The organism is Fulvivirga ligni, from assembly GCF_021389935.1.
In the GTDB taxonomy this organism is placed as follows: Bacteria; Bacteroidota; Bacteroidia; order Cytophagales; family Cyclobacteriaceae; genus Fulvivirga; species Fulvivirga ligni.
Window position 1 is genome coordinate 5,084,056 of record NZ_CP089979.1, and the last position, 57,671, is coordinate 5,141,726.

Annotated in this window: 36 protein-coding genes, 1 other RNA gene and 1 pseudogene (2 of these 38 only partly in view); 22 read left to right on the plus strand and 16 right to left on the minus strand. The window is 38.8% G+C overall.

Going from position 1 to position 57,671, the window contains the following annotated elements; genetic code table 11:
- Nucleotides 1–910: the 5' portion of a tRNA (adenosine(37)-N6)-threonylcarbamoyltransferase complex transferase subunit TsaD gene (gene tsaD / locus LVD16_RS21360; RefSeq protein WP_233770325.1), read on the minus strand. The gene continues 95 nt to the left of window position 1, outside the view; 910 of the gene's 1,005 nt are visible here — the first part of the coding sequence; it begins with the start codon at nt 908–910; its stop codon lies beyond the left edge, outside the window.
- A gap of 13 nt (nt 911–923) precedes the next feature.
- On the opposite strand from tsaD, the gene LVD16_RS21365 reads away from it, so the two are divergent.
- The 10 genes from LVD16_RS21365 to LVD16_RS21410 all read left to right on the plus strand — a co-directional run bounded on the left by LVD16_RS21365 (nt 924) and on the right by LVD16_RS21410 (nt 14,466).
- Entirely contained in the window at nt 924–5,519 is a 4,596-nt protein-coding gene (locus LVD16_RS21365) for a translocation/assembly module TamB domain-containing protein (RefSeq protein ID WP_233770326.1), read from the plus strand.
- Nucleotides 5,506–6,375 carry a DUF2279 domain-containing protein gene (locus LVD16_RS21370; protein WP_233770327.1) on the plus strand — a complete coding sequence of 290 codons (870 nt, stop codon included), beginning with the start codon at nt 5,506–5,508 and terminating at the stop codon, nt 6,373–6,375. The genes LVD16_RS21365 and LVD16_RS21370 overlap by 14 nt, the downstream gene beginning before the upstream one ends.
- Nucleotides 6,376–6,426: 51 nt before the next feature.
- Nucleotides 6,427–6,825: a YbjN domain-containing protein gene (locus tag LVD16_RS21375; protein ID WP_233770328.1), complete on the plus strand. Its 399-nt coding sequence runs from the start codon at nt 6,427–6,429 to the stop codon at nt 6,823–6,825.
- A gap of 57 nt (nt 6,826–6,882) precedes the next feature.
- Nucleotides 6,883–7,261: RNase P RNA component class A (rnpB, locus tag LVD16_RS21380), an RNA gene on the plus strand.
- A gap of 70 nt (nt 7,262–7,331) precedes the next feature.
- Nucleotides 7,332–8,495, plus strand: a complete 1,164-nt coding sequence (locus LVD16_RS21385; protein WP_233770329.1) for a sigma-54-dependent transcriptional regulator — start codon at nt 7,332–7,334, stop codon at nt 8,493–8,495.
- Nucleotides 8,496–8,498: 3 nt separating this feature from the next.
- Nucleotides 8,499–10,019 (plus strand): M61 family metallopeptidase, encoded by a 1,521-nt coding sequence (locus tag LVD16_RS21390; protein ID WP_233770330.1) that lies wholly within the window; start codon nt 8,499–8,501, stop codon nt 10,017–10,019.
- 164 nt (nt 10,020–10,183) lie between these two features.
- The gene (locus LVD16_RS21395; protein WP_233770331.1) at nt 10,184–11,707 is read left to right on the plus strand and encodes a hypothetical protein; all 1,524 of its coding nucleotides are present in this window, start codon (nt 10,184–10,186) and stop codon (nt 11,705–11,707) included.
- Nucleotides 11,708–11,786: 79 nt separating this feature from the next.
- Nucleotides 11,787–13,592 (plus strand): cytochrome-c peroxidase, encoded by a 1,806-nt coding sequence (locus LVD16_RS21400; protein WP_233770332.1) that lies wholly within the window; start codon nt 11,787–11,789, stop codon nt 13,590–13,592.
- 57 nt (nt 13,593–13,649) lie between these two features.
- Nucleotides 13,650–14,003 carry an Mpo1-like protein gene (locus tag LVD16_RS21405; RefSeq protein ID WP_233770333.1) on the plus strand — a complete coding sequence of 118 codons (354 nt, stop codon included), beginning with the start codon at nt 13,650–13,652 and terminating at the stop codon, nt 14,001–14,003.
- Nucleotides 13,963–14,466 carry a hypothetical protein gene (locus LVD16_RS21410; protein WP_233770334.1) on the plus strand — a complete coding sequence of 168 codons (504 nt, stop codon included), beginning with the start codon at nt 13,963–13,965 and terminating at the stop codon, nt 14,464–14,466. The genes LVD16_RS21405 and LVD16_RS21410 overlap by 41 nt, the downstream gene beginning before the upstream one ends.
- Before the next feature lie 40 nt (nt 14,467–14,506).
- On the opposite strand, the gene LVD16_RS21415 is transcribed toward LVD16_RS21410, so the two are convergent.
- Complete coding sequence (locus LVD16_RS21415; RefSeq protein ID WP_233770335.1) at nt 14,507–15,661, minus strand: PQQ-dependent sugar dehydrogenase; 1,155 nt, start codon at nt 15,659–15,661, stop codon at nt 14,507–14,509.
- 88 nt (nt 15,662–15,749) lie between these two features.
- On the opposite strand from LVD16_RS21415, the pseudogene abc-f reads away from it, so the two are divergent.
- Nucleotides 15,750–17,649, plus strand: a pseudogene (gene abc-f / locus LVD16_RS21420) (ribosomal protection-like ABC-F family protein).
- 212 nt (nt 17,650–17,861) lie between these two features.
- Here the strand turns inward: abc-f and LVD16_RS21425 are convergent.
- The gene (locus tag LVD16_RS21425; RefSeq protein WP_233770336.1) at nt 17,862–19,634 is read right to left on the minus strand and encodes a hypothetical protein; all 1,773 of its coding nucleotides are present in this window, start codon (nt 19,632–19,634) and stop codon (nt 17,862–17,864) included.
- A complete protein-coding gene (locus LVD16_RS21430) occupies nt 19,618–20,169 on the minus strand; it encodes an RNA polymerase sigma factor (RefSeq protein ID WP_233770337.1) in 552 nt (183 codons plus the stop codon). The genes LVD16_RS21425 and LVD16_RS21430 overlap by 17 nt, the downstream gene beginning before the upstream one ends.
- 106 nt (nt 20,170–20,275) lie before the next feature.
- On the opposite strand from LVD16_RS21430, the gene LVD16_RS21435 reads away from it, so the two are divergent.
- Nucleotides 20,276–21,535: a type IX secretion system plug protein gene (locus LVD16_RS21435; protein WP_233770338.1), complete on the plus strand. Its 1,260-nt coding sequence runs from the start codon at nt 20,276–20,278 to the stop codon at nt 21,533–21,535.
- A 4-nt stretch (nt 21,536–21,539) separates the two neighbouring features.
- On the opposite strand, the gene cas6 is transcribed toward LVD16_RS21435, so the two are convergent.
- From cas6 to LVD16_RS21455, 4 genes are all read right to left on the minus strand, one after another.
- Nucleotides 21,540–22,340 (minus strand): CRISPR-associated endoribonuclease Cas6, encoded by an 801-nt coding sequence (gene cas6 / locus LVD16_RS21440; RefSeq protein ID WP_233770339.1) that lies wholly within the window; start codon nt 22,338–22,340, stop codon nt 21,540–21,542.
- Between the two features lie 254 nt (nt 22,341–22,594).
- On the minus strand, nt 22,595–23,692 hold the full coding sequence (ychF, locus tag LVD16_RS21445; RefSeq protein WP_233770340.1) for a redox-regulated ATPase YchF: 1,098 nt from the start codon (nt 23,690–23,692) through the stop codon (nt 22,595–22,597).
- A gap of 6 nt (nt 23,693–23,698) precedes the next feature.
- Entirely contained in the window at nt 23,699–24,796 is a 1,098-nt protein-coding gene (locus LVD16_RS21450; RefSeq protein ID WP_233770341.1) for an AI-2E family transporter, read from the minus strand.
- A 64-nt stretch (nt 24,797–24,860) separates the two neighbouring features.
- The gene (locus LVD16_RS21455; RefSeq protein ID WP_233770342.1) at nt 24,861–25,208 is read right to left on the minus strand and encodes a DUF3276 family protein; all 348 of its coding nucleotides are present in this window, start codon (nt 25,206–25,208) and stop codon (nt 24,861–24,863) included.
- Between the two features lie 177 nt (nt 25,209–25,385).
- Between LVD16_RS21455 and LVD16_RS21460 the strand changes: the two genes are divergently transcribed.
- Nucleotides 25,386–26,291, plus strand: a complete 906-nt coding sequence (locus tag LVD16_RS21460; RefSeq protein ID WP_233770343.1) for a DUF58 domain-containing protein — start codon at nt 25,386–25,388, stop codon at nt 26,289–26,291.
- Here the strand turns inward: LVD16_RS21460 and LVD16_RS21465 are convergent, their stop codons facing one another.
- Nucleotides 26,292–26,639 (minus strand): 4Fe-4S binding protein, encoded by a 348-nt coding sequence (locus LVD16_RS21465; protein WP_233770344.1) that lies wholly within the window; start codon nt 26,637–26,639, stop codon nt 26,292–26,294.
- Between the two features lie 113 nt (nt 26,640–26,752).
- Here LVD16_RS21465 and LVD16_RS21470 point away from each other — a divergent pair, with 113 nt between their 5' ends.
- Entirely contained in the window at nt 26,753–27,763 is a 1,011-nt protein-coding gene (locus LVD16_RS21470) for an acyl-CoA reductase (protein WP_233770345.1), read from the plus strand.
- Nucleotides 27,764–27,798: 35 nt separating this feature from the next.
- Here the strand turns inward: LVD16_RS21470 and LVD16_RS21475 are convergent, their stop codons facing one another.
- The 3 genes from LVD16_RS21475 to LVD16_RS21485 form a co-directional block, all read right to left on the minus strand.
- Complete coding sequence (locus tag LVD16_RS21475; RefSeq protein WP_233770346.1) at nt 27,799–40,602, minus strand: PKD-like domain-containing protein; 12,804 nt, start codon at nt 40,600–40,602, stop codon at nt 27,799–27,801.
- A gap of 1 nt (nt 40,603) precedes the next feature.
- Entirely contained in the window at nt 40,604–40,876 is a 273-nt protein-coding gene (locus LVD16_RS21480) for a hypothetical protein (protein WP_233770347.1), read from the minus strand.
- Nucleotides 40,877–41,157: 281 nt separating this feature from the next.
- The gene (locus LVD16_RS21485) at nt 41,158–41,643 is read right to left on the minus strand and encodes a hypothetical protein (protein ID WP_233770348.1); all 486 of its coding nucleotides are present in this window, start codon (nt 41,641–41,643) and stop codon (nt 41,158–41,160) included.
- 100 nt (nt 41,644–41,743) lie between these two features.
- Between LVD16_RS21485 and smc the strand changes: the two genes are divergently transcribed.
- Together smc and LVD16_RS21495 are read left to right on the plus strand one after the other, a co-directional pair.
- Entirely contained in the window at nt 41,744–45,271 is a 3,528-nt protein-coding gene (gene smc / locus LVD16_RS21490; RefSeq protein WP_233770349.1) for a chromosome segregation protein SMC, read from the plus strand.
- Nucleotides 45,272–45,611: 340 nt separating this feature from the next.
- The gene (locus LVD16_RS21495) at nt 45,612–45,995 is read left to right on the plus strand and encodes a YfiR family protein (protein ID WP_233774614.1); all 384 of its coding nucleotides are present in this window, start codon (nt 45,612–45,614) and stop codon (nt 45,993–45,995) included.
- Between the two features lie 7 nt (nt 45,996–46,002).
- On the opposite strand, the gene LVD16_RS21500 is transcribed toward LVD16_RS21495, so the two are convergent.
- On the minus strand, nt 46,003–46,746 hold the full coding sequence (locus LVD16_RS21500; protein ID WP_233770350.1) for an RNA methyltransferase: 744 nt from the start codon (nt 46,744–46,746) through the stop codon (nt 46,003–46,005).
- 45 nt (nt 46,747–46,791) lie between these two features.
- Here LVD16_RS21500 and tamL point away from each other — a divergent pair, with 45 nt between their 5' ends.
- Nucleotides 46,792–49,182 carry a translocation and assembly module lipoprotein TamL gene (gene tamL, locus LVD16_RS21505; protein ID WP_233770351.1) on the plus strand — a complete coding sequence of 797 codons (2,391 nt, stop codon included), beginning with the start codon at nt 46,792–46,794 and terminating at the stop codon, nt 49,180–49,182.
- On the opposite strand, the gene LVD16_RS21510 is transcribed toward tamL, so the two are convergent.
- On the minus strand, nt 49,179–51,263 hold the full coding sequence (locus tag LVD16_RS21510; RefSeq protein ID WP_233770352.1) for an alpha-ketoacid dehydrogenase subunit alpha/beta: 2,085 nt from the start codon (nt 51,261–51,263) through the stop codon (nt 49,179–49,181). The genes tamL and LVD16_RS21510 overlap by 4 nt on opposite strands.
- A 166-nt stretch (nt 51,264–51,429) precedes the next feature.
- On the opposite strand from LVD16_RS21510, the gene hemF reads away from it, so the two are divergent.
- The gene (gene hemF / locus LVD16_RS21515) at nt 51,430–52,332 is read left to right on the plus strand and encodes an oxygen-dependent coproporphyrinogen oxidase (RefSeq protein WP_233770353.1); all 903 of its coding nucleotides are present in this window, start codon (nt 51,430–51,432) and stop codon (nt 52,330–52,332) included.
- A gap of 32 nt (nt 52,333–52,364) precedes the next feature.
- Complete coding sequence (locus LVD16_RS21520; RefSeq protein WP_233770354.1) at nt 52,365–52,943, plus strand: phosphatase PAP2 family protein; 579 nt, start codon at nt 52,365–52,367, stop codon at nt 52,941–52,943.
- Here LVD16_RS21520 and LVD16_RS21525 read toward each other — a convergent pair.
- Together LVD16_RS21525 and LVD16_RS21530 are read right to left on the minus strand one after the other, a co-directional pair.
- Entirely contained in the window at nt 52,924–53,520 is a 597-nt protein-coding gene (locus LVD16_RS21525) for a riboflavin synthase (RefSeq protein WP_233770356.1), read from the minus strand. The genes LVD16_RS21520 and LVD16_RS21525 overlap by 20 nt on opposite strands.
- Nucleotides 53,521–53,564: 44 nt before the next feature.
- Entirely contained in the window at nt 53,565–54,776 is a 1,212-nt protein-coding gene (locus LVD16_RS21530) for a multidrug effflux MFS transporter (RefSeq protein WP_233770357.1), read from the minus strand.
- A 221-nt stretch (nt 54,777–54,997) separates the two neighbouring features.
- Between LVD16_RS21530 and cysS the strand changes: the two genes are divergently transcribed.
- The 3 genes from cysS to LVD16_RS21545 all read left to right on the plus strand — a co-directional run.
- Nucleotides 54,998–56,497 carry a cysteine--tRNA ligase gene (gene cysS, locus LVD16_RS21535; protein WP_233770358.1) on the plus strand — a complete coding sequence of 500 codons (1,500 nt, stop codon included), beginning with the start codon at nt 54,998–55,000 and terminating at the stop codon, nt 56,495–56,497.
- Nucleotides 56,463–56,744 carry a membrane protein insertion efficiency factor YidD gene (yidD, locus tag LVD16_RS21540; RefSeq protein WP_306309362.1) on the plus strand — a complete coding sequence of 94 codons (282 nt, stop codon included), beginning with the start codon at nt 56,463–56,465 and terminating at the stop codon, nt 56,742–56,744. The genes cysS and yidD overlap by 35 nt, the downstream gene beginning before the upstream one ends.
- 94 nt (nt 56,745–56,838) lie before the next feature.
- Nucleotides 56,839–57,671 carry the 5' portion of an amidohydrolase family protein gene (locus LVD16_RS21545; protein WP_233770359.1) on the plus strand. It continues 181 nt past the right edge of the window, so the window shows 833 of its 1,014 coding nt (coding positions 1–833); its start codon is at nt 56,839–56,841; its stop codon lies beyond the right edge, outside the window.

Genomic DNA, 57,671 nt, shown 5'->3' on the forward strand with positions numbered 1-57,671 from the left:
TATCGGTGCAATATTGAAAGTCAGGCACGTATACATTCCAGCCCTTATCTTTAGCCAGATTATCAAGCTCTGTTCTCAGACCGCTGTTAGCAGAAACACCACCTGCAATAGCTATCTCTCTGATGCCCGTTTCATTACTGGCACGCTTCAGCTTTTGCATGAGCATGCGTATTAATGCCTTCTGAAGGCTGGCACAGATGTCATAAAGGTTTTCCTCAATAAAATTGAGGTTCTTTTTCTTATTATCTCGAAGAAAATATAAGAATGCCGTTTTTATACCGCTGAATGAATAATTCAATCCTGGCATTTCCGTATTTGGAAAATCATAGGCATCTGGGTTGCCCATGGCAGCATATTTATCAATTAGTGGACCACCCGGATAAGGAAGATCCAGAAGTTTGGCAGATTTATCGAAGGCCTCCCCTACAGCGTCGTCCTGCGTTTCACCAATTACCTCCATCTCTAAAGCACTCTTCACTACCACCAGCTGGGTGTGGCCTCCACTTACCGTTAAGCAGAGGAAGGGAAACGAGGGCTTAGGGTCATCTATAAAATGGGCCAGTATGTGCGCCTGCATGTGATTTACCTCTATTAGTGGTATATTCAGGCTTAAGGCCATTGATTTAGCAAAGGAAGTACCAACCAAAAGTGCTCCCAGTAGACCAGGACCACGTGTAAATGCTATGGCATCCAACTCCTTCTTATCTACTCCTGCGGTTTCTAAAGCCTCTGCTATTACTGGCACAATGTTCTGTTGATGAGCTCTTGATGCTAATTCTGGCACCACGCCACCATATTTTTCGTGAACCGATTGTGTAGCAATAATATTATTAAGTACTTTGCCGTTTTTAATAATTGCAGCAGAAGTTTCATCGCATGATGATTCTATAGCAAGTATAGTGGGGTTCATTTAATAATCAAATTTGGCGCAAGTTATTAAAAAACGTATTGTTAAAACAATACTTTGGCTTATACTCTCACTTTTTCTACTATTGGTCATAGCGGCTGGCGCAATACAGTTTCCCTATATCCAAACCAAACTGGTCAGCTATATATCAAAACACTATTCTGAGCTCACAGGCTACGATATTTCCATAGAACGCATTGCTATCGACTGGTTTGATGAAATTCAAATAGACGGTCTGCACGTGATAGATCTAGATGATAATCAGCTCATTGGGGCAGATGAAATACACATAGATTTTGACATTAAAGCCTTAATCAATAAGGAAGAGCACAACATTGATAACATCACCCTGCAAAATGCTGATGTCTATCTTACTAAGATAATTGTAAATGATACACTGGAGACTTTAAATATCAATGAATTGATAAGAAGGCTCAGAAAGCAGGCCGAACAGCAATCCGCCGGAAGAGTCTTTATTTCAGCAGACCATGTGTCGCTTATCAATGCGCGTTTTTCTTACCATGACCCTAAAAAGGACTCATTAGAAGATCTGTTTGATTATAATCATTTCACCCTTGCTAATATTAACGGTGAGTTTAACAACCTTACTTCCATTGCGGATACATTAGAATTAAATGTTACTCAGTTAAGCCTGAATGATAGCGTTACTCAACTAAAAGTGAAGGAATTCACGACTAAATTTCGAGTATCTCAAAGCTCCATGGAGTTTCTTGACCTGAAAGCCAAGGTAGGGCAAAGTACCATCCGAGATTCTGTTATTTTTAAATACTCCAGCACCAGAGACCTCAGTGATTTTAACACCAAAGTTAGAATTGATGCCCATCTGAATAATACCATCGTTCATAGTTCTGATTTAGCACTATTCGCATCGCCTATGAGGGGTGTTAGAGATATTTATCAGCTCAGTGGCAACTTCAATGGAAGGATCTCTTCTTTTACCTTTGATAACGCCAACCTTAAATTCGGCCAAGGCACCGCTTTAAAAGGTACCATCAGGATGGATGGATTGCCAAACATAGCAGAGACCTTTATAAACTTTGACCTCAGCAACTCATACGTGAGAGTGACAGACCTTAAGGATTATGTGAAGAAGAAAACCTATGCACGTCTCAGCCCTTTTGACAGGATAAGCTTTAGTGCTGAGTTTTTAGGTTTCCCAAATGACTTTGTAGCCAATGGAGACTTTTTCACCACGTATGGACGCATTACATCGGATATTAACCTCAAGCTGGAAGAAGATATCAACCAGTCAGATTACAGTGGTAAACTCATCATGGAAGAGTTTGACCTCGGTGGTTACTCAGGTAATAAGCTGTTTCAAAACGTATCTCTACGTGGAGAAATTAAGGGTAAAGGCTTCACTCTTGAAGACGCCAATTTTGACCTGAAGGGTAAGATAGATAAAATAGGCATAAATGGTTATGAATATTCTAACGTACAAACTGATGCCCGCTTCGCTAAAGAATTCTTCCAGGGATTCATGAAAATAAATGATCCTAACTTGAAACTAACCACCACTGGCTCTATCGATTTAAGAAAAGGAATAAACATTTTCAACGTAGAGGCTGATCTGGACACTGCCTTTTTTAAGCCATTGAACATCTCTAAGAAGGACTTATTCATTTCCAGCGAGATCAATGTAAATGCCCGTGGACTTCAGCTAGATAGCATCATTGGAATTGCTGATTTACATCACTCTCAGGTCATATACAATGGCCAATCTCTGTATGTAGATTCACTACAGATAGTTTCTGAAAAGAAACAGGGCATTCGGCAGGTCACTTTGGAAACAGATTTGGTAGATACAAAAATTAACGGAATTTTTGATTTCACCGTAGTATACAACGACTTTAAAACCCTTTTAAAAGAATATAAACTTAACCTTCAAAACGACAAAGAGGCCATTAAACGCTACTATGCTCAAAAAGACGATACGGATCATAAAGACTATAAATTAGAATACAGCATTGACCTAAAAGACCCAAATCCGATTTTACAACTCTTTTATCCTGACCTATATATTTCTGATTTAGAGCCCATTACAGGAAATATAGTCGGTGGTTACACTTCTATCTTATCCATAAATACGCACTTCGATTCTTTGATTTACAAAGAAGATGAATACATAGATTCAGAACTACAGATCAACGTTTCCAAAATATCTGACAGCACCAATGTACTTGCCATGGGTTACGTTAACTCTCAAAATCAGGTGATCTCAGGTATAGAAACGCGTAACCTCATTATGGAAGCCATCTGGAATAATAAGCATATTGATTTTGAATTTGATATTGACCAGGTGAAATATGCCAACTATGCAAGACTGTTTGGAGCCATTGATTTCGAACCAGATCTGACTCTTATAAAACTGTTACCCTCTGATCTTCAAATCCTTGATAAATTTTGGGTGCTCGACAAAGACAACCTAATATCCATTACCAATGATAGTATTGTGGTAGATGATCTGCGAATATTCAACAATTATCAAAGCATATCTGCCGATGGCAAAATCTCTCACAACCCTGATGACATTCTTTCAATTAGGGTAGATAGTGTTCACCTTGAGAACTTGAACTCTGTACTGTCCAAGAACCTGGCAGGTCTGGTAATTGGAAAAGCAGATATTCAAAATTATTATGAGGATATGCGAATAGAGAGCGATGTAAAGATCAGAGATTTTACTATTGAAGATTTCCTGATTGGTAATATCGAAGGCGTCAATTCATGGGATAATGAAGAGAAATTATTCAACTTAAAACTACTTGTAAACAGACTGAAGAAAAATATCCTCTCTATTAACGGCAACTACTCTCCTGACAAGGAGAAAGACCCCTTAAATGTAAGAGCAGAACTTAAAAACACTGAAATCAATGCCTTAGAGCCATTTTTTAACAGCTTCTTTACAGAGATAGACGGAACAGCCACCGGCACATTACTCATCACAGGCACTCCTTATGAGCCCATCATTAATGGAGAAGGCCTACTTAACGACGCTAAGCTTCACGTCAACTACCTGAATACTAACTATTCACTGGAAGGAGGCTTTTATTTCGAGCAGAATAAAATAGGCTTCAGAAATGTGGCTGTAAAAGATAGTCGAAATCAGAATGCCACTGTAGACGGTTACTTTTACCATTCTAACTTCAAAGATTTCGCCATCAACCTTAATGGCTCGCTAAACAATTTTATGGTACTCAACACCAGCAGCACTGATAACGACCTTTTCTATGGAACAGGAATAGCTTCAGGCACAGTAGATTTCATTGGCCCTATTAACAATATGAGTATTAATGCTCAAGCCACCAGTGAGAAAGGGACCAGAATATTTATTCCAATCGGAGATTCTGAAAGCATAGAAAAAGAAGAGTATATCAATTTTGTTGATTTTGAAGACACTACCCGAACCCAGGTAATTGAAAACATTGGAAAGGTAGACTTAAATGGCCTTAAGCTTAATTTCGATTTGAATATAACCCCTGATGCGTATTGCGAAATCATTTTTGATATTAAATCAGGAGATATTATCAGAGGTCGTGGAAATGGCGATATCAAGCTACAAATAGACACCAAAGGTGATTTTAATATGTTTGGTGATTATGTCATTCAGGAAGGTGGTTATAACTTCACCTTATATAGCATCATTAATAAGGAATTTGAAATACTCCCTAACAGCCGAATTACCTGGTATGGAGACCCTTACAAAGGTATTCTGGATATAAAGGCTACCTACAATCAGCTGGCATCCTTCTTACCATTGCTAGTGCAGCAGGAAACAGACAAAGTATATGAAGAGGTAGTAGAGCTAAAGCGAAAGTACCCGGTAAAAGTATATCTGGACATAGATGGTCCACTTTTATCTCCTATGGTAAACTTTGATATTTTATCCACCAACTTGCCTAGAAATATAAAAGTAGCCGAGAGGCCAGACGTAGATCTTGAATTTGAATTCCTAAAATTTAAGAACAGCATCGATGAACAAGAACTTAAGCGTCAGGTATTTAGCTTAATTGTTTTGAGGAGATTCTCACCGCTTCAATCATTTAACACGGGAGGTTCCATTACCAGTAGTGTGAGTGAATTACTTTCTAATCAGCTCAGCTATTGGATCACTCAGGTAGATGAAAACCTGGAAATAGATCTGGATGTCGACTTCGATAAATTTGATGAAGAAGCCTACAACACTTTCCAACTAAGACTCAGCTACACCTTTTTGGATGGAAGACTAAGGGTAACAAGAAATGGTGGCTTCGGCAATCAAACCAGTGGCACCGATATTTCCAGCATAGCGGGTGACTGGACTCTTGAATACATTTTAACCCCTGATGGCAAATTCAAAGCTAAAATGTATAACCGAACTAACTACAACCCCATTAACCCGACTGACGAAAATAGAAACACCATAACTACAGGCTTTAGCATCACCCACACCCAGAGCTTTGATGAACTCAAAGAATTATTTTCTAAAGGAGACAAGAAGCGAAAGCAAAACAAGCAGGATGAGAATGAAGAAGACGAGGAAAATGAGGACGACACTAAGGACGATACTGTTAACAAAGAAGGCGTAAGAGATGAGGACGATGGGTCTAATTAAATATCTAACACTCCTTCTCGTTAGTATTTCAAGTTTGGCTAATGCCCAGGATACGTTACATCAAAACAGGCGGCTCAAACCTCTGATTATCACCTCTGCGGGCGCCTATGCAGTAACTCTGGTTGGGTTAGATAGGCTTTGGTACTCAGATTTTGAAAGGGAATCCTTTCACTTTTTTAATGATAACCATGAATGGAATCAGGTAGACAAAGTAGGACATTTCTACTCAGCATTTCACATCTCTTCTGGAAGTCATCACATTCTTCAGTGGGCAGGTGTTTCAAATAAAAAGGCCGAACTGTGGGGTGCACTTACCAGTGTAATTGTGATGACGCCAATAGAAATATTTGATGGCTTTTCCAGTGCCTATGGAGCCTCTTATGGAGATCTAATTGCCAACTCATCCGGGACATTATTCTTCTATGGGCAACAAAAGCTGTGGGGGGAGATCAGATTACAACCTAAAATATCCTTTAGAAAATCTGGATACGCTGATCTACGTCCTAATGTACTAGGTAGTAATCTGCCAGAGCAAATGCTGAAAGACTATAACGGCCAGACTTATTGGCTTTCTGCTAACCTCTCTAAATTCATTCATGGCAACTTCCCGAAGTGGCTCAACCTGGCAGTGGGCTACGGAGCTACAGGCATGGTGGCAGCCAGTGAAGATCAAAATCAGGAATTAGGCTATCATTCATCCCGACAGTACTATCTTTCTATAGATCTGGATTTTAGTGAATATGAATCTAAGTCTAAGTTTATCAACTCTTTACTTTACGTAGTGAGCATGATAAAAATACCTTCCCCTACTCTAGCACTTAATAGACAAGAATTAAAATTCCATTTTATCTACTAAAAAGTGAAATTTTTTATAAATTCATTCTCTTAACCAAAACGGAATTAGAAAATGGATCTTAATGCATTCATGCAATCTTACGCAGATGAAATTGGCGGCGAATATTCCGAATACGACAGTAAAACCTCAATTATTATTGTTCCACTTAGCGATGAACGTTTTCAAACTGTATTAGGTAAACTTAAATACAGCCCAAGGTTCGACCGACTAAGTATCGAATTCGTGTCTAAAGTATGCCAGCTAGAAGAGAAAATGGACTTAAGAGGCCTTTTGGAAGAAAACTCCAACCTCATCCACTCTCGCTTTGTCATTTCTGACAACTACATTAATGTAGAAGCCTCGAATTTTGTGGATAGTGCCACAGAAGAGATACTGAAGGAAATCATTCAGGAAGTAGCCAATGTGGCTGATGAATATGAGTTTAAGCTAACCGGCGAAGACGTTCACTAAAACAACGAGCTATAGAAACAACTTTACTTTAATCATTAATTACGTAGTTTTGCCTTAAATATAAGTTGCCTTATCGCTTCGTAAGAAGAGGAAAGTCCGGGCAGCGTAGGGCATCGTACTTCCTAACGGGAAGGGCTTTTCTACGGAAAAGTACAGACAGTGCCACAGAAAACAAACTACCTTGGTTCTGCCAGGGAAAAGGTGAAAAGGTGAGGTAAGAGCTCACCGCCCCAATGGTGACTGCGGGGGCACGGTAAACCTTACGAGCTGAAAGATCAAATATGTTATACTTGCCTTAGGGCAGTGGGGCGGCTCGTCCTATTCTTTGTAGGTATAACGGGTAGATCGATGGATCTTTATAGTGATGTAAAGGCTAGATAAATGATAAGGCCCGATTTATCGGTGACAGAACCCGGCTTATAGACTTATATTTTTTTACTATTTTAGCAATGCCATCATTCTCAAACTTTGAGATGGTGGCATTGTTATTTTATAAAGAATATAATATGCCAAAGATATTAATCATTGATGATGAGCAAAGCATCAGAAATACGCTAAAAGAAATTTTAGAGTATGAAAAGTATGATGTAGATGAAGCTAAAAATGGTGAAGAAGGCCTTAAGAAGCTCACCAAAGAGAAGTTCGACGCTGCATTATGTGATATAAAAATGCCCAAAATGGATGGCCTTGAAGTACTTGAAAAGGCCGTGGAACAAGGAGTTGACACCCAGTTTATCATGATCAGTGCTCATGGCACTATTGAAACTGCTGTAGAAGCTACTAAAAAAGGTGCTTACGATTTTATTCAAAAGCCACCAGATCTTAATAGACTTTTAGTGACTTTAAGGAATGCTTTGGACAAGTCTACCCTTGTGAATGAAACCAAAGTTCTCAAAAAGAAGATATCTAAAACCTTTGATATTGTAGGTGAATCTGAGGCAATTTCACAGGTAAAAGAAACCATTGAAAAAGTGGCCCCTACTGAAGCCCGTGTATTAGTTACTGGTGAAAACGGAACTGGTAAAGAGCTGGTAGCCAAATGGATACATGAAAAAAGCAATCGTTCTAAAGGACCTTTGGTAGAGGTAAACTGTGCAGCAATACCTTCTGAACTAATCGAAAGTGAGCTTTTCGGTCATGAAAAAGGGGCTTTTACATCTGCGGTAAAGCAGCGTATCGGCAAATTTGAACAGGCCAATAGTGGCACTCTGTTTCTTGATGAAATAGGTGACATGAGTTTATCTGCTCAAGCCAAAGTGCTTCGCGCCTTGCAGGAAAATAAGATTACCAGAGTAGGTGGTGATAAAGAAATTAAGGTAAATGTAAGAATAGTTGCCGCTACTAATAAGGACTTAAAAGCGGAAATAGCAGAAAACAAATTCAGAGAAGATTTATACCATAGACTTAGTGTTATTTTGATCAAGGTCCCTGCCTTGAGAGACCGCAAGGACGACATCCCTCTTTTAGTTGGGAAATTCCTGAATGACATAGCTATGGAATACGGCACCAAACCAAAGGATGTTTCTCCTAAAGCCATTACCCTGCTTCAATCTCATGACTGGACAGGCAACATTCGTGAGCTAAGAAATGTGGTAGAAAGACTTATAATCATGTCTGGAGCTACAATTACGGAAGAAGAAGTGGCGAAGTATGCTGATATTAAGAGTTAATACATGAGAAAAACCATAATAATTGCAATTCTCAGCGGAGTATTCAGTGTATCTGCACTGGCTAAAAACCCAGATATCTCTTACACGGTTTCTATGGCGAATCCATCATCCCACACTTTTCATATTGAGATGATGTGCAAAAATCTAAAAATGGATTCTGCCATATTTAACCTGCCAGTTTGGACTCCTGGATATTACCAAATCATGGATTTTCCAGATAGAATTCAGAATATAGTTGCTTATGAAGGGGATAAAAAAATTGGCATAAGTAAAATTGGCAAAAACTCATGGCTTGTTGACACTAAGAAGCTTTCATCCTTAAAGCTCTCTTATGATGTATTAACTGAAAAGGAATTTGTAGCTGAATCTTATCTTGATGAAGAAAGAGGCTATATCATTCCAGGTGCACTTTTTATTTTCCCAAAAGGCAAACTGGAAAGTAACATAACTATTCAAGTTGATAAACCAAGTCAATGGAAAGATATTGCCACTGGGCTTACCGAAATCAAGGAGAATACTTATACTGCACCTAATTACGATGTTCTATATGACAGCCCTATTCTCATTGGTAACTTAAAACACCTACCTTCTTTTGAAATAAAGGGAATACCTCATTATTTCTCGGGGTATAATATGGGTGATTTTAATGAGCAAGATTTCATGGATGATCTCAAAAAGATTATTGAAGTTACGTCTAATATGATTGGTGATATACCTTATGAACATTATTCATTTATTGGTATTGGTGCAGGTAGAGGTGGTATAGAACATCTTAACTCCACCACGGTAAGTTTTTCTGGTAACAGTCTAAAAACTAGAGATGGGAAGCTCAAAACACTATTCTTTCTTTCTCATGAGTATTTTCATCATTACAATGTAAAGCGAATTAGACCAGTAGAATTAGGACCTTTTGATTATAATCAGCCAAATAGAACTAATATGTTATGGGTTTCAGAAGGTCTTTCTGTCTACTATGAATATTTAATGGTGAAAAGGGCCAATCTGTGTTCTGAAGAAGAGCTCTTGAAAGCCTTTTCCAATAACGTTACGGCTTATGAAAATGACCCAGGAAAAATATACCAGTCACTGGCATCTGCCAGCTATGAAACATGGCAAGACGGTCCCTTCGGGCAAACGGACAACAAAGAGGATAAAGGCATCTCCTATTACCAGAAAGGTCCGATAGTAGGTTTATTCCTTGACTTTAAAATTAGGCATGAAACTAATAATCAATTCTCTTTAGATGATGTGATGAGATATTTATATAATGAATTTTATATAAAGAAAAATAGAGGCTTTACTGAAGAAGAACTGAGGGAAGTATGTGAAAAATATGCCTCCTCCAATTTAGATCAGTTTTTCAAGTACATCTACACTACGGAACCTCTTGATTATAAAACGTTTCTTGGATATGCTGGTTTGAAACTAAATTCTGATGAAAATGGGAAGTATCAACTTAAAAGAATGGATAATCTCACCCCAGATCAGCAGAAAATATTCGATTCCTGGGTCTCAGTGAAGTAGTGTTAAATTACAATTAAATTAATTTCAACAAAATATAAACCTCATATTATCAAACGTTTAATATGAGGTTTTTTCTTAACCCAATCTATTTTTTGCGTTAAACATAGGGCAAACTCCGTTTCGTTGATTTGCAGTAAAATAAAATCAACGAAATCAACCCATTTATGAGACTCAAAAACAATTACTTAGTAATCATTGCTATAGCTATCCTAGGTGTGATAGCCAGTTGTAAAGATGAAATTACGGAGGTAACAGAAATCATTAACAATGACACTACTATTGTTGTGAATAATGACACCACTATCATCATTCACAACGACACCACTATTAACATTGTGCAGACTGATCAAATGTTTGCCAATAAGTCTAACTTATCTCCTCTTGTTTCTATCAAGCCACAGTTCAATTATATAAATGCCTATTCTTTAATAAGCACTATTGATAATGTAGATGGTTTTCATCTTGCGGGTTCTGCTGATGGATCTGGTTTAGTTAAAGATGGAGATGGATATATTTTCTTGGTAAACTGCGAAGACCATTACTCTGTAGCTAGAATCAGATTAGATGAGAACCTTAATCCTGTTAAAGGTGATTATCTATTAAATTCAGGAGTTGCTGATTTCGCGAGACAATGTTCAGCTACTATGTGGGAAGCTGCAATCCATGGTGGTGATAAAGATATATTCCTTTCTGCTTCTGAAAGCATTCACAACATTGTAAAAGGTATTGATCCTTATATTGAAACTCCTACCCCGACAGCTGATTTTGGCTTACCTGCGTTAGGTCAGTTTTCATGGGAAAATGCAGTTCCACTTCCTAAAGATGCTTACAGCGGATCAACAGTTATCATCGGTGGTGATGATGATTCTAGTGGTTCTGAAGGTCAATTAGTAATGTACAAATCTGATGCTTCCGATGCTGACCTGGAAGACGGTGAGGTTTATGTTTTGAGACTAAAGGATGCTACAGAATCTAGCAACGAGGGTGACTTAGACTTTGGAGTTACTTATGATGTAGAATTTGCTCAAGTATCTGCTCCTGAGGTTAGCACGCATGGAGAATATGAAACAGCATCTATCAATGCTCATGCTTTACAATTCATGAGAGTTGAAGACGTGGACTACGGAAAAGGATCTGAAGAAGCATCTAGAATAGTATATTTTAACGTTACTGGTAGAGGTCCTGGTGCTGGTACTTATAATGACTGGGGCACTGTTTATAAATTAGAGTTAGATGAAGAGTCTCCTATGACTGGTAAATTGACACAGATCATCAGCGGGAATACTAACACTAACAACAATGATGGAAACCTGGCTATGTTACAAAGCCCTGATAACATCTGTGTTACTGAAAATTTCATATATATTCAGGAAGATCCAAATTCATTTGATAGAGGTCACCCGTCATACATCTATCAGTCTAACCTAAACGGTGAGAACCCTAAGGTGGTACTTGAGCTAGTAGAAAGAAATGACCTTACAGAAGATGGAGACGCTCATAATAGCGGTGAATTCGGAGCTTTAATCGATATATCTGACAAAATCGGTGTTCCTGATGTATTCCTTTTATCCATACAGCCTCACTACTGGAGAAGCGAAAACTTCGAAGGTTTAGATGGAGATGATTGCCCTGACTGTGAAGACAATCAAGGATCTCAAATCGTCATTCTTAGAGGTTTACCAAGATAAGTCAACTCCTAAATCAATATCCTAATAAAAGTGGACTCCTGAAAAGAGTCCACTTTTCTCGTTTTAATAAATCTGAAGTATGAAACAAACTTACTCACTTAGACTTCTTCTAGTGATGACAGTGATCACTCTGGTCTCTTGTCATAATAGCAAAGACACAAATTCACATCTTGAGTTTTTTCAATCATATGCCTCTGCCCAGTATGATAGTTGCATAAGCAACCTTCAAAGGCTAAGTGCTACTAACTCTACAGATGAAAATAAAAACCTTCTAAAAGCCGCTCGCAAGTATTTTAAGAATGTAGAACATTACGCTCTATATATACAGGAAGAAGCTGCGAGAAAAGTAAATGGTCCTGCCCTGCCCGTTTTCCGAGAAGACAATGGAAAAGTATTGCCCCCGGTTGGTTTTCAAATTATGGCAGAACACATATTCTCAGAGGATTACAACCCAAAGCAATTCGAATATGAAATAAATGTAACTATCGGATTTCTAAATACACTTAAAAAACAAACGGCCAATACACCATTCATACCAAAGAGGTATTTCATTTCATCTGAATATCAGCTTTTAAACATCCTAAGCTGGAGCATCACAGGTTTTGACACTCCCACCGCTCAAATTGGTCTAGAAGAAGCTATGAGTTCTTTAAATTCCTTTAAAACCATATATATTCATACCCTTTCAGACACTATTCAATCTATTGATAACTCATTAGATCAGAAACTACAGTCAAGCATTGAAGAAGCGATGAGCTATCTCGCTGAAAACAATGACTTTAAAACATTTAACAGATATAAATTCATAAGAGAAAAATTTAACCCTATAACCAGAACATGGCTTGAAGTACGTAAAGCAAGCGGCTTATGGAAAGATGATCACAGCACAGCATTGAACCTAAATTCACCTACTTTTTTTGAAGAAAACACATTCAACATTGATAATTTTAGATCATCAGCTAATCGAGAGCCGTCGGACGCCAAAATTAGGCTGGGTAAACAACTCTTTTTAGATCCCAAACTTTCAAAAAATGGAAAAACAGCTTGTGTAAGTTGTCATATTCCTGAGTATGCTTATAGCGATCAGTTAGCCAAAGCCGTAGACAACAATCAGGTAGAATTAGAAAGAAACACTCCTACCCTCATCAATTCTATCTTCCAACGAAGATTCTTCTGGGATGCAAGGTCTGAAAACATGGAGCAGCAAATAAATAATGTATTTGTTAACAAGAGAGAATTTAATAGTGAAGTACACCAAATCTCTACCGAAATTCTAGATGACTCTACATATGCCAGACAAATGAATGAGGTGTTTGGAAGAGTAAGAAATGATAATTATGATATCATCAAAGCCATTTCTTCATATGTCAGCTCACTCAACAGCTTCAATTCCAAATTTGACCGCAATATGCGAAATGAGGAGTCAACCTTTAGCGATCAAGAGGTTCAGGGCATGAATTTATTTATGGGTAAAGCCTTGTGTGCATCATGCCATTTTGTGCCGCTATTCAATGGCACCGTACCTCCCGTTTACTCTGACACAGAAAGAGAAATTCTAGGTGTACCTGAAGATGCCACAAACAAAAGTTTAGATAATGATATAGGTTTTTACAATGCCTATAAAGAGGATGTTCATAAATATATGTTCAAAACCCCAACCATAAGAAATGTAGAATATACCGCACCATACATGCATAATGGTGCCTACACCACGCTGGAAGAGGTTATGGATTTTTATAACAAAGGTGGAGGAAATGGTCTGGGCTTTAACGTAGAATATCAGACTTTACCGTTTGACTCCTTGAGCCTTTCTAATGAGGATCAACAGGCAATTATTGCCTTTATGAAAACACTTTCAGATCCTATAGAAGCTGAAGCTTATTAGTCCTTTTATAATTAGTCATGATTGTGTAACTTATAATTACCTCATGATTAATTTATTATGGAAAAACATTATCACTCACTGAAAGAATTCTACCCGTTTTACCTTTCGGAACATAAAGATAAAACGTGTAGAATTCTTCATTTCATCGGCACCTTTCTGGTATTCATCACCCTTTTTATCGCAATTTTCACCCAAAATTGGTGGTTGTTTTTAGCTATTCCTTTTGTAGGTTACGGATTCGCCTGGGTAGGTCATTTTTTCTTTGAGAGAAACAAACCAGCCACTTTTCAATATCCGGCCTACAGCCTGGCTTCAGACTTTATATTATTCTTTGATTTACTCATGGGTAAAAGAAAATTTGATGCTAACAATGAAAAAGTTATTTCTAATCACGACCGTACTGCACCTTAGCCTTTACTGCTTCGCCCAACAAACCTCTCCATGCGAAAAGGATAGCATATATCATCATTTCAATTTTTGGCTAGGTGAATGGTCTGTCTACTCGAATGATAAACAGGTAGGAACCAATATAGTAACTAAAGCCAAAGGAGGCTGCGCCATTCATGAAAACTATACTACGCCTGGCCAATATTGTGGTCAGAGTATCAATTACTATAACCCGCTAGACAAAAAATGGCATCAGTCATGGGTAGGCAGCGCTGGTGATGTCATGGAGTTTACTGAAGTAGCCAAATCACCGAGCATGCTACAGTTTGAATGCGAAAGGATGAAACCAGATGGACAGACTTACCTTTCCCGGATGACTTTCAGCCAAAATGAAGATGGCTCTGTGAGACAGCTAATAGAAAATTCTTTTGATAATAGAGAAAGCTGGAAGGTAGGATTCGACGGACTGTATAAAAAGAAAAAATAAACCCCATTCTTTTTATTAATTCAAGAATGGGGTTCAATCATTATCCTTCGTAGTAAATTCTATAAACCTTATTCCCGAAATCATCAGACACCAAAATTGATCCATCCTCTAGCTGAATCACGTCTACAGGTCTTCCCCAATTAGATTGTGTTGAATCGTTCAACCAGCCATCGGCAAATACCTCTGATTCTACTGCTCTATCGCCATCAATAGAAACATGCATAAGTCTATAACCAATTTTCTTAGATCTGTTCCATGAACCATGCTGCGCCACTATAATATCGCCTTTGTATTCCTCAGGAAACATATCACCAGTATAGAACACAAAACCGAGGTTAGCTGTATGCGCATCGAATTTCCAGACAGGAGGCACAAAATCAGAACATGGATATTTGTCACCAAACTCAGGATCAGCTATATCACCTCCATGGCAATAAGGAAAACCAAAATGATCACCTTTTTTTGTTACTTTATTCAACTCTCCTGGAGGATAGTTATCTCCCATGTTATCCCTTCCGTTATCAGTAAACCATAGCTCCTTAGTGTCAGGCTTCCAACCAAACCCAACTGTATTTCTCACTCCCTTTGCCACTATTTCCAAACCTGAACCATCAGGGTTAATTCTAGTAATACTAGCGAAAATTTCCTCTTCACGTTCGCATATATTGCAAGGAGCACCTACAGGCACGTATAACTTACCATCAGGGCCAAAAGCAATATATTTCCATCCGTGATGTCCTTCTGTAGGATACTGATCATAAACCACCTCATATGCAGGCGGGTTATCAAGATGATTTTCAATATCGCTGAATTTTAATATCCTGCTGATTTCTGCCACATAAAGATCTCCATCTTTAAAGGCCACCCCATTGGGAGAGCTTAATCCCTCTGCCAGAACATATTTCTTCTCAGCCTTACCATCTCCATCTTCATCCTTCAACGCGTAAACTTTATCCTCTGCCCTGGTTCCTACATAGACCACGCCTGAAGGACTCAAAGCCATAGAGCGCGCATTTTCTACATCTGCAAATTCCTCTATTTTAAATCCAGAGGGTAGATTAACTCTATCTAAACCTTCTTTAGGACTACTTTCTGCCACTGATGTAGTGTCTGACTGCTCACTTTTTGAGCTATCCGGAGAGTTACATGCGGCTATACTTAGCACTAAGAGGCTGATTATAATTACATTTTTCATAAGCTAATATTCAGGTTACTTAAAATAATTTACAAAAGTAAAATACTTTAAGGTTCATTATGTATTGATCAAAAGATAACTTTGCACTATGTTATCTATTAATAACCTTTCTTATTTTATTGGTGGAAGAGCGCTTTATCAGGAAGCTTCTTTACACATTAAACCTAAAGACAAAATAGGCCTTATTGGTCTTAACGGTGCTGGTAAGTCTACATTACTCAAATTGATCAATGGTAATTATCAGGCTGATGGTGGAGACATTAGTAAAAGTAATGAATGCACCATTGGCTTCCTAAACCAGGATCTTCTCTCCTATCAAACTGAGGACAGCATTCTTTCGGTGGCTATGGAGGCCTTTGGTGAAGCTGTTGAAACTCAAAAGGCCATTGATAAAATATTAAAAAAGTTAGAAACGGATTACTCGGATGACCTAATCACAAAGCTCACAAAGCTTCAGGAGAAGTTTGAGCGACTGGAAGGTTATTCGATGCAGGCTAAGGCCGAAGAAATACTAGAAGGTATCGGCTTTAAAACCGATGATCTCAGCAGACCACTAAAAGAATTTTCAGGAGGTTGGCGAATGAGAGTAATGCTGGCTAAACTTCTTTTAGAGAAGCCCTCTATACTCATGCTGGATGAGCCTACTAACCACCTTGACTTGCCTTCCATTGAGTGGGTTGAAAATTACTTAAGAACCTATGAGGGCGCAGTAATCGTGGTTTCTCACGATAGAGAGTTTCTAAATAATACTATCAATAAAATAGTAGAAGTAGCTCAGCAGCAGCTAGTTTCGTATGAAGGCAATTATGATTTCTATTTGGAAGAAAAAGAGCTCAGAAGTGAGATTCAAAAAAATGCCTTTGAAAATCAGCAGCAAAAAATAAAACAAACTGAACGATTCATTGAAAAATTCAGAGCTAAAGCTACTAAAGCAAGACAAGTACAATCCAGGGTTAAAGCCCTTGACCGTATGGATAAAGTGGAGGATGTTATTGATACCAATGCTGTAGTTAACTTTAAGTTTGAATTCAAACAGAAATCCGGTAGACATGTGGTTAGACTTGAGGATATTAGCAAGGCATATGGCGACCTAACTATTCTTAAAGATACCACCGCCAATATAGAGCGAGGCGATAAAATAGCTCTAATAGGTGCCAACGGAAAAGGTAAGTCTACTTTATTAAGAATTATTGATGGTAGTGAACCCATTTCCGGTAAAAGAGAACAAGGCTTTAATGTTGTAAAAGGATTTTATGCACAGCATCAGTTGGAATCATTAAAGGTTGATAATGGAATACTGGATGAGCTCAAGCAGGCCGGAACTGATAAAAACGAACTACAACTAAGACAAGTATTAGGATGCTTCCTATTTACTGATGAAGATGTTTTCAAAAAAATCAAAGTACTGTCAGGAGGTGAAAAGTCTAGAGTAGCATTAGCTAAAACGTTGATATCAGAAGCCAACTTCCTCTTACTTGATGAACCTACTAACCACTTAGATTTCCAATCAGAGAACATCTTAATACAAGCTTTACAGCAATATCAAGGTACTTTTATTACTGTTTCTCACAATAGACACTTTGTATCCAAGGTGGCCAATAAAATTTGGTATATAGAAGATCACCAGATAAAAGAGTATTTGGGCACCTACAAAGAATATTTATACTGGAGAGAGAAAAAACCCAACTACAGTGGCGGCCGCACCTGTACAGAAAAAAGAAAAACCAGCTCCTGCACCTCGCAAAACTGAAGATGAAAAGCGCCTTCAATCCCTCAAGAGAGAACTTTCTCAAGTTGAACAAAAGATTGATCAGCTAGAGCAAGCTTCCAGCGAATTAGAAGAAACAATGGCAGATCCCGAAGTATTCGGAAACCCAGACAAGCTTCTTGAAGCAAACACCAAATATGAAAAATTGAAATCTGAGTTAGAGAATCTAAACTCAGAGTGGGAAACCAAAGCAGAAGAAATTGATAGTATGGAAAGCTAAACACTTTCCATACTTTAATTTCTTTTCCTTAACTGCACTAAGCTTTACAGCATGACCCCTACTAATATGATCATCCCTATTAAGAATAAAACTTGTACATAAATAGCTCTAAATAGACTTCTGATAATTGTCTTACGCATATTAATCGTCGGTTTAAAAAATTGCAGTTCAACTTATAGACTCACTATAAGTTGAAAGGGTTGGAAGAATAGTTAAAAAATATATTTAAATCTGAAACCTATCTCTAAAACAGTAGGTCTTGACTCATAATCTGTCTCACTTTTTGTCACTGAAGTCAACGCTTGGCGTAACTGTGGTAAAAGTGAAATAGTATAGTGGTTATTCAATTCGTAGCTAAATTCAGACCCTAACAATCCGCTGATTTGATACGTTTTGTAAGGAGAATTATCACCTGCATCTACGGTAACATCTTCAATATCACCATCAGAACCGTCATAAGTATTCTTAATGAGAATATTATTAGCTATCCCTGATAATAAAGTTACATTAAACTTCCTATCCAATAAAATGTATCCTGCTTGTAAAGGTACACTCACTAATTCGTAGGTATTGACCACCTCATAAGGTTTTGTAAACTCTATAGTCAGCGCATCAGAAGAAGATTCATTGTCAATACTGTTAAATGAAGTTACTTTCTTACTGGTCTGAGCAAAAGAATTATTGGTAGCTACAACATCAGAAACACTGGTAGCCTGCTGCTGCAAATAGCTTACACCACCTTGCACCAACAATTTTCTAGACACCCTTTTACCAAGATTTACTCCCACATTCATACTTTGGCCAACTGCCTCTTCAGAGAAATTAGGGCTTCTTTTTATAGCTAGTCCATTTCCTTCAAAATCCATATTAGCGAGCACCTGATCATTACTACTACCAATGTTAGGATTAAATCTACCCGCTGAAACACCAATATCAGCCCAAAGACCATCTTCACTGCTAGTCTTATCCTTCGCTCTCTTTACCGGCACATATGCATACCAAGGAACCATTTTCATTTCACGATCAAGCATAGCTGTATCAACATCTAAATATTCAAATCGCTTATCAAGCTCAGATAAAGATTCAGATGCCAACTCCCTGCTTACACTCTCATTAGCTGCATAATTATTAGCAATAGATGTATTGTCAGCCTCTATTGCTACCACTTCGGGTTTTACGCTGGAAGTATTATCGTTAACCACAGCATTAACCACCTGATTATCAGATGCATTATTGCTACTATTAGCTACTAACTCAGTCTTATTTTCATCTAAATTCATGACTTCATTTATCTTATCATGTTCGTTAGATTCATTCGCACCAGAATGGTTTAAAGCACCATTGCTTTCTTTTTGATTAAAGGCAAAGCCATTATTCAAATCAGAATTATTGAACTCAGCAGAAGTAGCATTTTGATCAGTGCCATTCAGTCCCTCGTTTATAGATGCTTCGTTCACTCCGCTATCATTTGCTGCAACCGGAGTTACAGCGCCTGCCTGAACATCATGAGTGTTTTTTAAACTTTGATCAGAACTTACATTTGAGGAATTATTTTTTTGCTCAAGTAAAGCAACATTATCTGAATTCAATTGGTCTGCAACTTCCTTATTAGCCGTCGACGCGTTCTTATCATCCTCAATATTAGATGGTGATTCATTTGATAAGCCATTAGCTAATTCTGAAGAACCTGCTCTTTCATCATTAATAGCATTATCAGCAACGGCTCCTGGATTATTGAGTCCAGCTCCATCATGCTTTAGGTTGTACCAGTTATTAGTATATACGCCACCAACCGTTAATGCAAAAATAATAGAAGCCGCAGCCACCATCTGATACCAGAACAGTCGCCTTCTAATTTCACCATTTTTTGCATTGACCAAATCCAGTTCAATCTTGTCCCAGACATGATCCGGAACATCCACCTCTGCATCCTCAAAAGCATTTAGCCATTGCTCTTCGAAGCCCGATCTATTTTGCTTGTCCATAACTAAGTTTGTCTTCTTGTTTAAACTGTTCTCTTAAAAGAACTCTAGCCCTTGAATACTGAGACTTGGAGGTACCCTCACTGATGCTAAGTGTATCAGCTATCTCTTTGTGAGTGTATCCCTCAATAGCATATAGGTTAAATACCGCCTGGCAACCCGAAGGTAATTTCTGAATCATCTTAAGTAATTCTTTGAAATTAAAATCAGCTAGTGAAAAATCACTATCCTCAGTAAAATTCACATCATTAATATCTGTCATAGGAAACAGATATAGCTTACTCCGCTGATGATTTAAAGCAGTATTTACTACAATCCTTTTTATCCAAAAGTCCAGTCTACATTCCCCTCTAAAAGTGCTTATTTTATCAAAAATCTTAATAAAAGCCTCTTGAATGATATCTTCAGCCTCCTGATCGAACTTAGAATATCGCATAGCAACTACCATCATCTTTTTTGCATAAAGATCATAGAGCTGCCTTTGAGATTCTCTTTTCCCCTGGCGACATCCTTGTAAAAGTTCTTTTTCAGATATCATTTAATACAATAAAAGTCCTAAGGCTTTGTTATTACAGACACAGCTTATGTTGAATAGGTTGTAATTATTATCTTAGTGCAAAATTAAAAATATTCCCGATAAGTAGATGAATATTAGAACTATCCTCACATTATTTTCAATTTTACTCCTCACATCTAGTCAATTATTCAGTCAATCCAAGAAACTTTTATACAAAAACGCCACATACGAATTTGAAATAAGAACAGTTTTATTGTATGGAGCTAATGCTTCCATGCTTTCACCCGCCGTTGCACTCATAGGGGCCAACGACCTTGTTCTTGAATTTGATGATTTAGTTGAGCGCGAAGAAAACTATAGAGCCAAGATTATTCACTGCAATAAAGACTGGACTCCTTCCCGACTCAAGGAAATCAACTACCTATATGACTACAACGAGTTCAATATAAATAATTACAAACTTTCAGTGGATACCAAAATAGCTTATGTGCATTATTCATTTAAAGTTCCTAATGTTAAAGTTCCTGGCAATTACGTTTTAGTAGTTTACCGCGGCACAGATGAATCAGATATTATTCTCTCTCATAGATTTATGGTTTATGATAATAAAGTAGGCATTGGACTTACCAGCAATCTTCAAGGCCTCACCTCTATGGATAGAAAACGCCAAAAACTAGATTTCATTATTAACTATGAAAACTATCCTATTCAAAACCCAGGCACAAGCATTCAGGTGGTCATAAGACAAAATCAAAGATGGGACAATGCCATTACCAACATTAAGCCCAATATGATAAGAGAAGCATCTTCAGAGGTAGAATACCAATATTTCAACGAAGAGAATAGTTTTCCTGCTGGAAATGAGTTTAGGTTTTTTGATATGCGTTCTATCCGATACCCAGGTCAAAATGTTCAAAGGATAAATGCCAACACCAGGCCATCCACTGCAGATTTAATGTTAGATAAACCTCGGATTTATCAGCCATACACTCAATATGATGATATCGAAGGAGAATTCTACATCGCTAATACAGATACCGGAAACGGCCCCACTCAGTCTGACTATCTTTCTGTAAACTTCAATCTTGATACAGACAAAATTAATGGAGACATATACTTGGTTGGAAGTATGAATAACTGGGAACTAAAAAATAAAATGACCTACAATAACAGCCTTCAACGATATACTACTGATATGATTTTAAAACAGGGTTTTTACAACTACCAATATCTGGTTCAAAGTAAAGATTACGAGGCAAATTATCTCGAAGGAGATCACTATCAGACGGAAAACACCTATGAAATATTTGTCTACTACCAGTCTCCATCCAGCAGATCGGAACTACTCATCGGCTACAGCCAATACACCATGAACCCTGTAGATTGATTCATTAAGCGTAGTTAAATTCGTACTTCAACACTCTGCTATTTGGGTTGGAATTAGCAACATCCAACATTCCAAAGCCCTTATGTGTAAACCTTCCAAGTCCACAATTAAACACAAACTGCTGCACCTCCTTAGCGGCATATAGAGTGAATGGAAAAGTGTAACCACGTACCTCATATTTCACATCCTGATCATACACAGGGTAGATTCTGGCGAACTTCTTTTGAGCAGCTGTAAGTCTGGAAAGGTAAGTTTTATCCGGAACCAATTGAAATTTGTAGAAGCTAGCTAACTGTTCTTCAGTATACATATTAGCCGCCTGCATACGAGATATGGTAGACTCATAAAGCAAGTCTGAAAAATTATCAGTATCTGGTGGAATAAAGCGCTTAGCCGAATTATCATTAAATGATGAATTCAATATTACTAAAGGAGAAATACAGATGAATTTAATTGAATCCTCCATTTCGATTTCTTCCTCTAACTCTACACCTTCAGGTTGCAGATATAATCCTCCAAGTTCTACTTGATTAAAATCAAACAGATTCATCAGGAAGTAATCAATAAACTGCTTATTAGGACTGGAAAGCACCAAGGTCACCCTGGCAGAATAAAAATGTAGCCCTTTTCTACTTACTTTTGTTTGTCCTTTTAGCCCTGAAAAGTTGTAAAACGAGTAATGTACGTACTTCTCATCACCACCCTTCATAAGTATACCCTTAATCATCTGCGCAAGCAGATATTGGTGGTGAAAAGGGACATGACTCCCCCTATTCTTTAAAAGAAAAATAATTCTAACTCTCAACTTGATTTTATTATTGACAAAAAAATTAAGGCTGCCCCAAACAAATTATCCTTCAAAAAAATATTGAGTATCTAAATACCAACAGACCAACTTTGGGCGAACACTAAATATTGAAAAAATATTTTAATAAAAATAATGTTTAATCAATAAATCTAAAAATTCAAGTCACATTTATTTTTAGCGTAAAATACAATAGCACTAAAATGTTTTCAATTATTAATTAGAAGGTACATCTTAGTGCTATAGCCTTTATTCTATACATTGAATCGGAAGTGCATAATATCGCCATCAGCCACTACATACTCCTTCCCTTCTATAGCAATTTTACCTGCTTCCTTACATGCAACTTCGGTTTTATAGGTTTGATAACTTTCTAGCTTAATTACCTCAGCCTTAATGAATCCCTTCTCAAAATCAGTGTGAATTACTCCCGCCGCCTGCGGAGCTTTCCATCCTTTCTTGATTGTCCAGGCTCTTACTTCAGTTACACCTGCGGTGAAATAAGTAATTAAATCCAATAAGCTATAAGCCGCTTTTATCAACTTGTTTAATCCAGACTCTTTCAAACTATACTCTTCCAGGAACATAGCTCTTTCATCAGCATCCTCTAGCTCAGCGATTTGCGCTTCTATTGAGGCAGATACCACCACTACTTCAGCGCCTTCGCTAGCAGCCATTTCTTTAAGCCTTTCAGAATATTCGTTGCCATTTGGAAGAGCAGTTTCTTCCACGTTCGCCACATATATTACTGGCTTGGCAGTTAATAACTGTAGGTCGGCCACAGCCTTTTTATCATCCGCATCCAGATCAATGCTTCTGGCATTTTTACCTTCTTCTAAATGTGCTTTATATTTCCTAACAATCTCAAGATCTTTCTTTGCCTTTGCATCTCCACTTTTGGCAATCTTTTCTATCCTTAAGATCTTCTTATCAATTGATTCTAAGTCTTTTAGTTGTAGCTCAGTATCAATAACTTCTTTATCAGTGATGGGATCTACCTTGCCATCTACGTGAACAATGTTATCATCCACAAAACATCTTACCACATGAGCAATAGCATCTACCTCTCTAATGTTCGCAAGAAACTGGTTTCCAAGACCTTCGCCTTTACTAGCTCCTTTTACCAGACCAGCAATATCCACAAACTCTATAGTAGTAGGGATAACTTTTTGTGGGTTAACCAAATCCTCTAGAACAGTTAACCTTTCATCTGGAACCGTGATAACACCAACATTGGGTTCAATAGTACAAAATGGAAAATTTGCAGCTTCTGCTTTATTATTAGATATCGCGTTAAAAAGAGTCGATTTACCTACGTTAGGTAATCCTACAATTCCACATTTAAGAGCCATGAAAACTTATTTTTTCTGTAATTTAAAAACACTATAGCTTCTATAGCCATTGTATAACTCTGAGAATGAGACTCTTATAACAGTGTAAACTGGTATAGCAGCGATCATTCCCGGAATGCCTGCTAAGGAAGCGCCTGCAAATATAATTATAAATATTTCCAAAGGATGCGCTTTTACACTTTTAGAAAAAATCAATGGCTGTAGTAATATGTTATCTATCACCTGAACTGTAGCAAAAACAGAGCCTATCTTTATAATCAAAAACATATAATGATGACTTGTGACCAGGTCTGTACCCGTAGAAACACCAACGATCACACCAAAACAAGCTCCAAGTAATGGACCTAAATAAGGAATAAGATTAGCTACTGCAGCAAATAATGCAATAGTCAAAGCATATTTGATCCCCAAAATGCTTAATCCTAAAGAGGCAATACTGAAAATTGCGAATATCTGAAACAACAGACCAATCAAGTAGTTAGATAGCAGTCTTTCAATTTTATTGTATGCCGCTATAGTAACTTCAAAGTATCTATTAGGAATGAAACCTATGAGCTTTTTGCGCATAGAACCCATCTCATAAATCAAAAAGAAGGAAATAAAACTCACCGCTAAGATTCCAACCAAGATCTGACCTGTAACAGCAATTACGTTATTAATAACATTACCAAATTGAACATTGGAAATAACCTCTACAATGTTATTCTGAAGATTATCCACTATAAAACCTTCTTTTTCAGTAGTTAAATCATTATTGATTAAGAAGTATTCAAAATTCCTAAGCGGAATGCTAAGGCGGGCGTAAAGGTCATTGTAATCCAGTCCTGAAATCACCTCAATCTGCTCGGAAATTAGAGGTATAAATAAGATTACGAACGATGTTAGAAAGCCTATAAGAACCGCATAAGATAAAATAACCGCCGCTAACCTTGGAATCTTAATATTATAAACCTGGGTATTGGCTATATATTGGGTCAGAGGCCTTAGAATGCTACTAACAACAATAGCAATAGCCGTATAAATAAAAATATCGATAAAAAGCCATCCTAGTAAAACGAATAAAGCTACAGCTATAAGGATGTATAAAATGGTTTTGCCTAACATAGATCAAATATAAAAAAAAGCCCTTGAAATCTTCAAGGGCTTTAGTTATCGTTTCTGTCAGGGTTTAATCCCATTTCAATTCTGTATCTATTTCAGAGTTATCTTCAATTTCACTCTCATCTGATGCTCTATCAAATTGTGTGAAGTCTACATCTGGTAATAACTCCTCCTTCACATGACTTACCGTATTATTTAGCGCATCAACAAATTTGTTAAAATCTTCTTTATAAAGGAAGATCTTATGCTTCTCATACGTAAATCCATCATCCTTATATCTTCTTTTACTTTCTGTAATAGTAAGATAATAGTCATTCGAACGTGTAGCTTTTACATCAAAGAAATATGTCCTCTTCCCCGCTCTTACTCTTTCGGAAAATATTTCTTCTCTTTCGTTAGTATTATTCTCTTCCACAATCCTAGTAGTTTAGTTTTAATTTTTTGCTTGTACTTTACATAAATCCGATTTAAATATAGTATAATAATTACGTTTTATGCAAGCGTATCATTATTAATTATGAAACATTTTGTATTATACTGTGTTATGACAAGATGATTTCCCTAGATTTAGGGATAAATTCCTATTTTTTGCATGAAATTAGACCTTGATAAAGTAAAAGAAAGCGGCCAAATCGATTTTTTAGCTCGTCAATTGGTTGATGGCTTCATCACCGGACTTCACAAATCTCCTTATCACGGTTTTTCGGTTGAATTCGCCGAGCACCACCTCTATAATTCCGGTGAAAGCACCAGGCATATAGACTGGAAAGTATATGCAAAAACGGATCGTTTATATACCAAAAGGTTTGAAGAGGAGACTAACTTAAGATGCCAAATTGTCATCGATAATTCGTCCTCAATGCATTATCCGGTAAAATCTAAGGGTAAATTAAGGTTTAGTATTCTTTGTGCTGCGGCACTATCTTATTTACTTCAGAAGCAAAGAGATGCAGTGGGAGTAACCACCTTTTCAGACCGGATAGAAACTACCACACCTATCAGTTCTACAAGCTCACACTTGAGGAAGCTTATTACATTATTCGAACAATTATTCACAGAAAGCACTCCACAAAAAAGCACCAATGTACCCGATATCTTACATGAGGTTGCTGAGAAAAATCATAAGCGATCACTAATAATAATCTTTAGTGACATGTTTGATAATCCTGATCAGCTGGATCAGATTTTCAAAGGTTTACAACACCTTAAACACAACAAGCATGAAGTACTACTCTTCCATGTTACTGACAAGAACACGGAATATTCTTTTGATTTTGAGGATCGCCCCTATGAATTCATAGACCTGGAGTCTGGAGAAAAAATAAAGCTTCAACCCAATCAAGTAAAAGAACACTATACTACTAACGTTCAAAATTACTATCATGAATTGAAGCTTCGTTGTGGTCAATTAAAAATTGATTTTATCGAAGCTGATATCAGCTCTGACTATAATGAGATTTTAAATGCTTATTTAATCAAAAGAACAAAAATGAGGTAATTAATCCTCATGCATCCATTCTTTCTTAGCACTTAATTCTTCTTCAGTTTCTTCATAATCTGGATCTGGAACACAACAGTCTACAGGACATACAGCTGCGCATTGAGGCTCCTCGTGAAAGCCAGTACATTCGGTACACTTACCAGGTACAATATAATAGAACTCATCTGAGATAGGCTCTTGTGGTTCTTTACCATCTATTACCGTACCATCTTCCATCTCTACCTCTGTAAGATCAGTGCCTCCTGCCCAATCCCATTCCAATCCGCCTTCGTAAATAGCCGTATTTGGACATTCGGGTTCGCAAGCTCCACAGTTAATGCACTCATCAGTAATCATTATCGCCATTACAAACTGTATTTATTCTTTTTAAAACTTAAAAATTCTAATCTTTGCAAAAATATAAAGTATCTATATCCTTTCAAACAGATAGCGGATACTAAAGGTTATTTTGAATGATTATGAATATTGAAAAAAGAATAGAGGCCTTTGTGAAATTGGGGCGTGAATTATCATCACTGGCAGCAGATGAAGATAAGGACTGGATGTGGAGAGCCAAAAGTCAAAATCCATGGTTTACGGAAGATAATATCACTTTCTCCCTTAATGGAATAGCCAAATTATTAACAGAAGAAAAGCTTAATAATTGGGTATCCAACTATCAAATAATAGATCAAGGAAAAAAGATTGGAATTGTAATGGCAGGTAATATACCCATGGTCGGTTTTCATGACCTGTTATGCATTCTTATAAGTGGTAATATTGCCGTCATTAAAATGTCATCACAAGATGAATTTTTAATGACCACGGCTATTAACAAGCTAATTGATATTGAACCATTATTCAAAAATCAAATTATCATCCAAGATCAACTTAAGGATATAGATGCCATAATCGCCACTGGCAGCGACAATACTAGCAGGTATTTTGAATTTTACTTTGCCAAATACCCCAACATCATTAGAAAGAACCGAACATCTGTTGCCATTCTAACGGGTCAAGAGTCTAGAGAAGAGCTAGAGCAGCTGGGTAAGGATATTTTTCAATATTTTGGCCTGGGTTGTCGCAATGTTTCAAAGTTACTGGTGCCAGACAACTATGATTTCACTACCTTTTTTGAATCTATCGAGTCTTATAACCACGTAGCTCATCATCATAAATACACTAATAACTACGATTATAATAAGTCAATCTATCTCGTTAATGGTGAAGACCATTTAGATAATGGTTTCCTACTTTTAAAAAAGGATGAGGCACTAGTCTCACCTATTTCCGTTCTTTTTTATGAGAATTATCAATCGGAAAGTGATTTATCGGATTATCTAAAAACTCATTCCCAAAAAATTCAGTGCATTGTAACCAACGGACACATCGACATATCAGACGCACAACAATTTGGTCAGGCACAATTACCTGAGCTTGAAGATTATGCGGACGGAGTAGATACTTTACAATTTCTAACCTCATTATAAAAAAAGGGCTTCTTTTCAGAAGCCCTTTTTATTTATCAAGGTTGCCCTCTTAATATCTCAAGCCATCCAGTAAACAGTTCTCCTGCAATCTTGGCCTTGTAGAAATATATACCATCGGGTGTTTCATCTCCTGTCCAATCATTCTGATAATCATCAGATTGATAAACAGTATTACCCCATCTGTTAGTAATTACTAATTCCACACTTTCGTCTCTAGGTTTATTTCTTATATAGAATACCTCATTCGAATCATCACCATTTGGAGTGAAAACGTTCGGAATAAATACATCTGTATTTAAAGGCACTCTCGCAACAAGTTCTAGCACACAACCCAATTCGTCAGAAACCTGTACAAGATATCTACCTGCTGGTACATCTTCATACACTTTTTCATATTGGAAGTTATCGTTCACTTCAACCTCTTCATAGTTGGTAATAAACGTTTGACCCGGAACAGCAGCTGAGTCTAACTCAATCTGTGTATAATATCCTGGTAAACCACCAGAGAAATTAAACACCTGTAATGAACCTGTAAATCTATCAGGTAATGATTGAGTAGTTTCTCCGATAAATGCAGTCAAGGTAGCTGGGACAATCAAATTATCAGGATGTCTGTAATCCATCAAACATGTGGATGTACCCTGTTCCATAATTAAAATGTATTCCTCAGTGAAATTCAAGAACAGCGGACTTTCAATTCTGAATTCATTATCCAAAGTATTCGTGAACTGAAGAGTTGCAACCACAGCATTTGTTCCGCGATCAAGGACTCTCAAGGTATAATCTTGATCATCATCTCCCATTATATCCGTCAACAGTAAATTCTTCGTACCATCTTCGTTACACTCAATGGTATAATCAAAACTTACGGCATCAGGTCCACCATCAATTTGTCCTGTTTTCTTATTAGGACAAAAGTCATTATTGGACGGATCTATTGTTACATTATAAGTACCATTCACTAAAGTATCCATCAATACTTCACCGCCACTATAGTTATTATCCTGATAGAAAATTTCGGACTCATCCTCACCATATGTAATTATCAATACATAAGGACCTGGCACTTCTATAGAGTTATCCACTTCAAAAGTAAGTATTCCATTTCTACCATTTCCTATACAACTTGGAGAGAAAACTTCCACATCAAACATCACCTGGTTTGGTGATCCGATTACAACCTCCTTGCTTCTAACACAACCAGATTCATCCATCACATGTAGCATATATCCTCCTGCACTTAGATTTTTAGTACCAGTGCTTGCAGTAATTGCATCAGATAATACTACAGGCTCATAATCTAAATCAGAAGATGGAGCTGCGCTTCCAATGCCAGGAGTTAAGGCTACTCGATAGTCACCCGTTGGATTACTTCCTCCAGTAGGAGACATATCAAATGTCACAAAACCATCACTATTCTCACAATCAGACACCGGATGAGAAACTGGTGTAAACTCGATTTGTGGATTAAGGTTATTTAATGTCACCTCTATAAACATAGGGCAGTCATCATTGATTTCCTCTCCCACTGAAATCACTGTTGTTCCTGCAGGAAGACCAAGTACTCTTCTATCTCCTCCAAGAGGGAACCATTCTCCAGGGTTAAATGAATAGAAGTAATCACCAGTTGATGAATTGGCTAAATTCTGTAGTCTAACGCTACCCACTCCTCCAAAGCAAGAAACATGTTCTTCAGATCCAGGCACTAACTCTGCTTCTACAGAGGTCAAAGTTCTAAGCTCAACAAACGATGTTGTACATACATTTCCGGCTCCATCTGAAATGGTATAGCCATAAATGCCTTCACTCAGATTACTTTCAGATATACTAATTGTATTCTGAGGACTAGCTACACTATATGAACCCAAACCAGTTCCAGTGGCAAAAGTCACCTCTAAACCGGTATTAGTTGTACCAATAATGGTAAGTTGGACAGCTCCATTATCATCAGCACAATCAGGGCGTGTGATGCTATCAATATTTCTCGAGAAGACGAAACAATCTGAAACACCACATCCGGTTGGCTGTGAAATATTAACCGATATACCACTTGAACATCCACTAACATTATCACGAACAAAGACTGTATATATACCTGGTTGATCCAATGATATTAAATCTTCATCAGTACTAGTAAAACTGTTAGGCCCAATCCAGCTATAAGTAAAGTTTCCACTTCCTCCGTTAACTGTAAGATCTATACTTCCTTCATTTCCTCCACAGGTCAAAATATCTTGTTTATCTGCAATAATTAAGGTAAAATCAACCGGATCAGATAGGCTCGCATCTACATCATCTGCACTGGTACAGCCACTGATCGTTAAAGTAATGTCATTATAATCACCTGAAGCAAGGTTAGGAATCGTCGCTGAACCTGCAGTTACTGTTACATTTAGGAACTGCTGTGGTGTGCCACTGCCATCCACATAGTCTAAGCTATAGCTGCCATCAGCTACTCCTACGAACGCTAGTTCAATAGAACCATCTGTGCCACCACATGTGCTTGGATCGGTTACGCTTACTAATGATACGCTATGAGTTACCGGATCAGAAAGGCTCGCATCTACATCATCTGCACTGGTACAGCCACTGATCGTTAAAGTAATGTCATTATAATCGCCTGAAGTCAGGTTAGGAATCGTCGCTGAACCTGCTGTTACTGTTACATTCAGGAACTGCTGTGGTGCGCCACTGCCATCCACATAATCTAAGCTATAGCTGCCATCAGCTACTCCTACGAACGCTAGTTCAATAGATCCATCTGTGCCACCGCATGTGCTTGGGTCAGTTACGCTTACTAATGATACGCTATGAGTTACCGGATCAGATAGGCTCGCGTCTACATCATCTGCACTGGTACAGCCGCTGATCGTTAAAGTAATGTCATTATAATCGCCTGAAGTCAGGTTAGGAATCGTCGCTGAACCTGCAGTTACTGTTACATTCAGGAACTGCTGTGGTGAGCCACTGCCATCCACATAGTCTAAGCTATAGCTGCCATCAGCTACTCCTACGAACGCTAATTCAATAGATCCATCTGTGCCACCACATGTGCTTGGGTCGGTTACGCTTACTAATGATACACTATGAGTTACTGGATCAGATAGGCTCGCATCTACATCATCTGCACTGGTACAGCCGCTGATCGTTAAAGTAATGTCATTATAATCACCTGAAGTCAGGTTAGGAATCGTCGCTGAACCTGCAGTTACTGTTACATTCAGGAACTGCTGTGGTGCGCCACTGCCATCCACATAGTCTAAGCTATAGCTGCCATCAGCTACTCCTACGAACGCTAGTTCAATAGATCCATCTGTGCCACCACATGTGCTTGGGTCGGTTACGCTTACTAATGATACGCTATGAGTTACCGCATCAGATAGGCTCGCATCTACATCATCTGCACTGGTACAGCCACTGATCGTTAAAGTAATGTCATTATAATCGCCTGAAGTCAGGTTAGGAATCGTCGCTGAACCTGCAGTTACTGTTACATTCAGGAACTGCTGTGGTGAGCCACTGCCATCCACATAGTCTAAGCTATAGCTGCCATCAGCTACTCCTACGAACGCTAGTTCAATAGATCCATCTATGCCACCGCATGTGCTTGGGTCGGTTACGCTTACTAATGATACGCTATGAGTTACTGGATCAGATAGGCTCGCATCTACATCATCTGCACTGGTACAGCCGCTGATCGTTAAAGTAATGTCATTATAATCGCCTGAAGTCAGGTTAGGAATCGTCGCTGAACCTGCAGTTACTGTTACATTTAGGAACTGCTGTGGTGCGCCACTGCCATCCACATAGTCTAAGCTATAGCTGCCATCAGCTACTCCTACGAACGCTAGTTCAATAGATCCATCTGTGCCACCACATGTGCTTGGGTCGGTTACGCTTACTAATGATACGCTATGAGTTACCGCATCAGATAGGCTCGCATCTACATCATCTGCACTGGTACAGCCACTGATCGTTAAAGTAATGTCATTATAATCGCCTGAAGTCAGGTTAGGAATCGTCGCTGAACCTGCAGTTACTGTTACATTCAGGAACTGCTGTGGTGCGCCACTGCCATCCACATAGTCTAAGCTATAGCTGCCATCAGCTACTCCTACGAACGCTAGTTCAATAGATCCATCTATGCCACCGCATGTGCTTGGGTCGGTTACGCTTACTAATGATACGCTATGAGTTACTGGATCAGATAGGCTCGCATCTACATCATCTGCACTGGTACAGCCGCTGATCGTTAAAGTAATGTCATTATAATCGCCTGAAGTCAGGTTAGGAATCGTCGCTGAACCTGCAGTTACTGTTACATTCAGGAACTGCTGTGGTGAGCCACTGCCATCCACATAGTCTAAGCTATAGCTGCCATCAGCTACTCCTACGAACGCTAGTTCAATAGAACCATCTATGCCACCGCATGTGCTTGGGTCGGTTACGCTTACTAATGATACGCTATGAGTTACTGGATCAGATAGGCTCGCATCTACATCATCTGCACTGGTACAGCCGCTGATCGTTAAAGTAATGTCATTATAATCGCCTGAAGTCAGGTTAGGAATCGTCGCTGAACCTGCAGTTACTGTTACATTCAGGAACTGCTGTGGTGAGCCACTGCCATCCACATAGTCTAAGCTATAGCTGCCATCAGCTACTCCTACGAACGCTAGTTCAATAGAACCATCTGTGCCACCACATGTGCTTGGATCGGTTACGCTTACTAATGATACGCTATGAGTTACCGGATCAGAAAGGCTCGCATCTACATCATCTGCACTGGTACAGCCGCTGATCGTTAAAGTAATGTCATTATAATCGCCTGAAGTCAGGTTAGGAATCGTCGCTGAACCTGCAGTTACTGTTACATTCAGGAACTGCTGTGGTGAGCCACTGCCATCCACATAGTCTAAGCTATAGCTGCCATCAGCTACTCCTACGAACGCTAGTTCAATAGAACCATCTGTGCCACCGCATGTGCTTGGGTCGGTTACGCTTACTAATGATACACTATGAGTTACTGGATCAGATAGGCTCGCATCTACATCATCTGCACTGGTACAGCCGCTGATCGTTAAAGTAATGTCATTATAATCACCTGAAGCAAGGTTAGGAATCGTCGCTGAACCTGCAGTTACTGTTACATTTAGGAACTGCTGTGGTGCGCCAATGCCATCCACATAATCTAAGCTATAGCTGCCATCAGCTACTCCTACGAACGCTAGTTCAATAGAACCATCTGTGCCACCGCATGTGCTTGGGTCGGTTACGCTTACTAATGATACGCTATGAGTTACTGGATCAGATAGGCTCGCATCTACATCATCTGCACTGGTACAGCCGCTGATCGTTAAAGTAATGTCATTATAATCGCCTGAAGTCAGGTTAGGAATCGTCGCTGAACCTGCAGTTACTGTTACATTCAGGAACTGCTGTGGTGAGCCACTGCCATCCACATAGTCTAAGCTATAGCTGCCATCAGCTACTCCTACGAACGCTAGTTCAATAGAACCATCTGTGCCACCACATGTGCTTGGATCGGTTACGCTTACTAATGATACGCTATGAGTTACCGGATCAGAAAGGCTCGCATCTACATCATCTGCACTGGTACAGCCGCTGATCGTTAAAGTAATGTCATTATAATCGCCTGAAGTCAGGTTAGGAATCGTCGCTGAACCTGCAGTTACTGTTACATTCAGGAACTGCTGTGGTGAGCCACTGCCATCCACATAGTCTAAGCTATAGCTGCCATCAGCTACTCCTACGAACGCTAGTTCAATAGAACCATCTGTGCCACCGCATGTGCTTGGGTCGGTTACGCTTACTAATGATACACTATGAGTTACTGGATCAGATAGGCTCGCATCTACATCATCTGCACTGGTACAGCCGCTGATCGTTAAAGTAATGTCATTATAATCACCTGAAGCAAGGTTAGGAATCGTCGCTGAACCTGCAGTTACTGTTACATTTAGGAACTGCTGTGGTGCGCCAATGCCATCCACATAATCTAAGCTATAGCTGCCATCAGCTACTCCTACGAACGCTAGTTCAATAGAACCATCTGTGCCACCGCATGTGCTTGGGTCGGTTACGCTTACTAATGATACGCTATGAGTTACTGGATCAGATAGGCTCGCATCTACATCATCTGCACTGGTACAGCCGCTGATCGTTAAAGTAATGTCATTATAATCGCCTGAAGTCAGGTTAGGAATCGTCGCTGAACCTGCAGTTACTGTTACATTCAGGAACTGCTGTGGTGAGCCACTGCCATCCACATAGTCTAAGCTATAGCTGCCATCAGCTACTCCTACGAACGCTAGTTCAATAGAACCATCTGTGCCACCACATGTGCTTGGATCGGTTACGCTTACTAATGATACGCTATGAGTTACCGGATCAGATAGGCTCGCATCTACATCATCTGCACTGGTACAGCCACTGATCGTTAAAGTAATGTCATTATAATCGCCTGAAGTCAGGTTAGGAATCGTCGCTGAACCTGCAGTTACTGTTACATTCAGGAACTGCTGTGGTGCGCCACTGCCATCCACATAGTCTAAGCTATAGCTGCCATCAGCTACTCCTACGAACGCTAGTTCAATAGATCCATCTGTGCCACCGCATGTGCTTGGGTCGGTTACGCTTACTAATGATACGCTATGAGTTACCGGATCAGATAGGCTCGCATCTACATCATCTGCACTGGTACAGCCGCTGATCGTTAAAGTAATGTCATTATAATCGCCTGAAGTAAGGTTAGGAATCGTCGCTGAACCTGCAGTTACTGTTACATTTAGGAACTGCTGTGGTGAGCCACTGCCATCAACATAGTCTAAGCTATAGCTGCCATCAGCTACTCCTACGAACGCTAGTTCAATAGATCCATCTGTGCCACCACATGTGCTTGGGTCGGTTACGCTTACTAACGATACGCTATGAGTTACCGGATCAGATAGGCTCGCATCTACATCATCTGCACTGGTACAGCCGCTGATCGTTAAAGTAATATCATTATAATCACCTGAAGTCAGGTTAGGAATCGTCGCTGAACCTGCAGTTACTGTTACATTCAGGAACTGCTGTGGTGAGCCACTGCCATCAACATAGTCTAAGCTATAGCTGCCATCAGCTACTCCTACGAACGCTAGTTCAATAGATCCATCTGTGCCACCACATGTGCTTGGGTCGGTTACGCTTACTAACGATACGCTATGAGTTACCGGATCAGATAGGCTCGCATCTACATCATCTGCACTGGTACAGCCGCTGATCGTTAAAGTAATGTCATTATAATCGCCTGAAGTAAGGTTAGGAATCGTCGCTGAACCTGCAGTTACTGTTACATTTAGGAACTGCTGTGGTGAGCCACTGCCATCCACATAGTCTAAGCTATAGCTGCCATCAGCTACTCCTACGAACGCTAGTTCAATAGAACCATCTGTGCCACCACATGTGCTTGGATCGGTTACGCTTACTAATGATACGCTATGAGTTACCGGATCATTTAGTGTAACGTCTACCTCGGTAGTTGATGTACATGCCCCCAAGGTTAAAATGATGTCATTATATAAACCAGCAGAAAGACCACTAATTACAGCAACATCGCTGGTAACTGAAACATTTGTAAACTGTTGAGGCGCTCCTGAGCCATCAACATAATCAAATGTATATGTCCCATCAGGAACATTATTAAAAGTAATTTCTATACTTCCATCATTCCCTCCGCATGTAGTTGGATCAGTTTGATTTGTCAAAGTGGCTAAATAAGTTATCTCAAAGTAATCAAAACTTATTCTCGACTCCCCACCTCTTTCAAAATACCTGATTTCCAAATTATGAGATCCATTTAAGCATAATGAATCCGATCTGTAAACTGTATAAGAGTGATTGGCATCTGGGTCAGCATCTCCAACATTGAATTTATTAAGTGTTTGCTGAATTCCATCTATAAAGAACATAATACCATCATCGCCACCGATATCAAAGGCGTAAGATCCGTTGGTAAATGTCTTACTCATCTTATAAGATACGCTAAAATCATCAGGATAAGAGCCACATATATTAGCTCCTGCCATTACCCCTGTATCGACATTCAAGTCAAATACATCTGATGTTTCATCATATGATGACAAGGCATTGAAGGCATCAATTTCTGTAGAGGTTATAAAACCTTGGTATTTCGAGATATCAAAATCTGGGAATGGAGGAAAAGGATTAGAGCTATCATCATATACATAGCCAATCCATGTCTCTATCCCAAAAACTGCAGGATCACCTGTAATAGCATTGATTGTTACATTTTCTACCACTGTTGCAGCTGGTGAACATCCGTTGGTGTCTTCATAACTAACTTCAACTGTGCCTGCTCCTGCTGCACCCCAATCTACACTCACATTATCATCCGTAGCAGTTCCGCCTGATACGATGGTTCCCCCTGTTACAGTCCATACATAGTTTGTCTGACCTGCTTCTGTAGTGTAGTTTACGTTTGATTCATTTTCACAAACATCAAAATCTCCTGTGATCGTTGGAGTGGGTAAGCTATTGATGGTTACACTTAATAAAGCTGAAGTAGCTGCACTACAACCATTCGCATCCTCATAGTTAACCTCTACACTTCCCGGACCTGTTGAGCCCCAGTCTACCGTTACTGTATTATCTGTGACTGTGCCACCTCCGGTGATCGTTCCGCCGATTACATTCCAACCATAATTCGTTTGACCTGCATCTGTGGTGTAAGTAGATCCTACAGCATTAGCACATACTTCTGTATCTCCTGCTAAGCTTGGTGTAGCTGGTAAAGTATTGATTGTAATATTTTCTGCAGTAGCTGATGCCGCACCACAACCATTGGCATCTTCATAATTTACTGTGACGCTACCTGAGCCAGCTGCTCCCCAATCTACACTTACAGTATTATCCGTAGCAGTTCCGCCTGATACTATTGTTCCGCCTGTTACAGTCCATACATAGTTTGTCTGACCTGCTTCTGTGGTATAGCTTACTCCTGCTTCGCTTTCACATACACTAAAGTCTCCTGTGATCGTTGGAGTGGGTAGACTATTAATTGTTACATTTTCTACTACTGTGGCAGCCGGTGAACATCCATTGATGTCTTCATAACTAATTTCTACTGTGCCTGCTCCTGCTGCACCCCAATCTACACTTACATTATCATCCGTAGCGGTTCCGCCTGATACGATCGTTCCACCTGTTACTGTCCAAACATAGTTTGTCTGACCTGCTTCTGTAGTGTAGTTTACGTTTGATTCATTTTCACAAACATCAAAATCTCCTGTGATGGTTGGAGTGGGTAAGCTATTGATGGTTACACTTAATAAAGCTGAAGTAGCTGCACTACAACCATTTGCATCCTCATAGTTAACCTCTACACTTCCCGGACCTGTTGAGCCCCAGTCTACTGTTACTGTATTATCTGTGACTGTGCCACCCCCGGTGATCGTTCCGCCGATTACATTCCATCCATAATTCGTTTGACCTGCATCTGTGGTGTAAGTAGACCCTACAGCATTAGCACATACTTCTGTATCTCCTGTTAAGCTTGGTGTAGCTGGTAAAGTATTGATTGTAATATTTTCTGCAGTAGCTGATGCTGCACCACAACCATTGGCATCTTCATAATTTACTGTGACGCTACCTGAGCCAGCTGCTCCCCAATCTACACTTACAGTATTATCCGTAGCAGTTCCGCCTGATACTATTGTTCCGCCTGTTACAGTCCATACATAGTTTGTCTGACCTGCTTCTGTGGTATAGCTTACTCCTGCTTCGCTTTCACATACACTAAAGTCTCCCGTGATTGTTGGAGTCGGTAAACTATTAATCGTTACATTTTCTACTACTGTTGCAGCCGGTGAACATCCATTGGTGTCTTCATAACTAACTTCAACTGTGCCTGCTCCTGCTGCACCCCAATCTACACTTACATTATCATCCGTAGCGGTTCCGCCTGATACGATGGTTCCGCCTGTTACAATCCATACATAGTTTGTTTGTCCTGCTTCTGTGGTGTAGTTTACGTTTGATTCATTTTCACAAACATCAAAATCTCCTGTGATCGTTGGATTGGGCAAGTTATTGATGGTTACACTTAATAAAGCTGAAGTAGCTGCACTACAACCATTTGCATCCTCATAGTTAACCTCTACACTTCCCGGACCTGTTGAGCCCCAGTCTACTGTTACTGTATTATCTGTGACTGTACCTCCTCCGGTGATAGTTCCGCCGATTACGTTCCAACCATAATTCGTTTGACCTGCATCTGTGGTGTAAGTAGACCCTACAGCATTAGCACATACTTCTGTATCTCCTGCTAAGCTTGGTGTAGCTGGTAAAGTATTGATAGTAATATTTTCTGCAGTAGCTGATGCTGCACCACAACCATTGGCATCTTCATAATTTACTGTGACGCTACCTGAGCCAGCTGCTCCCCAATCTACACTTACAGTATTATCCGTAGCAGTTCCGCCTGATACGATCGTTCCACCTGTTACAGTCCATACATAGTTTGTCTGACCTGCTTCTGTGGTATAATTTACTCCTGCTTCACTTTCACATACACTTAAGTCTCCTGTGATCGTTGGAGTTGGTAGGCTATTAATGGTTACATTTTCTACTACTGTTGCAGCTGGTGAACATCCATTGGTGTCTTCATAACTAACTTCAACTGTGCCTGCTCCTGCTGCACCCCAATCTACACTTACATTATCATCCGTAGCGGTTCCGCCTGATACGATCGTTCCGCCTGTTACAGTCCATACATAGTTTGTCTGACCTGCTTCTGTAGTGTAGTTTACGTTTGATTCATTTTCACAAACATCAAAATCTCCTGTGATCGTTGGAGTGGGTAAGCTATTGATGGTTACATTTAATAAAGCTGAAGTAGCTGCACTACAACCATTTGCATCCTCATAGTTAACCTCTACACTTCCTGGACCTGTTGAGCCCCAGTCTACTGTTACTGTATTATCTGTGACTGTGCCACCCCCGGTGATCGTTCCGCCGATTACGTTCCAACCATAATTCGTTTGACCTGCATCTGTAGTGTAAGTAGACCCTACAGGATTAGCACATATTTCTGTATCTCCTGCTAAGCTTGGCGTAGCTGGTAAAGTATTGATAGTAATATTTTCTGCAGTAGCTGATGCTGCACCACAACCATTGGCATCTTCATAATTTACTGTGACGCTACCTGAGCCAGCTGCTCCCCAATCTACACTTACAGTATTATCCGTAGCAGTTCCGCCTGATACGATCGTTCCTCCGGTTACAGTCCATACATAGTTTGTCTGACCTGCTTCTGTGGTATAGTTTACTCCTGCTTCGCTTTCACATACACTAAAGTCTCCCGTGATTGTTGGAGTCGGTAAACTATTAATCGTTACATTTTCTACTACTGTTGCAGCCGGTGAACATCCATTGGTGTCTTCATAACTAACTTCAACTGTGCCTGCTCCTGCTGCACCCCAATCTACACTTACATTATCATCCGTAGCGGTTCCGCCTGATACGATGGTTCCGCCTGTTACAATCCATACATAGTTTGTTTGTCCTGCTTCTGTGGTGTAGTTTACGTTTGATTCATTTTCACAAACATCAAAATCTCCTGTGATGGTTGGATTCGGCAGACTATTGATCGTAACACTTAAAGAAGTTGATGTACTAGCACTACACCCATTTGGATCTTCATAGTTAACTTGTACACTACCTGGCCCCGTAGCCCCCCAATCAACTGTTACATTATCATCTGTAGCTGTACCTCCCGATACAATTGCACCCCCAACTACAGTCCATACATAGTTAGACTGTCCAGCATCTGTACTGTACAATGAGCCTAATTCATTTGCACATACTTCACTTGGTCCAGATATATTAGGAACTGGTAATGGAATGACATTAGCAGTAACACTGCCGTTCATTATGACATCAGCACAATTATTATTGTGAGCTTGAACCGTCAGTATATCTCCATCTACAAAACTGCCTGTTGGAATGGTTAATGCTAAAGAATCTCCATCACCAATTCTAGTAGAACTTGGTATAGGATTTCCATTAACTAAAATAGTATATTCTACCGTTTCGGGATTAGGTGGTATTTCACTATCATTTAATATCAATGTTATACTTTGACCTTGGCAAACATCTTGAGGCGATGAGGTTGTTATATTAAAAGTAGTCGGTGAAGGATCTGACAAAGGTCCTATTACTAAGGTCTCTGAACAATTAGTACCGACATCAAAAGCCTCAACGGTATAAGTCCCTCCTACAAGACCAGAGATATCCTCTGAAGTGGAAGTAAAGCCGTTATCAGCAGTCCAAAGGTAGGTATATCCCGCACCAGAACCTCCACTTACTGATATATTGATTGAACCATTAGGAGAAATACAACTAGTATTATTCACAGGACTACCCGCATCAAGGCTTATCAATAAAGGAGATGTTACCTCCACTAAGGTAATTGGTGGAACAGTCGTAACTGTACTACCAGCGGGGTCTGTCACTTGTATAAAATAACTTCCCTCCGGCAGGGAACCATCATTAAACGCATAAGTTGATCCAACTGCAACAGAATCACCAGGTAAGAGATCTGGAGGACCAAAAATTCGTAAATAGACAGAATCACTGACGCCTGAATTACTTATAACTTCAACAAAAATGCTTCCATTATTAGCACCTTCACATGGATTAAGTTGAGTGACATTGAAGGTTATAATACCATTTGTAAAAGTCTGACCATATGATTCTATATTCGATATATAAATTAGAAAAAAGAATAACAGGCCTAGTAAATATTTTCGTTGCATATTATTCAATTTCAATTATAAACTTTTTACTACATCTTTTTGAGTCTTGCAAATAGACATTGTATTCTCCCACTGCCATATTAAACTCACTTGATAATGGATTGGGATTTAAAATTTTTTCTGGCTCAGAACTCTTATATATAAAATATTTATAAGGTTTAACTCCTCCTGACGCTTGTAACTGAAAATGCACAAGATTATCGGCTGATGAAAGCTTTTTAGTCTTTAAGGTTAGATTGCAATTGTCATTAACAATACCTGCTCTGGTAGGCATTAAACAAACCAAACTAAATAGGATCAAGATAGGTACATGCTTAAATATCATGTGTCAGATTAAATTTGTATTATATTATATATATCTAAAAAAAATAATGTAACCGGCGTTACGATGTTAAAGCTTACTAAAAATAGGGGTACATAAACCCTCAAACTTCAATCAATTATAGCTATTAAGGGTCCAATATAATTAAAGGAGTAATAATTCATAATAAAAAATCCTATTTTCCGTTACGGGAAAACAGGATTCCTTCAATTATTATACTATTTTGTAAATTTTTAGTATTTTCTATTGATGATTTCAGATAAGATTACGGCTCTTCTAGCTCCGTCTGGATCTTTTAAAGATTCTAGAATGTCACTCGCCACTGAGTTCTCTTCCTTCACTTCATCCTCAGCAAAGTATTTAGATTTGGTTCTGATATCTTCAAGATCTACCTGCTCATCCAGGGTCTTTAATTTCTTGGCTTGATTAACAGATCTCTCGTAGGTCTCTCTTATTTCATCATCAGAAGGGATTTGCTCATAACTTTCATATTCCGTTTCTACTGTCTCGAGACTTCTAGGCTCAGTAGAGGTATCCTCTCCAGTGAATTCTCGCAGTAATTCTTCAAATGATTTTGCTCCGCCTGGTCTTTGACTTGGAGTCTCTCTCTGTTGTGGTGGGGCAGATGGAGCTTTTGACCTGTTTTTGTTGGACTTTAAAAGTCGGCTTATTATTGCGATAGCAATGAATACGATGTAAATAAGTATTTCCTTATCCATAGTGTTAACAAATTTATAATAATTAATTTTAAATTTGTTGCCTTTGCTCTTTATTATCAGGAAGGGCTAACCCATTAAGTATTAAATCAAAGAGAGATACATGCAGCTTTCCAAACTGGAAATAAAAGGTTTTAAAAGTTTTGGCGACAAGGTTACGATTAATTTCGATGAGGGGATTACAGGAATTGTAGGTCCTAATGGCTGTGGTAAATCAAATATTGTAGATTCTATACGTTGGGTACTGGGAGAGCAGAGCAGTAGAACGCTACGCTCCGAGAAGATGGAAAATGTCATATTCAACGGTACCAAAAAAAGAAAACCTACACAGCTAGCCGAAGTATCTCTTACCTTTAATAATACTAAGAACTTATTACCCACAGAATATTCTCAAGTTTCGATTACCAGAAGGTATTACAGATCTGGGGAAAGTGAATACCTTTTAAATGGGGTCACCTGTAGACTTAAAGATATTACCAACCTCTTTTTAGACACTGGTATTGCATCTAACAGCTACGCCATCATTGAGTTGAAGATGGTGGATGATATTTTGAATGATAAGGATAACTCAAGGAGAGGGTTATTTGAAGAGGCCGCTGGTATTTCAAAGTTTAAGAAAAGGAAGAAAGAAACCCTAAAGAAGCTTCAAGATACTGATGCTGACCTGGAAAGAGTGGAAGATTTGCTTTTTGAGATAGATAAAAACATGAAATCTCTGGAGCGACAGGCTAAGCAAACTGAGAAATATTATCAATTAAAAGAAGAGTATAAACAATTAAGTGTTCTACTAGCCAGACTCACAATAAATAAATTCAGCGAAAACCATAAGAACATTGGTAAGAAAATAGAAGCTGAAAATGACAAAAAGTTAAGTCTAAATAAGCAAATCACAGAAAAGGAGGCCTCTTTAGAGAAAGCTAAGTCTGAAATGATCCTGAAAGAAAAGGCTCTTTCCGCAAGACAAAAGACCCTCAATGAGCATGTTAACAAGATCCGTCAGTATGAGAGTGAGAAAAAGATCAAGAATGAGCGCCTGAGATTTTTAAATGACAAATCTGATAGTTTGAAGGATCAGATAGAGCTAGATAGAAAAAGTAATGAACGGGCTAAATTTAGTCTAGAAGGACTAGGCCAGGAAAAAGGAGCCGCTGAGAAAATTCTGGCCGAAATTGAAATGAAGCTGAATGGCCTGAAAGAAGATTATGATGCTCAGAAAATTAAAACAGCCGATCTTCAGGCTCAGGTTGATGACATTCGAAAGACTCAAAAAAACAAGCAAGAAGAGGTTTATCAGCTTAAAAAGTCTGTAGAAATAAAGGAACTTCAATTAAGCTCACTTAAGCAAGAGCTTGAAAAAACTGCCAGCGACACAAATCAGCAGAGTGCTAGTTTGGTAGAATTTGATCAGAAAGTTTCATCCTTATCTGAACAGCTGAATGTAAAAAACAATCTTCAGGAAAAACTTAAAAGAGAAGAATCTGATTTACAGGCAAGGATTGAGTCCACTGAGAAGACCATTGAAGTAATTAGGGAAGAGTTAACCCAGACTAACCGTAAGCTGGATGCCAAACAAAACGAGTATAACTTAACAAAGTCATTGGTTGAAAGCCTTGAAGGTTTTCCTGAAGCTATTAAATTCCTTAAAAAGAAGGCTCAATGGAATAAAAACGCCCCTCTCCTTTCTGACATTCTTACCTGTGAAGATAAATACAGAGTAACTATTGAGAATTACCTGGAGCCATACCTTAATTATTACATCGTAGAAAAAGAGGAAGATGCGTATGAAGCTATTAATATATTAAGTGATGCTGCCAGAGGTAAAGCCAATTTCTTTATTCTAAAAGCATTTGAAAACTTCACTCCTTCAGGTACCAGTTTATATAGCAATGCTTTTCCTGCTACTGAAATCATGGAATATGATAGTAAGTACAGAAAGCTTATGGGGCATATTCTTGACAAAGTATATATTCTAGAAGGAGATTATAATAGTATTCCAAAAGATGATGACAACATATTCATCACTCAGAGCGGTAAGGTAACAAGAAGAAGATACAGTATTTCTGGTGGATCAGTAGGTTTATTTGAAGGAAAGAAAATAGGTAGAGCTAAAAACCTTGAAAAACTTGACAAGGAGATAAAACACCTCAGTAAAAAACTTAGTGAAATAGAGCAAAGCCATAGTGAAAAGCAGAAGGAACTTGAGAAGTTAAAAAGCAGCACTAAAAGGGATGACCTTGAAGAGTTAAGAGAGGAAGTAAAACTCATCAACGAAGAATACATCTCAATAAAAACCAAGCAAGAGCAGTTTAGCAAGATGCTTTCTGACGCAGATATGCGCAAGGAAGATATCATGGATAAAATTGAAGAGCTAAGAGAACAGATAGAAGAAGATAAACCAAAGGCTGAAAATGAGGAGAAATGGCAGCTTGAAAAAGAAATTCAGCTAAACCAGTCATCCACTGAACTGCATGAGCAGAGCGAGATTTTATCTCAGAAATCATCAGCTTTCAATGAACAAAACATCTTATTTCACCAGCAGGACAATAAGGTAAAAAGTCTGGAACAAGAAATTGAGTATAAGACAGATACCTTTGAAAATAGTAAACTTCGAATTGAGAAAAATCAGGTTGAGTTAAAGGAAAACGAATCCGAAATAAAACAACTCCTTGAAAAAGCAGAGACTAGTGATGATGAGCTTATTTCTATGTATGAAGAAAAAGAAAGCATAGAAACCGGTGTCAATGAGGCAGAACGAGAATACTATGATGTACGTGCTCAGATAGATGACGCTGATAAAGCAACCAGAGAGATTCAACGTAATCGAGAGAGTATTGACACTATTCTCATGGAATTACAAAACTCACTCAATGAAACAAAAATCCAGTTAAATTCTGTAAAAGAACGCCTTTCAGTAGAGTTCAATATTAAAGTTGATGAGATCATGGATGAGGCTCCTGAAGAGGAAGTGGAACCAGAAGAACTGAGGCAAAGAGTAGAAAAGATAAAAGATAAGCTTGACAAAATGGGGCCTATCAACCCAATGGCCATGGAAGCTTATCAGGAAATAAAAGAAAGAAACGATTTTATTACCACGCAAAGAGAGGATTTATTTAATGCGAAAGAATCATTACTCACTACCATTGGAGAAATAGATGCTGTAGCCAAAGAAACTTTCATCGAAGCGTACGAAAAGATCAAAGAAAACTTCGTTAAAGTATTTAGAAGTCTCTTTACTGAAGAAGATGATTGTGATTTAAGACTCAGCGACCCGGATAATCCGCTGGAATCTAGCATAGAAATTATTGCTAAACCAAAAGGTAAGAGGCCATTAACTATCAACCAGCTTTCAGGAGGAGAAAAAACTTTAACGGCTACCTCACTCCTATTCTCTATTTACCTGTTGAAGCCAGCACCATTCTGTATATTCGATGAGGTAGATGCTCCTTTAGATGACGCTAACATTGATAAGTTCAATAACATTATCAAAACCTTCTCTAAAGAGTCTCAATTTATAATTGTAACTCACAACAAAAGGACGATGGCCAGCACCGACGTTATTTATGGAATTACCATGATAGAACAAGGTGTTTCTCGAGTAATTCCGGTAGATCTACGCGAGCTTGCAGATTAGCACTCAGGGTTTTCCCTGAGAGCCTCATTCATTCTAAAATAACTGTAAAATTAATTTTTTGAACTATTCCAATATTAGTTATATTACTAAAAGTATAATCCCTTAATTTTCACACATTTACGAATAAAAAAATAATTTCAGAATTTCCCCTGATTTCTATCTGTACCTATATTTTGATATTTGTGTATCAATTTGAAATCACAAAACCAATGAAATTAAAACCACTTTATTTACTAGTATTACTTTTAATCACCACCACCAGTTTTGCTACTACAAACCCTACCGAAGAAGATCAGGAAAAAGAATAAAAAGTCATTTTATTCTGTCCATCACCAAATATCTGGAATGGTCTGAGGGCAATCATGAACTAACTTTAGGAGTAGTATCTAATAATGATGAAATGTATAATATCATGACATCATTAGCCTCCGCTAGAAAATCAAGTAAGAAAATAACTGTTAAAAATTATTCAAGTCTCTCTGAGATTGAAGGTTGTAATATTCTATTTATCACTAAAGAAGGTGGGTTAAGTGCTAACCAAATCCAGCAGTTGGACAATAAAAATTTGTTGGTCATCACTGAAGATGATGAGATTAGTAGCAGTGGATCTATTAATCTTGTAAAGGTAGATGGCAAACTGATGTTTGAAATTAACCGTGATATGGTTAACAAAACAGGCATCAAAATGGCCAGCAGATTGATGGATTTGGCCATCGTGAAATAGAATGGTATTAAAGAGGAGTCGAAAGACTTCTCTTTATATTATCACAAATAATAGCCGTAGCCATTGCCACATTAAGCGATTCAGCACTTCCATAGGCAGGTATGGTTACTCTCGAGGTTATCAGAGCCTCTACTCCTACTGAGATTCCATTGGCCTCATTACCCATTACCAGAACTCCCCCACTGTTGAACCTTACCTGATGCACATTTTCTCCATCGAGCAATGCACCATATATAGGTAATTTGAGTTCTTTTAGCTCCTCCTGTAAATTACCATAAAATACATCTACACGAGTGAATGATCCTTTTGAAGCAGAAATCACTTTAGGATTGTAGAAGTCAGCCGTTGTTTCTGATGCTATGATTTTATTAATACCATACCAATCAGCAATTCTAAGAATTGTTCCGAAATTACCAGGGTCATTAATGTCATCTAAGGCGATGACATATTCATCATTGGCAGTAATAAAAGGTTTGCTCGCCTTCATCTCCACAACTGCTATAGCCTGATTGTTTGACTTCAAAGTTCCTAAACCAGATAGCTCTTTTTCTGTTACTTGTAAAACCTCATTACCTGAAAGATCATTAGTAGAACAAAAATCTGAGGTCCCTGCGATAAGCCTTACATTAAAATCAGACTCCATGACCTCAAGAACACTTTTTCTTCCCTCTACTAAAAAGCATTGTTCTTGTTTACGGTATTTCTTTAATTGCAAGGATTTAATGAACTTCGCAGTGTTTTTGGAAATCATAAGCTACTATTTCGGTTGAGGGTATCAATACATCACATTTTAATTATGCTAGTAGGTATTCTACTTTCCGGATGTTTGGGTACCAAATATCTGAAAGAAGATGAAAAGTTACTCTACAAACAGAAAATAAAAAGTAACAGTCATGTAGATAAGGAAGACTTAGCGCAACTCTATGCCCAAAAACCTAACAGACAGCTTCCTATTGTTCCGTGGTCTCCGTATGTCTGGTTTTATTACTATGGTCTCAATAGATATGATCTGGAGCGTTATCAGACTAAGCGTGAGGTTACCAGAAACAAATTTAATGAGAAGATCAATGCCGCTAAGACTGACAACAAGGTTAAAAAGGTTGCAAGACTAGAGAGGAAAAAGCAGAAGCGAGTAGCCAAAATCAACAAGACAATTCAAGAAGGAAATATCTGGATGCGCTGGGGAGAACCCATCTCTATTTACGATTCATCCTTAACCAGGCAAACGATGGATCGTTTTGAATTGTATTTAAACTCCAAGGGGTATTTCCAGGCTAAAATAGACACTAACTATTCGGTTTCTGGTAAAAAGGTTTCAATAAAATACATCATTGAGGAAGGTGAACCCTATCTATTAGACACTATTTTTCTTACTACTACAGACAATAAGATTGGTGCACTATTAGAAAAGTATCAGGATGAATCATTTCTTCAGAAGGGAGAAAACTACGACCAAAGCAATATTACGGCAGAGAGAGAGCGAATCGATTTGCTGTTGAAGGATAACGGATACTTTGATTTCAGCAGACAATATGTTGAATTCAATATTGATACAGCTTATGGAGGCTCAAAAAAAATAGCGATTGAAACAGTAATCAATGAGCCCAAGAAAGGAGAACATAAGGTTTTTGTGATTGACTCAGTTAACTTCACTACGGATGCCAACACTGGAATGATCATAGATTCTTTAAGAAGCTCAGAAACTTACAAGGGCATCACTTTCAGGTATTATAATGATCTCTACAACTATAAAATCCTCAGCAGAAGAGTATTCATCAACAAAGATAGCGTTTACAGTAAAAGCAATACCTTTATTACCCAAAGGCAGTTGGCCAACCTTGATCATTTTAGGTTTATAAATATTAATTATGATTCTGCCAATGGTAAGTTTATTGCCAATATTTTCACCAGTCCGCTTAACAGGTACCAATGGACTAATGAAGTGGGAATAAATGTAACTCAAGGCTTTCCTGGACCGTTTTACAACGTTTCATTTAAGAAACGTAATGTTTTTAGAGGTCTTGAGATATTGGAATTGAATGGCAGGATAGGTATAGAAGGTGTAGCTCCAGCTACAGAAGTTCAAGAGGTTTACGCCAGTGTCGAAGCGGGTGCGAACGCGTCTCTTACGTTTCCTCAATTCGTTTTACCACTAAGTGCACGAGCCAAGGAACGGCTGGGTAGAGTAAACCCAAAAACAAGATTACTTGCTGGTTACACTTACACCGATCGTCCTGAATATATTCGTGAAAACATAAATGTTTCAAACTCATATTCGTGGCAGACAGAGAAGCAGACACTATTTAATTTCACCTCCACGGATATCAGCATTATTAATTCTGATCTAAGTACCAGTTTCAGAGACACTCTTCTGGTATTGGAAACTCGTGGTAATAGGCTAATCAACACTTTTCGCCCTTCATTCGTAAGTAGCATGAGTTTGAGTACTACCTGGAATTCAAATAGTTATGGAATAAACTTTGAAAACTCATCTTTCTTCAGAATATACCTGGAAAGCGGTGGCACCAGCCTTAACTTTTTAAATACTGACATTCTTGAAAACAAAGGGTTAGAGTATTACAAATATTTAAAATTCAGTATTGACCGGCGAGAGATTGACCCCATTAATGAAAATACCACCATCGCTTATCGGATAAATGCCGGGATAGCCAAACCATACAGTGAAAATAAGATCCTGCCCTATGAAAAATATTTCTTTGCAGGTGGAAGTAATGGTATCAGGGCATGGCGGCCACGTCGTTTGGGGCCGGGCTCCTTCTCTTCTATAGATTCGGTATCTAATCGGGTTACTTACAACTTTGAACAGCCTGGCGAAATATTAATTGAAGGCAGTGTGGAGCTCAGAAAAAACCTGATTGGCTTCATTGATTATGCTGCATTTGTTGATTTTGGCAATGTTTGGACCATCGAAAAGGATCCTTCCAGACCCGGTGCACAGTTTAAACCTAATCGTTTCTACAAAGAGATTGCTGTGGGTGCCGGACTTGGTTTACGATTTGATTTCTCGTTTCTGGTTCTCAGGTTAGATGCCGGACTAAAGGTGTACGATCCGGCCAGGCCTGAAGGCAAAAGATTCATCATGTCTACGGGGTATTATGATGAACCTTTTACTCCTACAGCAGCTGAAGCTGTAGTATTAAATATTGGTATTGGATATCCGTTCTAATAATTCAATAGCTTCTCAATTACTTTTGAAACCTTTTCACTGTTTGGTAGCATCTGTTTTTCGAGTTCTACATTAAGTGGGATCGCAGGTAAATTAGACGCTCCCAGTATTTGAACTGGAGCATCTAAATATTCAAAAAGGCGATTGGATATACGTCCAGCAAGTGATTCTGCAAAAGAGTTCATTAACGGCTCTTCAGTAAGAACGAACGCCCTATTATGTTTTTTTACACTTTTTTCAATGCTATCCCAATCTAATGGATTTAGAGATCTTAAATCCAGTATCTCTACCCGTCCTTCAAAATTCTTTGCTGCAGCTTTTGACCAATACACACCCATGCCATATGTGATGATGACACAAGTAGAATCATCTCCATGCTTATTAGCCTCCAACACACAATTAGCACTTCCTAATGGAATGGCGTAATCACTGTCCGGTTCAAACGTTTTTGCATCATTTGTCCCTGGCACTTTAGACCAGTATAAGCCTTTATGTTCTAGCATAATTACTGGATTGGGATCATAGAATGCTGCTTTCATTAAACCTTTCATGTCAGCGGCATTGGATGGATAAACAACCTTAATACCTCTAATATTCAATAAAGTAGATTCTATACTTCCAGAATGATAAGGGCCACCACCTCCATAAGCACCTATGGGCACTCTAATCAGCGATTGAATTGGAAACTTCCCAGCCGACAAATAGCAGCTCTTTGAAAGCTCTTCTACCAATTGATTTATTCCTGGCCAGATGTAATCAGCAAACTGAATTTCAACAATAGCCTTGGCTCCTACAGCAGACATACCCGCTGTTGAACCAATGATATAAGCCTCCTGAATTGGGGTGTTGAAAATCCTGTGATCGCCATATTTCTTCGCCAAAGTCGCTGCCTCTCTAAATACTCCTCCTAGCGTTCCACCTACATCCTGACCATAGAAAAGTGCTTCCTGGTGCTGTGATAAAATCTCATCAACTGCATGAAGAGCAGCATCCACCATCACAACTTTGGCAGAGCCTTCCGGATGTCGTTGACCCCGTTCCTCCTGAATCGCTGATTCTGCAAACTCATGAGAATCAAAATCGGTAATATCAGGATCTGGTGCGGCAATCGCTTTCTCATAATCAGCCGCTACTGCTTCTATGGCTTTCTCTTCAAGCTCTTCCAGTTCATATGAATCAAAACCATGATTCTCAAGATATGTCCTCAATTTTGGCAATGGATCACTTATAGCATGCTTCTCCAGATCCTTATCACCACGATACCATTCCTTTCTTACCCCGGAAGTATGATGACCGAGCAGCGGGCATTTAGCATGTACCAAAATAGGCCCTTTCCTCTCTCTCACATGGTTGACCGCATACTCCATCCCTAAATATGAAGATTCAAAATCCGCTCCGTCTACTCGTATTCGTTCTAAACCTTTAAAGCCTCCAGCAAATTCATAGGCGTCCATATTCCTCATTTCCTGACCGGTAGCTGATATGCCCCAATCATTATCTTGTACCAGATAAATGATGGGTAATTCCTTCAGTACCGCCATTTGAAGGGCTTCAGAAACTTCTCCCTCAGTAACTGAACCATCTCCCAATGAGCATAGCACTATCGGAGCTTTTCCTTTAATCTCTCCTCCCGTTTCTAAATACTTAATCCCCTGAGCCATACCAGTGGAAGGAATGGCTTGCATTCCGGTGGCCGAGCTTTGATGAGGAATGGTAGGAAAACCTTCTCTCTTAAGTGATGGATGAGAATAATATGTTCGGCCTGCTGAAAACGGGTCATCAGCTTTGGCCATCAATTGGAGCATTAATTCATAAGGCTCTAAACCAATACCGAGCAAAATAGACTCATCGCGATAATATAATGAAGCATAATCAATGTCAGTAAGATGAAAGCCGGCTGCCAACTGAATGGCTTCATGACCACGAGAGGTACTATGCACATATTTGCTGCATACCTCTCTGTTTTCGTCATAGGTTTCGGCCATTCTTTTCGCCACGCACATGAGGTAATACGCTTTTAAAAGAATGTCCTTCTCTACTTTCAACTTCTTTCCTTTCTTCTCAACTTTTGTAGTAGGCATATGATGGGTTTTAAATATTCCACGAGACCAAACTAACGATCGTTCGTAGTATTGCGAATTTACAAAATTCACAAAAAAGATCCCTTCAAATAATAAATTTTACAATAATGGTTTTTAATAAGGCCGCCTTCTTATCAATCAACTAATTATTCAATAGTTTTGCCGCATGAGCATTACAAAAGAAGACATCTCTCAGTGGTTCAAGAGTTTACAGGATGACATATGTCAGCAACTGGAAAATGCTGATGAAAAAGCCAATTTTCAGGAAGATCCCTGGGAGCGTCCTGGCGGCGGCGGCGGGCGCACCAGAGTAATTTCTGATGGTAATGTTCTTGAAAAAGGCGGTGTAAATTTCTCAGCGGTTAATGGAAAGACTCCTGTTAATATTCTTCAAGCTTTAGAACTGGAAGAGGCTGACTTTTTTGCTACAGGTGTTTCTATTGTTTTGCATCCCAATAACCCATGGGTACCTATCATCCATATGAATGTGAGGTATTTCGAAATGAGTAACGGCATCTGGTGGTTTGGTGGTGGCATAGACCTTACACCGCATTATGTGAATAAAGATGAAGCATCGTTTTTCCACAATTCACTTAAAAACATCTGCGACAATCATCATGCTGATTATTATAAGAGATTTAAAACTTGGGCCGATGAATATTTTTACATCAAGCACAGAAAAGAGACCCGTGGTATCGGAGGCATCTTTTTCGATCGATTAGGAGCCCAGGAGGGATCTAAAGAGGACTTATTCAACTTCGTTAAAGAAGTGGGTAAAGGCTTTGCGCCGATTTATACTCGCTTCATGAAAGACAATAAGTCCCGAGAATTCTCTCAAAACGAGAAAAATTGGCAAATGCTTCGTCGAGGTCGTTATGTCGAATTTAATTTAGTTTGGGATAAAGGCACAAAATTCGGCTTAGACACTGATGGCAGAACAGAATCCATTCTCATGAGCTTACCACCTCAGGCCAATTGGGTATATGATTATAATCCTGAAGAAAATAGTAAAGAGAGTGAAACGCTGAGTCTCCTGAAAAAGGATATTGATTGGGTAAAAGATAACTAAACCCTATTTTCGAGCCGAAAACTCCTAGAAACATGATTGAATGGTTAATAAAAATTGACGAACAGCTTTTCTTTTTCTTAAATGGCCTACACCAGGATTGGTTAGATCAAATCATGTTCTGGATATCAGATAAGTATGTTTGGTTTCCCTTTTATGCCATTCTCGCCGGATTTATAATTAAAAAATACAAATGGAGAGCTATTATTTGGTTGGTGGGTTTAGGCCTTGCCATAGGCGCTGCTGATTACATTTGCTCTGGAGTAATGAAACCCTATTTCGCTAGATATAGACCCTCCCGAAACCCAGATTTCGACGGAATGGTGTATATTATCAATGAATACACGGGTGGCAAATATGGCTTTGCCTCATCACATTCAGGTAATGCTTTTGCATTAGCCTCATTCATATTCTTCCTTTTCAAAAATGAATACAAATGGGCCTGGCTCTTTTTTCTATGGGCTGCTATAGTGGCTTACAGTAGAATTTACCTAGGCGTTCACTACCCTGGAGATATCACCATAGGTGGGCTTATTGGACTCTCCAGTGGCTATCTATTTCACAAGCTTGCCAACTGGGTTGATAAAAATAAATTTAAATCTGCCCAGACTTAGCTAATAGTTTCTGAACATACTTACCTATAATATCAAATTCCAAATTCACTTTACTTCCCACTAACAGGTCTTTCATATTGGTATGCTCGTAAGTATATGGAATAATGGCTACGCTGAAGCTATTATCAGTAGAATTAAAACAAGTTAAACTAATTCCGTTAAGGGTAATCGACCCTTTTTCTACCGTGAAATGCTCTTTAGAAATATCATGCTTAATTGTAAATAACCAGCTACCATCTTCTTCCTGAACGCTCACTACCTCTCCGGTCATATCTACGTGGCCCTGAACAATATGACCATCAAAACGTCCATTGTTCACCATGCACCTCTCCAGATTTACAATCTGCCCTGGTTTTAGATTACCCAGGCTGGTTTTGATCATAGTCTCATGAATGGCTGTAACAAAGTGGGTATCTCCTGCAACTTTAGTCACCGTTAAACAAACACCATTATGTGACACACTTTGATCTACTTTCAGCTCTGAAGAGATACTGCTTTCAATTTCAAAATGTCTATTCTCGCCCTCTGTCTGAATAGATTTAACCGTTCCTAAACATTCTATAATACCAGTAAACATATTCGCTAATTTTTAGATCGTAATGTTAATAAAAACAAGGCAATTTAGGCACTAAATGAGTGCTTCTCCCTAAGAGAAATTCTTCTCTCACCCATTAATAAAATTACCAGACCGGCCAGAGCACAAAATGCCATTACAAGCACCATTGGCAGTGTGCTGCCGTTATGAAGAATGCTTACTGCAGCAGAAGTAAGTCCACCAAGCCCCATTCTTATTGCTCCTACTAATGCACTAGCACTGCCGGCATTCTTAGAAAAAGGTGCTAAGGTTAGCGCCATGGCATTGGGGTTAGAAAGCCCATGACCAGTAAGGAATATAAATAATAAACCAATAAGGGTATACATATTCAAAAAGCCCATCACCGTTCCAGCCACCATTACTAAACCCGTAACTACCTGATAACTAATAGCTACCTTCATTACTTGTCTATTAGTAAAATGATTTAGTAAGATATGATTAAGCTGAGTAGATCCAATCATTGCGAAAGCCAAAATGGCAAAAATCCAGCCATAGGTCTTTTCGCTTACTCCATAAATATTGATAAAAACATCAGAAGATCCTGCGATATAAGCAAAAGGAGCAGAAGTGGCTATTCCACCTGCAAAAGCATAAACAGAAAACTGACGATTACTTAAAACATCCCAATAACCTCTGGCAACAGCCTTAGGTCTTAATGACAAAGATCTATCTGCCAGCTGACCTTCCGGCAAGGTAAAGTATACCCCTACCATAATCAGAGCAGTAATGGCTCCTAAAACCAAGAACACCGAATGCCATCCATAAGAAGCCACTAAATAGCCACCTAAAGTCGGAGCTACCATAGGCGAAATAGCAATCACCAATACCAGCATAGCAAATGCCTGGGCTGTTTTTTCAACCGGAAATAAATCTCTCACCAATGCCTGTGCCGCTACCATACCTGCACAGCCACCTATAGCCTGAACCAGACGCATGAATATGAGTGATTCTACAGAGTTTGTGTATGCACAACCTACTGAGGCAATGATGTAAATAACCAAACCGATGTACAATGGTCTTTTTCTGCCAAAGCGGTCAAGCAGAGGTCCGTAAAATAACTGACCGAATGAGATACCAATAAAATAACTGGTAAGCGATAACTGCACCTTATCAATAGTAGAACCCAGATCCTTCGCAATGGCAGGAAAACCAGGTAAATACATATCTATTGAAAAAGGGCTGATAGTAGACAAAAGGCCTAAAATTAATATCAGCGTAAAATATTGCAGTTTACTCATATATTAAATAATGTTACTAAGTGTATATTTAACACTAAGAAAAATAAGGTTTAAATGATGTCTAACGTAGCTCATATGATTTGGTTCAGATATTTCTATTAATCTTATTTTATTTTTCTACCCACAGTCAAAATGCATGAAAGAGTACAGAAAATTCTGCTTATTTAAGGAAATGCTCTTAATTTTGCAGCCCTAAAGAACAACCTATTAGTTATATATACATGTCGTTAAAAGAAAAGTATCCGATTTCATTGTACAACACTTTAAGTGGTCAAAGAGAGAAGTTTGAACCCCTCAATGCAGATAGTGTAGGCATGTATGTGTGTGGACCCACCGTTTACAGTGACGTCCATCTGGGTAATGTTCGAACCTTTATGAGCTTTGACATAGTTTACAGATACCTAATGTATGTAGGTTATAAGGTGCGGTATGTTCGTAATATAACCGACGTAGGTCACCTGGTAGATGATGCTGACGAAGGAGAAGACAAGATTGCTAAGAAGGCAAGAATAGAAAAACTGGAGCCAATGGAGTTAGTAAAAAAATACACTAGCGGCTTCCACAAAGTTTTAGATGACTTCAACGTTTTACCTGTGAGCATAGAGCCATGCGCTACTGGCCATATAGTGGAACAAATAGATATGGTGAAAGAGCTTATCGAAAATGGCTGGGCTTATGAGGTAAACGGATCTGTTTACTTTGATGTAGCTAAGTATGATAAGTCTCATTCATACGGAAGACTTTCCAAACGAAAAATTGAGGAACTGATGGAAAGTGGAAGAACACTGGATAGTCAGGACGAAAAGAAAAATAAAATTGACTTTGCCATCTGGAAAAAGGCTTCACCAAGCCATATTATGAGATGGAATTCACCATGGGGCGAAGGCTTCCCAGGCTGGCACCTTGAATGTACTGTAATGAGTACCAAATACTTAGGTGAATCCTTTGATATTCATGGTGGTGGTATGGATTTAGTATTCCCACATCATGAATGTGAGATAGCTCAGTCCGTTGGTGCTACTGGAAAAGATCCGGTAAAATACTGGATGCATGCTAACATGCTTACCGTTAACGGGCAGAAAATGAGCAAATCATTAGGTAACTCATTCTTACCGGAGGAACTATTCGCTGGGGATCATGAACTGTTAGACAGAGGTTTTGGCCCTATGGTAGTGAGATTCTTCATGCTACAATCGCATTATTCCAGCACCTTAGATTTTTCTAATGAAGCTCTTATAGCAGCAGAAAAAGGATATAAACGCCTGATGGAAGGTTTTAAAATATCTAAAAATCTTGAATACACTAAGGGTCAAGTAAACAATGACCTTGAAGCTTCTGTAAATCAAATGATTGATAGCCTATTTGCTAACATGGGTGATGATTTTAATACCGCAAAAACATTAGCGGTTCTTTTTGAAATCACTACACTTATGAACAACATCAAGGCTGGCAATAATAAAACAGGTGAACTTTCTAAGGAAACCTTCGAGCTTCTTATTCAGCATTATCAAGGTTTTATTTTAGATGTTCTTGGGCTAAGAGAAGAAACTGAGTCTAATAATGATTTGACCAATGGCGTTATAGAAATGCTCATTCAAGTAAGAATGGACGCTAAGGCTGCTAAAAATTATGCATTGTCTGATAAGATAAGGGATGATTTGAAAGCCCTAGGTGTTACCCTTAAGGATGGAAAAGAAGGAACAGAATTCAGCATTGATTAAAGTGATAAAGAACCTGATAAAGATGATATTCATTCTCCCTGTCAGGTTCTACCAACTCACCATCAGCCCTTTACTGGGCTCTAACTGTAGGCACTCCCCTACCTGCTCTCAGTATACTATTGAAGCCATTCAAGAATGGGGACCTATCAAAGGCATCTGGCTAGGCATGAAAAGAATTTCCAAATGTCACCCATGGGGCACCAGTGGATATGATCCTGTGCCTAAAAGGGATTCACATCCCAACTAATTCATTGATTTGAATTACCATAATTTGTAGAAACCTCTGTGGCGTTCACAACTAATTTCTGGATATTTGTTTAAACCACTAACGCTACTACCCTATGCTTAAAATAGATATGCATACTCATATTATTCCGAAGCACATGCCCAACTGGACGGAAAAATTTGGCTATGGAGACTTCATCTATTTGCAGCATCATCAGGAAGGTGTAGCCAAAATGATCAAAGGAAATCAGTTTTTTAGAGAGATTCAGGCCAATTGCTGGGATGCGGACATACGCATAAAAGAATACCAGCAGTTCAACACTCAGGTACAAGTGGTTTGTACTATTCCGGTTATGTTTTCTTATTGGGCTAAGCCCGACGATTGCCATGACCTATCCAGGTATTTAAATGACCACATTGCAGAATTAGTACATACACACCCAAAAAACTACATTGGCCTGGCCACCATACCTATGCAGGACGCTGACCTGGCCATTGAAGAGCTAGAGAGGTGCAAGAAATTGGGTTTCCCTGGCATACAAATTGGCAGTAATATCAATAATGAAAACCTTAATGAAGATCGCTTTTACCCCATCTTTGAGGCTTGTCAGGAGTTAGATATGGCGGTAATGGTTCATCCATGGAATATGATGGGTATGGAACACATGTCAAAATATTGGTTGCCGTGGCTGGTGGGAATGCCTGCTGAGACCTCAAGGGCTATTTGCTCCATCATTTTCTCAGGCATCATGGAAAAACTACCAAAATTGCGCTTTAACTTCGTGCATGCCAGTGGTTCATTTTTAGCCACAATAGGCCGTATTGAGCACGGCCACAACTGCAGGCCAGACCTGGTAGCCATTGATAATCAGGTGAATCCCAGACATTATCTTGGTAAATTCTGGGTCGACTGTATTACGCACGACGAAAAAATGTTGAAGTACGTATT

Coding starts and splice junctions, on each gene's coding strand:
- LVD16_RS21370 (WP_233770327.1), top strand. CDS start 5,506: ATGGGTCTAATTAAATATCTAACACTCCTTCTCGTTAGTATTTCAAGT.
- LVD16_RS21375 (WP_233770328.1), top strand. CDS start 6,427: ATGGATCTTAATGCATTCATGCAATCTTACGCAGATGAAATTGGCGGC.
- LVD16_RS21385 (WP_233770329.1), top strand. CDS start 7,332: ATGCCAAAGATATTAATCATTGATGATGAGCAAAGCATCAGAAATACG.
- LVD16_RS21390 (WP_233770330.1), top strand. CDS start 8,499: ATGAGAAAAACCATAATAATTGCAATTCTCAGCGGAGTATTCAGTGTA.
- LVD16_RS21395 (WP_233770331.1), top strand. CDS start 10,184: ATGAGACTCAAAAACAATTACTTAGTAATCATTGCTATAGCTATCCTA.
- LVD16_RS21400 (WP_233770332.1), top strand. CDS start 11,787: ATGAAACAAACTTACTCACTTAGACTTCTTCTAGTGATGACAGTGATC.
- LVD16_RS21405 (WP_233770333.1), top strand. CDS start 13,650: ATGGAAAAACATTATCACTCACTGAAAGAATTCTACCCGTTTTACCTT.
- LVD16_RS21410 (WP_233770334.1), top strand. CDS start 13,963: ATGAAAAAGTTATTTCTAATCACGACCGTACTGCACCTTAGCCTTTAC.
- LVD16_RS21415 (WP_233770335.1), bottom strand. CDS start 15,661: ATGAAAAATGTAATTATAATCAGCCTCTTAGTGCTAAGTATAGCCGCA.
- LVD16_RS21425 (WP_233770336.1), bottom strand. CDS start 19,634: ATGGACAAGCAAAATAGATCGGGCTTCGAAGAGCAATGGCTAAATGCT.
- LVD16_RS21430 (WP_233770337.1), bottom strand. CDS start 20,169: ATGATATCTGAAAAAGAACTTTTACAAGGATGTCGCCAGGGGAAAAGA.
- LVD16_RS21435 (WP_233770338.1), top strand. CDS start 20,276: ATGAATATTAGAACTATCCTCACATTATTTTCAATTTTACTCCTCACA.
- ychF (WP_233770340.1), bottom strand. CDS start 23,692: ATGGCTCTTAAATGTGGAATTGTAGGATTACCTAACGTAGGTAAATCG.
- LVD16_RS21450 (WP_233770341.1), bottom strand. CDS start 24,796: ATGTTAGGCAAAACCATTTTATACATCCTTATAGCTGTAGCTTTATTC.
- LVD16_RS21460 (WP_233770343.1), top strand. CDS start 25,386: ATGAAATTAGACCTTGATAAAGTAAAAGAAAGCGGCCAAATCGATTTT.
- LVD16_RS21465 (WP_233770344.1), bottom strand. CDS start 26,639: ATGGCGATAATGATTACTGATGAGTGCATTAACTGTGGAGCTTGCGAA.
- LVD16_RS21470 (WP_233770345.1), top strand. CDS start 26,753: ATGAATATTGAAAAAAGAATAGAGGCCTTTGTGAAATTGGGGCGTGAA.
- LVD16_RS21475 (WP_233770346.1), bottom strand. CDS start 40,602: ATGCAACGAAAATATTTACTAGGCCTGTTATTCTTTTTTCTAATTTAT.
- LVD16_RS21480 (WP_233770347.1), bottom strand. CDS start 40,876: ATGCCTACCAGAGCAGGTATTGTTAATGACAATTGCAATCTAACCTTA.
- LVD16_RS21485 (WP_233770348.1), bottom strand. CDS start 41,643: ATGGATAAGGAAATACTTATTTACATCGTATTCATTGCTATCGCAATA.
- smc (WP_233770349.1), top strand. CDS start 41,744: ATGCAGCTTTCCAAACTGGAAATAAAAGGTTTTAAAAGTTTTGGCGAC.
- LVD16_RS21500 (WP_233770350.1), bottom strand. CDS start 46,746: ATGATTTCCAAAAACACTGCGAAGTTCATTAAATCCTTGCAATTAAAG.
- tamL (WP_233770351.1), top strand. CDS start 46,792: ATGCTAGTAGGTATTCTACTTTCCGGATGTTTGGGTACCAAATATCTG.
- LVD16_RS21510 (WP_233770352.1), bottom strand. CDS start 51,263: ATGCCTACTACAAAAGTTGAGAAGAAAGGAAAGAAGTTGAAAGTAGAG.
- hemF (WP_233770353.1), top strand. CDS start 51,430: ATGAGCATTACAAAAGAAGACATCTCTCAGTGGTTCAAGAGTTTACAG.
- LVD16_RS21520 (WP_233770354.1), top strand. CDS start 52,365: ATGATTGAATGGTTAATAAAAATTGACGAACAGCTTTTCTTTTTCTTA.
- LVD16_RS21525 (WP_233770356.1), bottom strand. CDS start 53,520: ATGTTTACTGGTATTATAGAATGTTTAGGAACGGTTAAATCTATTCAG.
- LVD16_RS21530 (WP_233770357.1), bottom strand. CDS start 54,776: ATGAGTAAACTGCAATATTTTACGCTGATATTAATTTTAGGCCTTTTG.
- cysS (WP_233770358.1), top strand. CDS start 54,998: ATGTCGTTAAAAGAAAAGTATCCGATTTCATTGTACAACACTTTAAGT.
- yidD (WP_306309362.1), top strand. CDS start 56,463: ATGGAAAAGAAGGAACAGAATTCAGCATTGATTAAAGTGATAAAGAAC.